This window comes from Sinorhizobium sp. GQ132, from assembly GCF_059758575.1.
Map to the genome: position 1 here is coordinate 226,650 of NZ_JCAXDX010000006.1, position 55,406 is coordinate 282,055.

54 protein-coding genes (2 of these 54 cut by a window edge) are annotated in these 55,406 nt (G+C 63.5%); 26 read left to right on the forward strand and 28 right to left on the reverse strand.

Going from position 1 to position 55,406, the window contains the following annotated elements; all coding sequences use genetic code 11:
- From AC6CIG_RS17615 to AC6CIG_RS17625, 3 genes are all read left to right on the forward strand, one after another.
- Positions 1-108 carry the end of a TRAP transporter large permease gene (locus tag AC6CIG_RS17615; RefSeq protein WP_018097944.1) on the forward strand. 1,158 nt of this gene lie to the left of the window's left edge, so 108 of the gene's 1,266 nt are visible here — the last part of the coding sequence; its start codon lies beyond the left edge, outside the window; its stop codon occupies positions 106-108.
- Positions 109-136: 28 nt separating this feature from the next.
- Positions 137-1,132, forward strand: coding sequence for a TRAP transporter substrate-binding protein (locus tag AC6CIG_RS17620; RefSeq protein WP_017271755.1), 996 nt, complete (start codon positions 137-139; stop codon positions 1,130-1,132).
- Positions 1,133-1,303: 171 nt separating this feature from the next.
- Positions 1,304-2,521, forward strand: coding sequence for a TIGR03862 family flavoprotein (locus AC6CIG_RS17625; protein ID WP_498323168.1), 1,218 nt, complete (start codon positions 1,304-1,306; stop codon positions 2,519-2,521).
- A 38-nt stretch (positions 2,522-2,559) separates the two neighbouring features.
- Here AC6CIG_RS17625 and AC6CIG_RS17630 read toward each other — a convergent pair whose 3' ends face one another.
- From AC6CIG_RS17630 to AC6CIG_RS17645, 4 genes are all read right to left on the reverse strand, one after another.
- Positions 2,560-3,591, reverse strand: coding sequence for an ABC transporter permease (locus tag AC6CIG_RS17630; RefSeq protein ID WP_411926335.1), 1,032 nt, complete (start codon positions 3,589-3,591; stop codon positions 2,560-2,562).
- 1 nt (position 3,592) lies between these two features.
- Positions 3,593-5,173, reverse strand: coding sequence for a sugar ABC transporter ATP-binding protein (locus tag AC6CIG_RS17635; protein ID WP_498323170.1), 1,581 nt, complete (start codon positions 5,171-5,173; stop codon positions 3,593-3,595).
- Positions 5,174-5,262: 89 nt separating this feature from the next.
- A complete protein-coding gene (locus AC6CIG_RS17640) occupies positions 5,263-6,264 on the reverse strand; it encodes an autoinducer 2 ABC transporter substrate-binding protein (RefSeq protein ID WP_013850057.1) in 1,002 nt (333 codons plus the stop codon).
- Between the two features lie 79 nt (positions 6,265-6,343).
- Positions 6,344-7,330, reverse strand: a complete 987-nt coding sequence (locus AC6CIG_RS17645; protein WP_018097949.1) for an ABC transporter permease — start codon at positions 7,328-7,330, stop codon at positions 6,344-6,346.
- Between the two features lie 392 nt (positions 7,331-7,722).
- Between AC6CIG_RS17645 and AC6CIG_RS17650 the strand changes: the two genes are divergently transcribed.
- The 4 genes from AC6CIG_RS17650 (at position 7,723) to dhaL (AC6CIG_RS17665) (ending at position 12,274) form a co-directional block, all read left to right on the forward strand.
- A complete protein-coding gene (locus tag AC6CIG_RS17650) occupies positions 7,723-8,715 on the forward strand; it encodes a dihydroxyacetone kinase subunit DhaK (RefSeq protein ID WP_018097950.1) in 993 nt (330 codons plus the stop codon).
- 10 nt (positions 8,716-8,725) lie between these two features.
- Positions 8,726-9,367 carry a dihydroxyacetone kinase subunit DhaL gene (gene dhaL / locus AC6CIG_RS17655; RefSeq protein ID WP_020487511.1) on the forward strand — a complete coding sequence of 214 codons (642 nt, stop codon included), beginning with the start codon at positions 8,726-8,728 and terminating at the stop codon, positions 9,365-9,367.
- Between the two features lie 114 nt (positions 9,368-9,481).
- Positions 9,482-11,569: a bifunctional sugar-binding transcriptional regulator/dihydroxyacetone kinase subunit DhaK gene (locus tag AC6CIG_RS17660; protein ID WP_018097952.1), complete on the forward strand. Its 2,088-nt coding sequence runs from the start codon at positions 9,482-9,484 to the stop codon at positions 11,567-11,569.
- Positions 11,570-11,629: 60 nt separating this feature from the next.
- The gene (dhaL, locus tag AC6CIG_RS17665) at positions 11,630-12,274 is read left to right on the forward strand and encodes a dihydroxyacetone kinase subunit DhaL (protein WP_180980821.1); all 645 of its coding nucleotides are present in this window, start codon (positions 11,630-11,632) and stop codon (positions 12,272-12,274) included.
- Between the two features lie 434 nt (positions 12,275-12,708).
- Here dhaL (AC6CIG_RS17665) and AC6CIG_RS17670 read toward each other — a convergent pair whose 3' ends face one another.
- Positions 12,709-12,939, reverse strand: a complete 231-nt coding sequence (locus AC6CIG_RS17670) for a hypothetical protein (RefSeq protein WP_018097955.1) — start codon at positions 12,937-12,939, stop codon at positions 12,709-12,711.
- 195 nt (positions 12,940-13,134) lie between these two features.
- On the opposite strand from AC6CIG_RS17670, the gene AC6CIG_RS17675 reads away from it, so the two are divergent.
- A complete protein-coding gene (locus AC6CIG_RS17675) occupies positions 13,135-13,296 on the forward strand; it encodes a Thivi_2564 family membrane protein (protein ID WP_017266304.1) in 162 nt (53 codons plus the stop codon).
- A 147-nt stretch (positions 13,297-13,443) separates the two neighbouring features.
- Positions 13,444-14,574: a PQQ-dependent sugar dehydrogenase gene (locus AC6CIG_RS17680; protein WP_018097956.1), complete on the forward strand. Its 1,131-nt coding sequence runs from the start codon at positions 13,444-13,446 to the stop codon at positions 14,572-14,574.
- A 97-nt stretch (positions 14,575-14,671) separates the two neighbouring features.
- Here AC6CIG_RS17680 and AC6CIG_RS17685 read toward each other — a convergent pair whose 3' ends face one another.
- The 8 genes from AC6CIG_RS17685 to AC6CIG_RS17720 form a co-directional block, all read right to left on the reverse strand.
- The gene (locus AC6CIG_RS17685) at positions 14,672-16,585 is read right to left on the reverse strand and encodes an adenylate/guanylate cyclase domain-containing protein (protein ID WP_018097957.1); all 1,914 of its coding nucleotides are present in this window, start codon (positions 16,583-16,585) and stop codon (positions 14,672-14,674) included.
- 334 nt (positions 16,586-16,919) lie between these two features.
- Positions 16,920-17,819: an N-acetylneuraminate lyase gene (locus AC6CIG_RS17690; protein ID WP_018097958.1), complete on the reverse strand. Its 900-nt coding sequence runs from the start codon at positions 17,817-17,819 to the stop codon at positions 16,920-16,922.
- Positions 17,816-18,769 carry a dihydrodipicolinate synthase family protein gene (locus AC6CIG_RS17695; protein WP_018097959.1) on the reverse strand — a complete coding sequence of 318 codons (954 nt, stop codon included), beginning with the start codon at positions 18,767-18,769 and terminating at the stop codon, positions 17,816-17,818. Before AC6CIG_RS17695 ends, AC6CIG_RS17690 begins: the two co-directional genes overlap by 4 nt.
- Positions 18,766-20,046, reverse strand: a complete 1,281-nt coding sequence (locus AC6CIG_RS17700) for a TRAP transporter large permease (RefSeq protein WP_018097960.1) — start codon at positions 20,044-20,046, stop codon at positions 18,766-18,768. Before AC6CIG_RS17700 ends, AC6CIG_RS17695 begins: the two co-directional genes overlap by 4 nt.
- Positions 20,047-20,565 (reverse strand): TRAP transporter small permease, encoded by a 519-nt coding sequence (locus tag AC6CIG_RS17705; protein WP_498323173.1) that lies wholly within the window; start codon positions 20,563-20,565, stop codon positions 20,047-20,049.
- A 56-nt stretch (positions 20,566-20,621) separates the two neighbouring features.
- Positions 20,622-21,593 carry a sialic acid TRAP transporter substrate-binding protein SiaP gene (locus AC6CIG_RS17710; protein WP_411926341.1) on the reverse strand — a complete coding sequence of 324 codons (972 nt, stop codon included), beginning with the start codon at positions 21,591-21,593 and terminating at the stop codon, positions 20,622-20,624.
- A gap of 28 nt (positions 21,594-21,621) precedes the next feature.
- Positions 21,622-22,323: a transcriptional regulator NanR gene (locus tag AC6CIG_RS17715; protein ID WP_411926342.1), complete on the reverse strand. Its 702-nt coding sequence runs from the start codon at positions 22,321-22,323 to the stop codon at positions 21,622-21,624.
- A 132-nt stretch (positions 22,324-22,455) separates the two neighbouring features.
- Positions 22,456-22,815, reverse strand: coding sequence for a DUF2188 domain-containing protein (locus AC6CIG_RS17720; RefSeq protein WP_498323175.1), 360 nt, complete (start codon positions 22,813-22,815; stop codon positions 22,456-22,458).
- 303 nt (positions 22,816-23,118) lie between these two features.
- Here AC6CIG_RS17720 and AC6CIG_RS17725 point away from each other — a divergent pair, with 303 nt between their 5' ends.
- Entirely contained in the window at positions 23,119-24,102 is a 984-nt protein-coding gene (locus AC6CIG_RS17725) for a TAXI family TRAP transporter solute-binding subunit (RefSeq protein ID WP_127625462.1), read from the forward strand.
- 156 nt (positions 24,103-24,258) lie between these two features.
- Entirely contained in the window at positions 24,259-26,772 is a 2,514-nt protein-coding gene (locus AC6CIG_RS17730; RefSeq protein WP_498323176.1) for a TRAP transporter permease, read from the forward strand.
- Between the two features lie 7 nt (positions 26,773-26,779).
- Here the strand turns inward: AC6CIG_RS17730 and AC6CIG_RS17735 are convergent, their stop codons facing one another.
- Positions 26,780-27,775 (reverse strand): LacI family DNA-binding transcriptional regulator, encoded by a 996-nt coding sequence (locus AC6CIG_RS17735; protein ID WP_018097966.1) that lies wholly within the window; start codon positions 27,773-27,775, stop codon positions 26,780-26,782.
- 152 nt (positions 27,776-27,927) lie between these two features.
- Between AC6CIG_RS17735 and AC6CIG_RS17740 the strand changes: the two genes are divergently transcribed.
- The 3 genes from AC6CIG_RS17740 to AC6CIG_RS17750 all read left to right on the forward strand — a co-directional run bounded on the left by AC6CIG_RS17740 (position 27,928) and on the right by AC6CIG_RS17750 (position 31,490).
- Complete coding sequence (locus AC6CIG_RS17740; RefSeq protein ID WP_498323178.1) at positions 27,928-29,277, forward strand: uracil-xanthine permease family protein; 1,350 nt, start codon at positions 27,928-27,930, stop codon at positions 29,275-29,277.
- A gap of 108 nt (positions 29,278-29,385) precedes the next feature.
- On the forward strand, positions 29,386-30,786 hold the full coding sequence (locus AC6CIG_RS17745) for an amidohydrolase family protein (protein WP_018097968.1): 1,401 nt from the start codon (positions 29,386-29,388) through the stop codon (positions 30,784-30,786).
- Positions 30,783-31,490 carry a sulfite exporter TauE/SafE family protein gene (locus tag AC6CIG_RS17750; protein WP_013850073.1) on the forward strand — a complete coding sequence of 236 codons (708 nt, stop codon included), beginning with the start codon at positions 30,783-30,785 and terminating at the stop codon, positions 31,488-31,490. The genes AC6CIG_RS17745 and AC6CIG_RS17750 overlap by 4 nt, the downstream gene beginning before the upstream one ends.
- A 19-nt stretch (positions 31,491-31,509) precedes the next feature.
- On the opposite strand, the gene AC6CIG_RS17755 is transcribed toward AC6CIG_RS17750, so the two are convergent.
- A complete protein-coding gene (locus AC6CIG_RS17755; protein ID WP_498323180.1) occupies positions 31,510-32,589 on the reverse strand; it encodes an NAD/NADP octopine/nopaline dehydrogenase family protein in 1,080 nt (359 codons plus the stop codon).
- A 201-nt stretch (positions 32,590-32,790) separates the two neighbouring features.
- Here AC6CIG_RS17755 and AC6CIG_RS17760 point away from each other — a divergent pair, with 201 nt between their 5' ends.
- From AC6CIG_RS17760 to AC6CIG_RS17795, 8 genes are all read left to right on the forward strand, one after another.
- Positions 32,791-33,768: a LysR family transcriptional regulator gene (locus tag AC6CIG_RS17760; protein WP_018097970.1), complete on the forward strand. Its 978-nt coding sequence runs from the start codon at positions 32,791-32,793 to the stop codon at positions 33,766-33,768.
- Positions 33,769-33,845: 77 nt separating this feature from the next.
- The gene (locus tag AC6CIG_RS17765; RefSeq protein WP_018097971.1) at positions 33,846-34,946 is read left to right on the forward strand and encodes an extracellular solute-binding protein; all 1,101 of its coding nucleotides are present in this window, start codon (positions 33,846-33,848) and stop codon (positions 34,944-34,946) included.
- 85 nt (positions 34,947-35,031) lie between these two features.
- Entirely contained in the window at positions 35,032-36,015 is a 984-nt protein-coding gene (locus tag AC6CIG_RS17770; protein ID WP_018097972.1) for an ABC transporter permease, read from the forward strand.
- Between the two features lie 10 nt (positions 36,016-36,025).
- Entirely contained in the window at positions 36,026-36,808 is a 783-nt protein-coding gene (locus AC6CIG_RS17775; protein ID WP_498323182.1) for an ABC transporter permease, read from the forward strand.
- Positions 36,809-36,819: 11 nt separating this feature from the next.
- Positions 36,820-37,890, forward strand: a complete 1,071-nt coding sequence (locus AC6CIG_RS17780) for an ABC transporter ATP-binding protein (RefSeq protein WP_018097974.1) — start codon at positions 36,820-36,822, stop codon at positions 37,888-37,890.
- Positions 37,891-37,970: 80 nt separating this feature from the next.
- Complete coding sequence (locus tag AC6CIG_RS17785) at positions 37,971-39,437, forward strand: NAD(P)-binding domain-containing protein (RefSeq protein WP_018097975.1); 1,467 nt, start codon at positions 37,971-37,973, stop codon at positions 39,435-39,437.
- Positions 39,438-39,474: 37 nt separating this feature from the next.
- The gene (locus AC6CIG_RS17790; protein ID WP_018097976.1) at positions 39,475-39,978 is read left to right on the forward strand and encodes a CMD domain protein; all 504 of its coding nucleotides are present in this window, start codon (positions 39,475-39,477) and stop codon (positions 39,976-39,978) included.
- A 1-nt stretch (position 39,979) separates the two neighbouring features.
- A complete protein-coding gene (locus tag AC6CIG_RS17795; protein ID WP_100672490.1) occupies positions 39,980-40,558 on the forward strand; it encodes a peroxidase-related enzyme in 579 nt (192 codons plus the stop codon).
- Between the two features lie 54 nt (positions 40,559-40,612).
- On the opposite strand, the gene AC6CIG_RS17800 is transcribed toward AC6CIG_RS17795, so the two are convergent.
- The 7 genes from AC6CIG_RS17800 to AC6CIG_RS17830 all read right to left on the reverse strand — a co-directional run bounded on the left by AC6CIG_RS17800 (position 40,613) and on the right by AC6CIG_RS17830 (position 47,340).
- Positions 40,613-41,539: a MurR/RpiR family transcriptional regulator gene (locus tag AC6CIG_RS17800; protein ID WP_018097978.1), complete on the reverse strand. Its 927-nt coding sequence runs from the start codon at positions 41,537-41,539 to the stop codon at positions 40,613-40,615.
- Between the two features lie 8 nt (positions 41,540-41,547).
- Positions 41,548-42,594 carry a C45 family autoproteolytic acyltransferase/hydrolase gene (locus AC6CIG_RS17805; protein ID WP_018097979.1) on the reverse strand — a complete coding sequence of 349 codons (1,047 nt, stop codon included), beginning with the start codon at positions 42,592-42,594 and terminating at the stop codon, positions 41,548-41,550.
- On the reverse strand, positions 42,584-43,312 hold the full coding sequence (gene glnQ / locus AC6CIG_RS17810) for a glutamine ABC transporter ATP-binding protein GlnQ (RefSeq protein ID WP_018097980.1): 729 nt from the start codon (positions 43,310-43,312) through the stop codon (positions 42,584-42,586). The genes AC6CIG_RS17805 and glnQ overlap by 11 nt, the downstream gene beginning before the upstream one ends.
- Complete coding sequence (gene glnP, locus AC6CIG_RS17815; protein ID WP_018097981.1) at positions 43,309-43,965, reverse strand: glutamine ABC transporter permease GlnP; 657 nt, start codon at positions 43,963-43,965, stop codon at positions 43,309-43,311. The genes glnQ and glnP overlap by 4 nt, the downstream gene beginning before the upstream one ends.
- 161 nt (positions 43,966-44,126) lie before the next feature.
- The gene (gene glnH, locus AC6CIG_RS17820; RefSeq protein WP_411933068.1) at positions 44,127-44,873 is read right to left on the reverse strand and encodes a glutamine ABC transporter substrate-binding protein GlnH; all 747 of its coding nucleotides are present in this window, start codon (positions 44,871-44,873) and stop codon (positions 44,127-44,129) included.
- A gap of 236 nt (positions 44,874-45,109) precedes the next feature.
- Entirely contained in the window at positions 45,110-46,453 is a 1,344-nt protein-coding gene (locus AC6CIG_RS17825) for an aspartate aminotransferase family protein (RefSeq protein ID WP_498323184.1), read from the reverse strand.
- Positions 46,450-47,340: a MurR/RpiR family transcriptional regulator gene (locus tag AC6CIG_RS17830; RefSeq protein WP_018097984.1), complete on the reverse strand. Its 891-nt coding sequence runs from the start codon at positions 47,338-47,340 to the stop codon at positions 46,450-46,452. Before AC6CIG_RS17830 ends, AC6CIG_RS17825 begins: the two co-directional genes overlap by 4 nt.
- A 92-nt stretch (positions 47,341-47,432) precedes the next feature.
- On the opposite strand from AC6CIG_RS17830, the gene AC6CIG_RS17835 reads away from it, so the two are divergent.
- From AC6CIG_RS17835 to AC6CIG_RS17850, 4 genes are all read left to right on the forward strand, one after another.
- The gene (locus AC6CIG_RS17835) at positions 47,433-48,293 is read left to right on the forward strand and encodes a beta-keto acid cleavage family enzyme (RefSeq protein WP_498323186.1); all 861 of its coding nucleotides are present in this window, start codon (positions 47,433-47,435) and stop codon (positions 48,291-48,293) included.
- Positions 48,294-48,473: 180 nt separating this feature from the next.
- The gene (locus tag AC6CIG_RS17840) at positions 48,474-48,659 is read left to right on the forward strand and encodes a hypothetical protein (protein WP_018097986.1); all 186 of its coding nucleotides are present in this window, start codon (positions 48,474-48,476) and stop codon (positions 48,657-48,659) included.
- 14 nt (positions 48,660-48,673) lie between these two features.
- Positions 48,674-48,856: a hypothetical protein gene (locus AC6CIG_RS17845; RefSeq protein ID WP_018097987.1), complete on the forward strand. Its 183-nt coding sequence runs from the start codon at positions 48,674-48,676 to the stop codon at positions 48,854-48,856.
- 58 nt (positions 48,857-48,914) lie between these two features.
- Entirely contained in the window at positions 48,915-49,100 is a 186-nt protein-coding gene (locus AC6CIG_RS17850; protein WP_015243438.1) for a hypothetical protein, read from the forward strand.
- A gap of 72 nt (positions 49,101-49,172) precedes the next feature.
- On the opposite strand, the gene AC6CIG_RS17855 is transcribed toward AC6CIG_RS17850, so the two are convergent.
- From AC6CIG_RS17855 to AC6CIG_RS17880, 6 genes are all read right to left on the reverse strand, one after another.
- A complete protein-coding gene (locus AC6CIG_RS17855; protein ID WP_018097988.1) occupies positions 49,173-50,381 on the reverse strand; it encodes an MFS transporter in 1,209 nt (402 codons plus the stop codon).
- A 357-nt stretch (positions 50,382-50,738) separates the two neighbouring features.
- Positions 50,739-51,170: an OsmC family protein gene (locus AC6CIG_RS17860; RefSeq protein WP_018097989.1), complete on the reverse strand. Its 432-nt coding sequence runs from the start codon at positions 51,168-51,170 to the stop codon at positions 50,739-50,741.
- Between the two features lie 84 nt (positions 51,171-51,254).
- The gene (locus AC6CIG_RS17865) at positions 51,255-52,283 is read right to left on the reverse strand and encodes a trans-3-hydroxy-L-proline dehydratase (RefSeq protein ID WP_498323189.1); all 1,029 of its coding nucleotides are present in this window, start codon (positions 52,281-52,283) and stop codon (positions 51,255-51,257) included.
- A gap of 51 nt (positions 52,284-52,334) precedes the next feature.
- Positions 52,335-54,026, reverse strand: a complete 1,692-nt coding sequence (lhpI, locus tag AC6CIG_RS17870; protein WP_018097991.1) for a cis-3-hydroxy-L-proline dehydratase — start codon at positions 54,024-54,026, stop codon at positions 52,335-52,337.
- Positions 54,023-55,024 carry a 4-hydroxyproline epimerase gene (locus AC6CIG_RS17875; RefSeq protein WP_018097992.1) on the reverse strand — a complete coding sequence of 334 codons (1,002 nt, stop codon included), beginning with the start codon at positions 55,022-55,024 and terminating at the stop codon, positions 54,023-54,025. Before AC6CIG_RS17875 ends, lhpI begins: the two co-directional genes overlap by 4 nt.
- A gap of 14 nt (positions 55,025-55,038) precedes the next feature.
- Positions 55,039-55,406, reverse strand: the final stretch of a protein-coding gene (locus tag AC6CIG_RS17880; RefSeq protein WP_498323191.1) for an NAD(P)/FAD-dependent oxidoreductase. The gene runs 874 nt beyond the window's last position; 368 of the gene's 1,242 nt are visible here — the last part of the coding sequence; its start codon lies beyond the right edge, outside the window; it ends in the stop codon at positions 55,039-55,041.

Here is a 55,406-nt window from a genome sequence, read left to right on the forward strand (position 1 = left end):
AAGCCCGGCAAGATGTTCCTGGTGACGCTGCCCTTCTTCTTCGTCTCCTGTCTCATGCTCGTGCTCCTGTCGCTCATTCCCTCGCTCTCGACCTTCTTCGCCCGATAACCACAACGAACCAGCCAGAGGATCTTCCATGACATTTTCCCGCAGAACCTTCCTTGGCGGCGTTGCCGCCGGCGCAGCCCTCTCGCTCGCCACGCCGTCGCTCGTGCGCGCGCAGGAAACGCGCACCTTGCGCCTCGGCATCGTCACGCCGCCGGGACATCCCTGGAACAACGCCGCACTCAAGGTGGGCGAAGCCCTCAAGGCAGAGACGAACGGTCGCCTGTCGATCTCGGTCTTTCCGGCCGGCCAGCTCGGCAACGAGGCCGCGATGCTGCAGCAGATGCAGAGCGGCGCGCTCGATCTCGGCTGGATCATGACCGCCGAACTCGGCTCGCGCATTCCCGCCGTTGCCGCGATCAACGCGCCCTGGGTCGTCGATTCGACTGCCAAGGTCGCCAAGCTCGTGCGCGAGCCGGTCGCCATGAAGCTCCTCGACGTTCTTCCGGCCGAGACCGGAACAGTCGGCCTTGCCTGGGGCATCACCACCATGCGCGTCGTCTTCTCGGCCAAGGAGATCGCCGGGCTCGACGACATCAACGGCATGAAGCTGCGCATCAATACGACGCCCGCCTATCGCGATTTCTACCAGCTCCTCGGCGCAGCGCCGACGCCGATTCCGACGCCGGCGGTTTTCGACGCCATGTCGAACGGCCAGGTGGACGGTCTGGAGGCGGACCTCGACTTCTCCTGGAACCAGCGCTTCGACAAGGTGTCCAAGACCATGCTGAAGATGAACGCGATCTTCATGCCCTGCGTGGCGCTGGCCTCCGGTCGCGTCTGGCAGACCCTTCCCGAGGCCGACCGGGAGATCATCGCCCGCCTCACCAAGGCAGCGCTCGACGAGCAGATCGACGCTACCGTCGCCAACGAGCCGGCCCTCCTCGAAAAATTCGCCGGCGCAGGCATTCCGATCAAGGATGTCACCGTCGCCGATGCCGGACGGATCATCGCCGAATACGACAAGATCTGGCTGCCGAAGGCACCGGTTCTCGCCGAACTTCGGAAAGTCGGCGCAACGCTCTGAGGCTCTCGGATGGGGAAGGCGGCCCGCGCCGCCTTCCCCATCCGGTTCGCAAAAACCGCGTACCCTTTTCCCCATCCCGCTACCCCGCGTGCACGCAAATCGCCTCAATCTGCTTGCGCCCTGGCCCGCCGCAGGCCAAGAGAGCCTGAGGAGATCCTGGGTGGTCCACAGATGGAAAGAAAAGAAATCGCAATTATCGGCGGCGGTCCCGCCGGTCTGATGGCCGCGGAAGTCTTGTCCCGCTCGGGCCATGCGGTGACCGTCTACGAGGCTATGCCGACCGCGGCGCGCAAATTCCTGCTCGCGGGAAAATCCGGCCTGAACATAACCCATTCCGAAGCGTACCGGGACTTCGCAGCGCGCTTCGGCGATGCTTCGGCAAGCCTGCGGCCGGCCCTTGATGCCTTTACCCCGCAGGACGTACGCGCCTGGGCAGCCGGACTTGACGCGGAGACCTTCGTCGGCTCTTCCGGCCGCGTGTTTCCGAAGGCTATGAAGGCCTCGCCGCTGTTGCGCAGCTGGCTCCGCCGGCTGGAGGCCCAGGGCGTCCGGCTTCTCACCCGCCATCGCTGGTCGGGTTTCACAGAGAAGGGCTACATATTCGATACGCCGGAAGGGACGACGGTCGTTCGTTGCGACGCGGCTCTCCTGGCGCTTGGCGGCGCAAGCTGGCCACGGCTCGGCTCCGACGCCGCCTGGGTGCCGTTGCTGCGGGCGAGAGGCGTGCCGATCAGCGATTTCCGCCCTGCCAATTGCGGTTTCGATGTCGCCTGGACGCAGGTTTTCCGCGAGCGTTTTGCCGGCCAACCACTGAAAGGCGTTACCGCAACATCCGATGGGGGGACGATCCCGGGCGAATTCGTGGTGAGCCGCCACGGCATCGAAGGCAGCCTCGTCTACGCCCATGCGGCAAGCCTGCGCGACCGGCTGGACCGGGACGGCAAGGCGGCGCTCCTCCTTGACCTCACACCCGGCCGCACGGCCGAGAGGCTGGCGCGGGATCTCGCGCGACAAGACCGCAAGGCGAGCTTCTCCAACCGCCTGCGCAAGGGCGCGGGGCTCGACGTTGTCAAAGCGTCATTGCTGCGCGAACTCTCGACGGAGGCGGCACGAGCCGCGCCGGAGCAACTCGCTGCCGTGATCAAGGCCTTGCCCGTTCCGGTGCTCGCAACACGGCCGATCGCCGAAGCGATCTCATCGGCCGGCGGGATCCGCCTGAACGCCATCGATGACCGCTACATGCTGAAGGCGCTCCCCGGCCTCTTCGCCGCCGGAGAAATGCTCGACTGGGAGGCGCCGACCGGCGGCTATCTCCTCACCGCGTGCCTTGCCATGGGCCGTGCTGCGGCCCGCGGCGTCGAAGCATGGCTCGCCGATGGCCCTCAGTAACACTGCGGATCGCAGCACGTCTTCACATCCGTCAGCGCTCAGCTTTTCGGTCTGATGGAGAACATGGCACCGGCGGCGACAATGAAGAGCCCGATGATTGCAAGTTGAAACGTGCTCGGGATGCCGACGAGGATCAGCACATTGTTGACGAGCGTGATCAGCAGTACCCCGAGCAGTGTTCCGAGCACGGTACCCGAGCCTCCGGTGATGCGCGCGCCACCAAGGACGACCGCGGCAATGACGTCCAGCTCCGACCCCGCCAGATCGAAAGGGTTGGCGAGACGATTGCTCGACACGTGCATGATACCCGCGATCCCGGCGAGCAGACCGGCATAGGCAAAGACGAACACGTGGACAGTGCGCAGGTTGTATCCGAGACGGGAAGCGATGCTGGCGTTTCCGCCCACCGCATAGATAGCCCGGCCGATAAGGGTCCGCTTGAGGATATACCAGGTGGCGAGCGCAGCGACGACCAGGACGAGGAAATAGGTGGGCAAGGTCGAGACTGCGCCATTCGCCCCCTCGTGCCGTAGAAGCGCGAGCTTTCCGAAAGCGTCCATGGATTCGGGGATGTTCATGAACAGGGCCGTTCCGATGAAGGTCAGCAGAAACCCACGGATCGCGTATTGCGTGCCGATCGTCACGATCAGTGAGGGCGCCTTCAATGCATGGACCAGCAAGCCGTTGCAAATGCCGAGGATCGCGCCGCCGGCGGCTGCGATGCCAAGGATCGGCCAGATGGACAGATCCGGCGCATAATTCGTGACCAGCATGGTGATGACGTACATCACCAGCGCAGCAATGGCCGTGAACGAGACATCGAGCCCGCCGGATGCCAGCACGACGAGAACGCCAAGCGCGAAGAGGCCGCGCACGACGGTGGAGCGTGCCATGTCGAACAGGTTGGAAACCTGCCAGAAGTCCGGATTGATCGTGCCCACGACGATGCAGACGATCACGACGAGGAGGAAGGTAACGGCCGGAGGGTGGCGGATAAACCAGCGCATGGTCCGGACTGCGGCGGGCACTCCCTCGGTCCCGCTGACGGGGGTCGCTGCGACATCGGCCATGTTATTGAACTCCCTGGCCGTCTTCGGCCATCATCGACTTGTAGATTGCGTCTTCCTCAAGCCCTTCGGCCGGAAAGATATCGGCGACCCGGCCTTTGCGCATCACCATCACGCGGTCGCAGTTCTGCAGAAGCTCGGGCAGATCATCGCTGATGATGACGACGCTCATGCCGTCTCCTGCAAGGCGCTGAATGATGCGGAATATCGTGTCCTTCGATCCGACGTCGACGCCGACGGTCGGTCCGTGCAGGATGAGCAGGCTCGGCTCGATCGTCAGCCAGCGGCCGATCAGAACCCTCTGCTGGTTGCCGCCTGAAAGGGACATGACAGGGTTGTCGATATCCGGAGTCGCCACCTGCAGATCGTCGACCGTTTTCTGTGCCAAAGCCTTCGCCCGGCGGCTGTCGAGCAGGCCGAAAGCCCCCCGCAGTCGGTCGAGGACCGCCATGACGATATTCTCGCGGATGGATTTCCCAAGGAAAAGCCCTTCAGACAGGCGGTCCTCCGGAACATAGCCGATGCCGGCCTCGATCGCAGAGGCGGGCGACGACAGATCGGCCCGTCTGCCTGCGAGCTGTACCGAGCCCCGCCGCGCCGGTTCCACGCCGGCCAGCGAAAGCGCAAGCTCGTTTCGCCCGGAATCGAGAAGTCCCGTAATCCCGAATATCTCGCCCTTGGAAACCGTGAAGCTGACATCGTCGAAGCCGGCGCCCCCGAGCCGCTCCACCGAGAGCAGCGTCTCGTCACCGTGCGAATCGACGCGATAACGCGTGTCGTCGAGCTTCTTGCCCGTCATCCAGAAGCCCAGTTCGGTCTTCGACTGATTGGCGACGTCGCATTCGGCAACCTTCAGGCCGTCCCGCATGATGATCGCCTGCCCGCCGATCGCCTTGCATTCGTCGAGCTTGTGCGTGACGAAAAGGACAGACACGCCCTTGGCGTGCAGGCCGCGCACGACGCGAATGAGGTTGTCCACTTCGCGCCGCGTCAATGCGGTCGTCGGCTCATCCATGATGACCAGGCCGGCATCGGAAGCGATCGCGCGGGCAATGGCAATGAGCTGGCGCGTTGCGATGGGGAGTTCTTCGACGGGTGTCGCCAGAAAGGCGGGCTCCGTCGGCAGACCGACGTCCTTCAATGCACGGACGGCCGTCTCCCGCAGACCCTTGAGGTCGAGACGCCGCGCGAGGCTGCCGTTGGAGGCAACCAGCTGCTGCGTCAGCGCGACATTCTCCTCGACGCTCAGATTGGGTAGAAGCGACAGGTCCTGATAAACCGTCTCGATGCCGGCTGCCAGGGCGCCGATCGGCGTCAGCCCCCCGACCTTTTTACCGTTGATCGCAAGCTCACCGCCATCTGCCGGCTGGGCGCCGGAGATAATCTTGATGAGCGTGCTCTTGCCGCATCCGTTCTCGCCCATGAGATGGTAGGTACGGCCGCGCTCGATCGTGAAGCTCACCCCCTTCAGGGCGCGAACGCCGCCAAAGCGCTTCTCCAGGTCGCGAACTTCCAGGAAAGGCGTCGTATCGCTCCGCGCCTCTGCGGAGGACATCTTCTTCTCGGCAATGATAGTCGACTGCATTGGCATGGTCCGGAGTTGCGGTCAGTTCGCCGGCAGGGTCATCCCTGCCGGCGGATGCGGCTGCAGCCGCGTATCCCTGCGATGCGCGATCAGAACGGATACTGGCTGTAGTTGGACTTATCGACGTCGACCCAGGCTTCGCCGACAACGATGATGCCGTCGCCAGGGCCCTTCTTCACCGACACCTTGTTGTAACCCGGCACCCCGAGATCCATGCCGTCCGTGATTTCCTTGCCCTCGATCACGAGCTGGGCGACCTTGTTCATGACGTAGCCGGCATCCTTCGGGTCCCAGAAGGAGATGCTCTGAACGGCACCCGATTCGAGATACTTGGCCGTGTCCTTCGGCAGACCGAGGCCGACGACGCAAACCTTGCCGACGAGGCCGGCTTCTTCGACCGCGCGGCCGATCCCGATCACATCAATGGCCGAACCACCCTGGAAGCCCTTGATGTCAGGATACTTGCGCAGGATCTCGCGCGCCTTCTCGTAAGCCTTGTTGGCGTCGTTGAAGGATTCGTTCTTCTCCGAAACGAGTTCCATTTCCGGATATTTCTTGGCGTTCTCCGCGCCGCCGTCGGCCCACTGCACGTGCGTGAGGCTGCCGAGCGAGCCGACGAACGACGTCCACTTGCCGGACTTGCCCATGCATTCGGCGAGCTTCTCGTTGAAGCGCGCGCCGAAGACCTTGTTGTCGAAGGCCTCGATATCGACCTGCGTGTTCTTCAGGCTGTCGGCTTCGTGCGTGATGATCTTGATGCCGCGGTTCATCGCCCGCTTGAAGACGCCCTCGAGAGCGGAAGGGTCCATCGGCACGACGGCGATTGCGTTGACGTTCTTCGCGACGAGGTCTTCGATGAGGCGAAGCTGCTGGGCCGCGTCGGCTTTGGCCGGCCCGATCTGACTCGTAGACACAGCTGGATTGTCCTTGCCATAGGCAACGACACCTTCCTCCATGCGCGTGAACCAATTCTCACCGGTCACCTTGACGACGGTAACGACGGAGGGGGCGTCCTGCGCGACCGCAAGCTGGGCAGCGCAAAGCGCACCCAAAGCGACCGTGCAGGCGGCAATCTTCTTGTAGACAGACATGAGTGTCTCCTCATCACTTGTTGTTTGCCCGACCAGAAATCGACGGCGGGGGGCATTGCGCCGTTTGGGGACCTCGGGATCAGCGTCGCGGCGAAAGATATGCGCGGAGATCGACGCGCGACGTTGCCAGGAACACGATCAGAAGCAGACCCCAGGCGCAGTCGCGGAAGAAATTCGAGATATCGAGGAAATTGAACAGGCTGGACAGCATCTGAAGCGCCGTCGCGGAGAGGACGACGCAGACCGTGCGTCCATATCCGCCGTCAGGCCGTACACCCGCCATCACGACGATCAGAATGGCGATGAGGACGTAGGAGCTGCCATAGTCCCACTTCACGCTTGAGGTGCGGGCGGCGATGATGATCCCAGCGACGGAAGCAAGCACTCCGCAGACGGTATAGGTCAGAAGAAGCATCCGGCGCTGCGGAATGCCGGCGTAACGGGCGGCCTTGGCATTGCTGCCCATCAGGTAGAGCTTGAAACCGAAAGGCGTGAAGCGGAGCACGACACCGATCAGGACCGCGATGGCGACGAAGAGCGTGAAGCACATCGGCACACCGAGTACCGGGGTGTTGCCGAAATTGTCGAGGGGCTCGATATAGCCGAGGGTGATCGCCGAGCCGTTGGTGAAAGCAACGGCGAGACCTGTGAAAAATAGCTGCGTGCCAAGCGTGGCGATGATCGGCGTGAGCCCTGCGAAGGCGATCAAGGCACCGTTCAGCAAGCCGCCGGCGAGACCGATGATCAGCGCCACCACCGCGAACAGCCACGAAAAAGCGAGTGGCGCTTCATCGGCCGAAACCCAATCGCGCACCAGCAGGTAGGAGCCTACCCCGGCAAGATTGGCGAGCGCGATGCCGGACAGATCGATGCCGCCGCCTCCGGCGATCATGGCGAGCATTACGCCGAGAGCCAGCAGCGCAAGCTCCGGTACCTGAGCGGACATCGACTGGAAATTGTAGAGGCTGAGAAAGGTGTCTCCTGCGAACACCGCAGCGAGCGCGACCACGAGAGCGTTGGTCGCCACAAGAAAGTTGAATTGCCGGTCGGCAAACATGCTTTTCATTCAGCCTCTCCCACACCGCATTTCAGGGGCGCTTCACACCCCGACGACCTCCTGCCGCTCCAGTCGATCGCCGGGGGCGACCGCAGTGGACTGACGAGCAAGTCCTTGAGAAGCCATGGAAATCTCGGAGTTAACCCCTTCCATCCCTCTCAAATTTTCGGCAATCTAACGTGAATGTTGACATTTGTCGAGCCATGTTTGAATTATGTAGGAAATTCGCAGTACGGCATGATCCGGCTGGTCACCAGGGAGGAGCTCTCGATCAAGATTTTCCAGCGGGCCTGGCACGCGAACCGCGCCGGCAGACCTCGGTCTGCTCCGGCAGACGATGTTAGATTCAACGTAGTGTTGCGCTGAGCCGTGTCGCCAGCGACGGACAAAAGAGGACTGCCATGCAGCGTTTCATCAACAATCCGGACGAAGTCGTCGAGGATACCGTGAAGGGTTTCGTCAAGGCGCATGCCGACATCGTTCGCCTCGGAGAAAATCCGCGGGTCATCGTCGCCAGGGGCGCGCCGGTTGCCGGCAAGGTGGGTGTCGTGACCGGCGGCGGCTCCGGCCATGAGCCTGCCTTCATCGGCTACACCGGCCGCAACATGCTGGACGCGGTTGCAGTCGGCGAACTCTTTTCCTCACCGACGGCCAAGAGCTTTCACGACGCGATGCGCGAAGCGAACGGCGGCAAGGGCGTCGTCTGCCTCTACGGCAATTATGCCGGCGACAACATGAACGTGAAGATGGCGGTGAAGCTCGCGGCCAAGGCAGGGATCGAAGCCGCGACGGTCGTCGCCAATGACGACGTCTGCTCCGCGCCGCCCGAAGAGCGGGAGAAGCGGCGCGGCGTCGCCGGAGAAATCTTCATGTGGAAGATCGGCGGGGCCAAGGCGGCCGCCGGGGCGAGCCTCGAAGAGGTCCGTGCGGCTTCCCAGAAGGCGATCGACAATTGCCGCTCGATTGGGGTCGGGCTCGGCCCCTGCACCTTGCCCGCGGTCGGGCATCCGAACTTCCGGATCGAGCCCGGCACGATGGAAGTCGGCATCGGCCATCACGGTGAGCCCGGCGTGCGCGTCGAAGCGCTGAAGACCGCCGAAGAGGTCGCGGTCGACATGTGCAAGATCGTGCTGGACGATCACGACCTGCCGGAGGGCACGGAAGTGGCTGTGCTCGTCTCCGGCCTCGGCGCGACACCGCTCAACGAACTCTACATCCTGAACGACACGATCGAGCGCGAGATCACAGCACGGGGCCTCAGGATCTACCGCACCTTCGTCGGCAACTACTTCACCTCGCTCGAAATGGTCGGAGCGACGCTGACGGTCATGGCGCTCGACGACGAACTCAAGGCGCTCCTCGATGTCGAGGTCCGCTGCACCGCCGTTCTCTGAGGAAATGGACATGCAGACGTTTGAAAATGCAAAAGCCGGCGACATCGTTCTTACGCTTGCCGACCGGATCATCGAAAACCGCGCCTATCTGAGCGAGATCGACGGCAAGATCGGCGATGGCGATCACGGGGTGAACATGGCCAAGGGCTTTGGCCTTGCCGCAGAACGCCTGAAGGGCACAGACGCCTCGCTGTCAGAGGCGCTCGATACGCTCGGCACCGTGCTGATGACGGAGATCGGCGGATCGATGGGGCCGCTCTACGGCGTGATGTTCACCGAATTCGCCGAAAAGATCGAGGGCGCCGATGCAATCGACGCCGCCGCCTATAGCCGCATGCTTCATGCGGGGCTCGAAGGCATCCGGTCGATCGGCTCCGCCAAGGTGGGCGACAAGACGCTGCTCGACACCTTGGTGCCCGCGGTGGACGCCTTCGATGCGGCGGCTGCCGACGGCAAGCCCTTCGCCGAAGCGCTCGATGCACTTGTATCGGCGGCGGAGGCCGGCCGCGATTCGACGCGCGATCTCGTCGCCAAGATCGGCCGGGCGAGCCGCCTCGGCGAACGCTCGCTCGGCGTGTTGGACGCCGGCGCCACCTCCTGTGCGATCATCCTCAGGGAGTTGTCGCACGGGGCTCGCGCCCGGCTCGCCTGACGCCGCGGTTTCGCGATTGCGCGCAAAGGGGGGCAGCGGCACCCAGCCCCCATTGCAAAAGCACGGCGTTGCTTCCATCCTCGCGGTCCGAAAACAGGGGAAGTACAGGACTGCATGACGATCAAGACACCTTCTCCGCGCAAGGGCGCTGCCAGTCGAAGCGGTACGGTCGATGCTTCGGACGCGATCCCCTTGCGCTACGGTGACGACCCCTATGTCTGGGCCTGCTGGCTTTATTACGAAGACGGCATGACGCAGGGCGAGATCGCCGAGGCCATGGGTGTGTCGCGGGCGACGGTAAACAGCTATCTCGCCGACGCCCGCGAAAAAGGCATCGTCAACATTTCGATCGAGCCGGCGCGACTGGCATCGCTCACCATCGCCCAGGAACTGAAGCGGCATTTCGGCCTGACCGACTGTCTCGTGGTCCCGAGCGACGACAATGCGCGTCCTTTGATCGACCGCCTCGGAGCGGCCGGGGCGCAGGCGCTTCCAAAACTCCTGAAATCCGGCGATACGCTCGCCGTCGCCTGGGGCCGCACCGTGCTTTCGGTTGGCGAGCACGCCGGTATCGCTTCCCTTCAGGACATGACGGTGGTTCAGGCGACCGGCGGCACCACGGCCTCATTTGCCTATACGCCGGAGCTTTGTGCCTCGGCGGTCGCACGGGCAATTTCAGCCCGCTGCGTCAACATCACCGCGCCGGCCGTGGTCAAATCGCCGGAACTCCTGCATATGCTTCTGGAGGAACCTCTGGTTCAGGAGCAGTTCGCGACTCTGGCAAGGGCAAACCGGGTGCTTTTCGGCATCTCCTCGCTTCGGCCGAATTCCACCATTCATACCAGCGGTTTCTTCGAATCGGTCTCGCTGCAGGACTATCTGGCAGCCGGCGCGGTCGGCGTCGTCGCGGGCCGTTTCATCGATGAACGCGGCCGTCCGGTCGCCGGCCCGCTCGACGATCGTACGGTCGGCATCTCGCTGGACCTGCTCCGCGAGATAGGCACGCGCATTGCAGTCGCCGGCGGCTTCGATAAGGTGCCGGCCCTGCTCGCCGCGCTACGCGGCGGCTATGTCAACGTGCTCATCACCGACGCGGCGACCGGTCACGGCATCTTGCGGGCCGACGGCGTCAGGGCACTCGACGCCAAGCTTTCGCACCGGCCGAAGCTTGTCCAGACACCGAGCTCCTATCGCACCCACGTCAAGAAATTCCTCAACAACCCGAACGAAGTCGTCGAAGAGATGCTCGAAGGGGTCGTCAGGGCGCATCAGAAATATCTGCAGCCGATCAACGGATCGCACCGGGCGCTCGTCGCGCGCAGCGGCCCCAGGCCCGGAAAAGTGGGCCTCGTCATCGGCGGGGGCACGGGGCACGAGCCGTGCTTCCTCGGTTATGTCGGCAAGGGTCTTGCCGATGCGGTTGCCGTGGGGAACATCTTTTCCTCGCCGCCGCCCGATCCGATCGTGCAATGCGCCGAGGCCGCGTCCGGAGGCGAAGGCGTGCTCTTCGTCTACGGCAACTATGCCGGCGACGTGATGAATTTCGAGATGGCGGCTGAAATTGCCGAAGAAAAGGGCATCAAGGTAAGGACTGTCCTGACGACGGATGACGTCGCCTCCTCGCCGGTCGAGGACCGCGAAGGCCGGCGCGGCGTCGCCGGCAACTTCTTCATCTTCAAGGTCGCGGGCGCGGCCTGCGATCGCGGCCTGTCGCTGGAAGCCTGCGAAGCCGTCACGCGCAAGGCGAACCTGCGCACCTATACGGTGGGCGTCGCGCTCGAACCCGGCTCGATGCCGCAGACGCGACGGCACAATTTCGAGATCGGCCCGGACGACATGGAGGTCGGCATGGGCATACACGGCGAACCGGGCGTGACGCGCGAGCGCATCCGATCGGCGGACGAGATTACCGACAGCATCATGGACCGCATCTTCAAGGAGATGAAGACAGCACCCGGCGAGCGCGTCGCCGTGCTCGTCAATTCCTTCGGAGCGACGCCCCTGATGGAGCTCTATATCCTGTTCCGGCGGGTCCAGCAGCGACTGGCGGCAAAGGACATACTGATCGAAGCGAACTGGATCGGACATTATTGCACCTCGTTGGACATGGCCGGCGCTTCGATCACCATTCTCCATCTTGATCAGGAATTGTCCGATCTGCTTCATCACCCTTGCGAAACGGCCTTTCTGAAGGTCAACTAGAACTGGGCGAAGCCCTGGCGGGTGGTTGCGGATCCACCTAAAGGCCGCGGGAGGAAAATGATGCCGGAGAGCGCGGTGCGCCGCTTAATCGAAATGTTCGAGGCGATCTCCAGTGCCATCGAAGCGGAGAGGGACCATCTGTCCGAGCTTGACGGCGCGATCGGCGATGCCGATCACGGGATCACCATGGCGATCGGCTTTTCTGCCGTGACCGGCGAACTTGCGAGAACGGACGCAGGCAGCGCCGGGCTGAGCGGTGTCATGACGGCGGCGGCAAGCGCCTTCCTGAACGCCGTCGGAGCCTCGACGGGACCGCTTTACGCCACCGCCTTCCGACGTGCGGCCCAGGCCCTGGAAGGACGCGACACACTGGACCTCGAGGCTTGCTCCCTTCTCATCCAGGCGGTTGCCTCCGGCATAGGCGAGCGCGGCAAGGGGCAGCGCGGCGACAAGACGATGCTCGACGTCTGGCTTCCCGCCGCCGACGCAGCGGCGCAAGCGGCCGCAGCCGGCAAGTCTGCCGAGGCATTCTGGGCGGATGTCACCGCAGCCGCCGAGAACGGCGCCAGCGCGACGCGTTCCATGGTCGCAACGAAGGGCCGTGCAGCCCGGGTCGGAGAGCGCTCGCTCGGACACATGGATCCCGGCGCCGCCTCGGCCGTCATCATCATCCGGGCCATGGCCCAAACACTGCGGATGAGTTAAGGCCCGTTCGGTTTTGTCGGCACGCATGGCGATGCGCTCGAATTCCTTGCGTACCGACCGTGCGCCACTGCAGGTGTCCTTTGATCGTAGCCGATCAATGGACAAAAACATGCAGCAGCTCAACGTGCTACAGCGACCTTTGCGCGTCTCATAAGACGCGCGGCGCTGTAGGAAACCTTTCGGAGGACTGCAATCTCTCCTCCGTCCTCATCGTGCTCGTCACAGCGATGAGAGCAGCGCCGCGTCTGCGGCGCGGGAAGCGTTCTTTCAGCCCAAGGACTTGGTCTGGCTGGATTCCTGTGACAAGCACAGGAATGAGGAAATCAAACAAGTGCCTTGGACCGAAGGATTGGAGCATTCCGGTGTTTCCATGAAACATTGAAATGCTCTAGGTCGACCCCACGCTTGATGACACAGTTTTCCTGAGGCGTGCTCTAACCCGCATCATCCAGTGCCGGCGGGGCTTCACCCGTCGTCAACATCTGCATCAGCGCGTGTTCGCTCCTCACGCCTTGCCGGTAAAGGTGAAACAGCATCTTTCCCAACTCCGCACCGTGTTCGCTTTCCGGCGCCAGCTCCCTGGAGGAGCAGGCATAAACGTGAACACGTCGCAACATCAAGATTTCGTCGTCGTCAATGGCGAGATCCGAGAAGCGCACCGACATTTCCTTTGACCCTCTAATCAAAGTGGCTTTGTTGATGATGGCTTAATATCGGTGCGGAGACGGCGCGAATCCAGACCCCCCATCATTCTTCAGTGAAGAGAGTTACGCGAACGCCAAGGCCCTCCACTTGCCTTTTGCTCTGCGTCCCATAGTTGAAATAGAAGACAGCATTTTTCAACGAACGGGGCAGACAACATGTCGGTACTGATCAGCATCCTGATCACCTTTCTCGTCGTCATTCTGGTTCTTTATCTCGTCAACCGCCTTCCCCTCGACGGGCGCACCAAGCAAATCGTCCAGGCCATCGTCATCATCATAGGCATCCTGTCGCTGCTGCGGTATCTTGCCGTGTTCTGAACTCCACAGAGGCCGCGGTCCTCTGTCCTTTCTCGGTGGCCGCAAACATGTGAACGCGGCCCTTGCGTATCCGCGGGGAACCTTGGCCCGGCTTCCCCATTAGGGGCCGAGTGAACAGTCCGGTTCGTGAAACGAACGGAGGCGGCCATGTTGCGAGCAGCTGTTTTCCTGGCATTTGCGGCAATGGCCGCTGCGCGGCACGATCCGGCGATCGCGCAGGATTCGCCGCGTATGCTCGACACCGAAAGCGGGCCCGTCAGCGTCGAAGTCTTGGCGGGCGGCCTCGAGCATCCCTGGGGCGCTGTCCTTCTGCCGGACGGCGACATGCTGGTGACGGAGCGTCCCGGCAGGCTGCGCCTCGTGTCGGCCGAGGGAGCCGTCGGCGAACCCATCGAAGGGGTCCCGGATGTCTTCGCCCAAGGTCAGGGTGGACTCCTCGATGTTGCGCTCGATCCGGATTTCGCCACGAACAGGACTGTCTATCTATCCTTTGCCGAGGAACGCGATGGCGGCGCGGCTACCTCGGTCGGCCGTGGCCGTCTGAACGACGACGCCACCGCACTTTCGGATTTCAAGGTAATCTTCCGGCAGGAGCCGGCAGCTTCAGGCGAGAATCATTTCGGCTCGAGGTTGGCCTTCGCGCCGGACGGCAAACTTTTCATCACGCTCGGCGAACGCTTCGACATGCAAGAGGCCCAGGATCCGGCCAACCATCTCGGCGCGATCGTCCGCCTCAATCCCGACGGCTCGATACCGGACGACAACCCCTTCGTCGGCCGCGAGGGCGCCGACGAGATTTGGTCCTACGGCCACCGCAACGTTCAGAGCGCCGCCATCCATCCGGAAACCGACGTGCTTTGGACGGCAGAGATGGGGCCGATGGGGGGAGACGAGTTGAACATACCCGAGGCGGGCAAAAACTACGGCTGGCCCGTGGTGAGCTGGGGCAGACATTATTCGGGCGAACGAATTCCCGATCCGCCGAGCCGCCCCGAATTCGCTGGCTCCATCCATAGCTGGACGCCCGTGATCTCACCCTCGGGCATGATGTTCTATACAGGCGACCTGTTCGCCGACTGGCGGGGCGACCTCCTGATCGGCGGCCTGTCGGCGGGCGGTATCGTCAGAGTGCAGACGAACGGCCGGAGGGTGACCGGGGAGGAAGTTCTTTCGCTCGAGGCACGGGTTCGCGATCTCCTCCAGGCCTCCGATGGCTCGGTACTCGCGCTGATCGACGCCGCATCCGGCAGGATTCTGCGGCTGAGGCCCGCCAACTAGAGCATTCCCAGGAAAGTGTGTAACGGTTTTCCGTCCGGAAGTGCGTTGGAGCAAAAGGTTAGAGCATTTCGGTGTTTTCATGAAACATTGAAATGCTCTAGGTCCGGGATCGCGTGTGCGGGTGAAGGAAACCGCTCGTAACATCCGGGGCATTGGCCTCGGCGAGCCGGGAGAGGAATTGCTCCATGAGCGCGGATTCGCCGAAGCGGCGCATGGAGCGCTCGCTTGCGAGCGAAAATTCCGGGTCCACTTCGGTCAGGCGCGCCATTGTGCGCTGCGCTCCCTCAACGTCTCCCCGCTGGCTCAAAACCGCCGTCTGTATCAGCAGGCAATCCGCCTGCTGCGGCGCCCGGATGAGGCATTCCCGCAAGACCTCATCGGCTTCATCGAGACGACCGGCAGCATAGAGGGCCTGCCCGTAGACATAGGTATAATATTCCGGCGCCATGGGATGCAGCCGGCGCGCCCGCTCGGCGTTTTGCACCGCCTCGTCATAGCTGCCGAACCGGACCTGCGCCTTTGCCAGCGCCATCAGGCTGTCCGGGTCGTTCGGATTGAGTTCGACGGCCCTTTGTGCCGCCTGCATGGCGCCGGGATAATCGCCGGTTGCCGAGAGGCCAAAGCTGAGGACCTGATAGCCGGCAGCGAGGTTCGGATCGAGACGGACTGCCTGACGTGCTTCGCTGAGGCCGGTTTCCACATCGGTCGTCGTCGCCCTGCCGCTGAGGTTCTGCACGAAGTCGACGATATAGGTCATCCCCAGATTCGCGCGCGCCGCGGCGTAACCGGGGTCGAGCTCGAGGGCGCGATGAAGCAGCGCACGGGCGGCGATCAGCGCCTCCGCATCCTTCGAGCCGTGCTTGTAGCGGTCACGCGCCTGGAGCACGAGGTCGTAGGCCTGGAGGTTCTCGGTCGGCCGTTCCGCTGCATTCGAGACCTCCGACTCGCGCACATAGGAAACCAGATGCGAGACGATTTCGGCCGTCAGGTCGGTCTGAACCGCAAATATGTCCTCGACCCGGCGGTCGTAACTGCGCGACCAGAGATGCGCACCGCTGCGCGCATCGATCAACTGCGCCACCACGCGAAGCTGGTCCCCGGCGCGCCGGGCACTGCCTTCGACCACATAGCCGGCACCAAGCCTATCGCCTATCAGGCGGATGTCTTCTGCTTGACCGCGCAGGGCGAAGGTCGAATTGCGGGCAATCACCTGAAGCTCGGGGTTTCGCGCCAGATTGGCGATTATGTCCTCGGTAAGCCCGTCGGCGAAATAGGTCTGCTCGGCGTCGCCGCTCATATTGTCGAAGGGCAGCACCGCGACTGTCGGCCTTGCATCGGCGAGTTCGCCGCCCGCCAGGCGCGCGAGGCTGCCGGCCAGGTCGGCGCCGACGGCTCTTACCTCCGGCGCCTGCGTTGCGGCAGCGGCGAGGACAAGTGCCGCGGCCCCGATGGCGTAGGGCAATGCCGCGCGCCGGCCACGGGCGATCCGCCCGATCCAGCCGCGACCATTCTTTTCGTCCGCATCGAGCCGCACCGCATAGACGGCGAGCGGCTCGGGAATGTTCTTCGCCTGCCTCCGGCCGATGCTGTAGAAGAGCTTGCTGCGGTTTCGGTCGGCACTGCGGACCACCGCCTCGCTCACGAAAATGCCGCCCGGCTCGGCCATGGCTTCGAGCCGCGACGCGACGTTCACGCCGTCGCCGAACATGTCGCCGTCGGCTTCTATGACGTCGCCGAGGTTGATGCCAAGGCGCATGTCGAAGGGCTGCTCGGAAAATCCGTTCTGGATTTCGATCGCGGCATCGAGCGCCTCGTTGACGCTCGGAAACGTCGCGAGAAAACCGTCCCCCGTCGTCTTGAAGGTGCGGCCGCCGTGCTTCTCGACCGAAGGTATGATCAGTCCGCTGAACGTCGCCCGCAGGGCGGCATAGGTCGAGGATTCATCCTCGGACATTAGGCGGGTATAGCCGACGATGTCGCCAGCTACGATTGCTGCGAGTTTACGTTCCATCACGAGCCTCGACAGTCTTCACGCGCATCTTTATGGGACCGACCCCACCCGTCCACTCACAACTCCGTGTCCGCCGCATCGCCTGAGGAGCCTATCCTGCGGACAACGCGTACGCATTCCAGCTCGCCGCTGACAAGAAACCGGGATGATTGGCCGTAAGGAGGAAATGGCTACGCAGAAGGACGCGAACAGTCGCTCATACACTGCACAGGATTGCGGCCTTTGGGTGGCGACATTCCATTGCAGTCGGTCGGGTGCAGTCGGACGTTTCAGTGCTTCATCAAAACACTGAGACGCCCCAACCTTGAAGCTGCGCAGTTTCGGACGGAAACCGTTACACGCTTTTCCTGGATGCGCTCTCGCGCCACGCGAGGACCGGCCCCACGGCCTCGCGAAGCGCTGCGAGATCCGCCTCTTCGACCTTCCGGAAGGGGCGTCTGGAGGCTCCCCCGGGAAGACCCATGATGCCGAGCAGCGCCTTGGATCCCGGCATGACGCCGACCTTGATCAGCACCTGGATCACCCGGTTCGCCATGGCCTGCAACAGCCGGGCCTCCTCGATCCGCCCAGCCGCTACGCAGGCCCTGAGCACGACGAACAGATCGCCCATGAAGTTATAGGTGGTTCCTATCGCACCCTGTGCACCCATCGCGAAACCGGCCAGGCACATTTCATCATAGCCGTTGTAAACGATGGCGTCCGGTGCCGCATCCCGGATGCGTTCGAGCTGGAACATGTCGCTCGACGTATGCTTGATGCCGATGATGTTGGGATGGGAGAGAAGCTCGCCCAGTTCGGGCAAGGTGAAACCGCTGGTGCGGGCGGGGAAGTTATAGACGATGAGAGGCAGGGCCGAAGTATCGGCCAGCTCCCGGTAATGCGCCATGACTTCGGGCCGGGAGAAGTCGTAATAGAAGGGGGGAATGGCCGAGATCGCCTGGTAACCCGATTTGGCCGCGTGCTGCGAAAGCGTGAGCGCATCCCTCGTCGCGATCGTGCCGACATGAGCGATCAGCTTCAGGCGCCCGGACGCGGCGGTGGCAACGTCGGAGAGGTAGTCCGCGCGCTCGTCGAGCGACTGCAGCATCGCTTCGCCCGAGCTGCCGCCGACATAGACGCCATCGATGCCGAGCCGAACCTGAAAATCGAGGAGCGCCCCGATGGCCTGCCGGTCGATGCTTTCGTCTTCGCAAAACGGGGTAAGGAGGGCCGAATAGATCCCTTCGAGTTTCATCTTATGATCGCTTTCACTGGCTCGTGGAAAAAAAGCTCGGGCAATTGGCGGCGGGCGGCGGTGCCAAGCTCGATCACCGCTTCACCGGGGGCGGAACTATAGGGCCAGAGCAGCTCCGGCCCAATCGGGCACCAGCGGCCGGCGGCAGCCATCGCCTTGTCGAGTGCGGCGTTGGAAAGACCATATTCCACGGCAAGAGGCAGGACGTGCTCGTTCATGAAGCCGACGACGCGGGCCTCGAAGTCAAGAGCGCCTGCCGGGTCCTCCCGAAGATGATGCCACCACCTGACGGCGCCGGCGGGGCTCAGGCAGGCGACATTGGAATAGGAGCCGCGGCCGCCTGCGAGGCAGCCGCTCGCCATGAAATGTCCGGGAATGAAGACGGCGAGATCCGGCAGCTTGCGACGAAGCTCCCCATACCAGACTTCGTCGCCGCCCGGCAGTTTCGCCCCGATGAGCATCGGGAGACCGGCCTTTAACCTTGCGATCTCGTCGAGGCTCAGCCGGCACTTGGCATGAGGCGGGTTATAGACGATCAGCGGAATGTCAGGCGCAGTTGCCGCCATGCCGGCGAAGAAGACCTCCGCCTCGTCATAGCTCGGCGCCCACCAGTCCGGCAGGGTGATCTGAACGGCATCGGGTCGCAGAGAGGCGACGCGGGCCAGGCGTTCGCGCGCGACACGCCCATTCGAATGGGAAACGCCGATCTGGAACGGCAGGGCGACGGAATGGCAAAACTCGGCGACCAGCTGGCTCAGCCGGTCGAATTCTTCCTCCGTCTGGCTATGGAATTCGCCCGCAGTGCCGTTGGTGTAGACGCCCTGAAGTCCGCTTTCGCGAAGCGCGGAAAGCTGCTCGTCCAAAGCGGACCATTCGATTTCCCCTCGCCGGCCGACTGGCAGGAGCACTGCTCCCCAGATGCCTTCGGGCGGCTTGGCTTGGAGGCTCATCGGGCGGCTCCGAGCATCTGGTCGGGGATGAAGGTGACGAGCGCCGGAAAGACGGTGATCAGAACCAGGACGACGAAGAGCGGAACGAGAAGAGGCAGGATGCCGCGTGCGAGCACGCCGAAGGGAATGTCGGCAACCTTGGAGACGACGAAGAGCGCAACGCCCATGGGCGGCGTCAATATGCCGATCATCAGGTTGAACACGACCATGACACCGAAATGGACGGGATCCACCCCGAATTGGAGCGCGGTCGGGACCAACACCGGTACGATGAGCAGCAGGATTGCCAGGGCCTCGATAAACGTCCCGAGCGCAAGCAGCATGAGATTGACGAGGATCAGGAATGTCAGCGGGTCGTGCGCATAAGTGAGGAAGAACGTGGCGACGTGCTGGGGTACCTGCTCGCGCGCGATCACATAGCCGAATAGTGACACGCCCATGATGAGAAGGCCGACTGCGGCCGTATGGCTGACTGTCTCGCGCAGTACGGTCACGAGTTTGGCGAAGGTGATCTCACGGTAGACAAAGACACCGAGGAAGAGAGCATAGCTGGCCGCGACCACCGCAGCTTCGGTCGGCGAGAACACCCCTGCAAAGATGCCGCCGATGATGATGAAGGGCGTGATGAGCGGAAGCAGCGCATGCCAGAACGTGGACCACACACGGCGAAAGCCGGCGCGCTGGGCGGTCGCATAGTTCCGGCGCCAGGCGATCGCATAGACCATGATCATGAGCGAGGCCGCGCAAAGAAGCCCCGGTACGATCCCGCCGAGGAAAAGGCCTCCGATCGAGGTATTGGCGATCACGCCATAGACGACGAGGGGAATGGAAGGCGGGATGAGCGGGCCTATGATTGCCGATGCGGCCGTGACCGAACCGGAAAACTGCTCGTCATAGCCGGCGTCGCGCATGGCCTTGATCTCAAGCTGACCAAGGCCGGCGGCATCGGCGACGGCGGAGCCGGACATGCCGGAAAACAGCACGCTCGCCATGATGTTCACATGACCGAGCCCGCCCCTGATATGGCCGACGAGCGCCTTGGCGAAGTCGAAGATGCGCTCGGTTACGCCCGAAAGATTCATCAATTGTGCGGTGAGGATGAAAAAGGGGACCGCCAGCAGCGGGAAGCTGTTGAGGCCGGCGATCATGCGCTGGCCGGCAAAGTTCAGGCCCGTTCCCTGCCAGAGCATGTAGGCAAGCGCAGCCACGATCAGCGTAAATCCGACCGGCATGCCGGCAATCAGAAGGGCAAACCATCCCCCGAAAAGCGTCGCCATCTATAGATACCTTTCGAAGGGGGCTTCGGCCGAAGGGCGGCGGCTGCCGAAGAGCAGCCGGACATCCCGCGCCATGACAAGCATGATCCGGACAGCCGCCAGCAGGCCGAATACGGGCAAGGCGCCGTAAAGCCACGATTCCGGAACGCCGATCGCGATCGACATGACCTTGTGGGCGCGCAAGGTCCCGAAGAAACCGTAGTAAACGAGAACGAGCAGCGCGGTGAGCACCAGGACATCCAAAACGATCCGCAGGAAGAGCTGCGCCCGCTCCGGGAGCATCCGCGGCACGATATCCATGGTGATGTGTGTCCGTGAGGTGACGCCCTCCGCGGCGCCAAGCGCCACCAGCCAGACGAAGGCATAACGCGCAGCCTCCTCCGTCCAGAACATCGGATCCTGGAAGACGAAACGGGTGACGATCTGCAGTGCGATCACGACGAAGGCGAAGACCAGCAGGATCGCGGCCAGTGTCTCTTCGATATGGGTAAAGCTTCGCCAGCGGCTTGGATTGGCCATTTGTTGAACTCCCCGGAATGGAGGGCGCGGCCAGCTCTGGCCGCGCCTGCGGGTGGTTAACGGAGATCGAGCAGCGTCTTCACCGTGCCGGTACCGAATTTAGCGTCGAGATCGGCATAGACTGGCTTCATCGCCTCCTGGAACGCTGCCTTGTCGGGCTCGATCACGGTGATGCCGCGCTCGCGAAAATCGCTGACGAGGTTCGCTTCCTTCTCGCTTACCAGCTTGTCGTTGAGGGCGCCGCCCGCCTCGAATGCCTCCATAACGACCTTCTGGTCGGCGGGCTCGAGCGCATTCCACGTGTCTTCCGACATGAGGATGAGTTGGTCCTGCACCAGATGCCCGGTCAGGGAAACATGGGACTGCACCTCGGTGAACTTCATCGAGTCGATGATGGGTAGCGGGTTTTCCTGGCCGTCCACCTGATTGGTCTGGAGTGCAAGATAGACCTCGGCGAATGCGACCGGCGTGGGGCTCGCGCCCATCGCCTTTGCCCAGGTAAGAAGCGGCGCGGAGTTCGGGACGCGCAGCTTCATGCCCGCGAAATCGGCAGGCTTTTCGATGGGCTTCTTTGCCGTCGTGTGCCGCGTTCCAAAGTACCAGGAGTCGACCATGCGCCACTTGTGCTCGGTCCGCATCTCGTCGACGATCCCCTTGCCCCAGTCGGAGGCGATGATCTTCTGAAGGTGATCGAAGTCGCCGACGACGTAGGCGGTGCTCGCCAACACGGCCCGCGGAACCCAGGCGTCCATGCCGCCGAACGGATTCAGCGTGAAGTCGAGTTCGCCGAGCGTCACCTGCTCCATCATCTCGGTGAATGTCCCGAGCTGAGAATTCGGGAAGATTTCCAGCGTCAGCCGGCCGCCCGATTTTTCCTTGATGATGCGCGCGGCCTCCGTGACGCCCTCGAATTGCGGGTCGCCGGCCGTACCCTGCATTCCAAGGCGCAAGGTGCGCGCCTCTTGAGCCATGGCTTGCGACCCCATCAGCAGCCCCGCAAGCACGATCGTAATCAGTCCCGTTTTCATTATTGCTCCTCCCGCTATCGGCCCGATGCTATGGGCTCGTTTGCCTGTATTTGCGCGCCGCACTCTCCAGGTGCTCGCGCATGACCCGTCCGGCACGCTCCGGATCGCCGGCGCGGATGGCCTCCACGATCACCACGTGCTCCTCGAAACTCTCCCGGTTGGAAATCTCCGGCCTGGTCGGCAGAGGTCTTTGGCCGATCAGCCACTCCACGAACGCATCGTGGACCGCGACGAAAATGGGGTTCGAGACCATCTGGGTCAGTGTGCGGTGAAAGGCGACATCGGTGGCGGCAAAGGCGCGGGCCTTGCCGATCGCAGCCTCGTTGCGAGCCAGCGCGGCGTCGATCGCCTCGATCTGCTGCGCTGTCGCATGGGCCGCAAGATGGCGCGCGCATCCCTCCTCCAGAAACAGGCGGGCCTGCTCGAAATTGGCCACACCCTCGGGTTGGCCGAGCAGCATGCGCGCAGCGCCCGCAAGCGAAGACAGGAAGTGGTCCGGCGTCGGCCGCGTGACTTTGGCACGCTCGCCCGTGCTGACCTTCACGAGCCCCATGCGCTCCAGGGCATAAAGCGCCTCCCGGATCGAGGGCCGCCCGACCCCGAACAATTCCATCAGGTCCCGCTCGGAAGGGAGCGTCGCACCCAAAGGATAGATCTCGTCGCGGATCATCTCCTCCAGTTTCAACCGGACTTCGTCGGAAAGCTTCTTGCGGACGGCGAGTGTGCTCATGGTGTGATTGTTAAGGTGTTATACCACGTGAGTCAAGAGAACTCGCAGGCGCAGTCGACAACCGCGCGCTCACACCGCTTGCAGCGCGCGCCACCTATCCGCCGCCCGTGCGGACCGCAGCGTTCACCTGGTTCAATGTCTGCGAAGAAGATATCCGATCGCCAGGCCGAGACCGGCAAGGACCAGGATCGTTTGCAGAGGACGGCGAGGCTCGGCGGCGCCGGCGCGTTCGTCCGCGCGCCTAGCATCCGGGGTATCGACCACCCTGGTATGCGGGCGATCGAAGCCGGACGCGACCTGCTCATGCCAACGTCCGGCGGGATCCTGGAATTCGATGGCCTCGGTAGAGCCGGGAAGCTCATGATGGCGCGCCGCGATCTCGGCTGCGGCCAGTGCATCGTCATGGGTACGGAAGGTTTCGGAGAAGACGTCGTCTACCTTGTAGGCCCAGCCCCCGTCGTGTTCCACAATCTCATATCGTATCGTCACCATGGCGATGCTCCCGTTTGAAGGAGGAAAACATCCGTCGCCTTGCTTGGTTCCGCAATCCATCCGCGAAGGTCGCCATGGCGACGAGACACTGGCTGCCCCGATCACCGGTTATTCCGACCGACCGATTTGCAAAGTATTCCCCTTGCTTGACAAAGCGCAACGATCGTAACATGCGCTGACGTGCCCTTCTGCGTGTAATACAAACTGCCGCTGCGACCTTTGCGCGTCCGACTGGACGCGTGGCGCTGCAGGCATAAATCTCGGAACGGCTCAGTGGCACGCGAAGCATTATGGGAGAAATTGATGAAACATGAACGGATTACCCTGCGCGGAGCGCAGATCGCCGCGCTCTCGGCAGCATTGTTTTTCTCGGGCAGCGCCGCGGCGCAGCAGAAATTCGTGACAATCGGCACCGGCGGCGTCACCGGCGTCTATTATGCCGCGGGCGGCGCCATCTGCCGGCTTCTGAACAAGGACCGCAAGACGCACGGCATCCGCTGCTCGGTCGAATCCACCGGCGGATCGGCGTTCAACGTGAACACGATCAAGGAGGGCGAGCTCGACTTCGGCATGGCGCAGTCCGATGTGCAGTACAACGCTTTCAAGGGCGACGAGGCGTTCAAGGAAGGCGGCGCGCATGCCGACCTCAGGGCGGTCTTCTCGATTCATCCGGAGCCGTTCACGGTGCTGGCGCATCCGAATGCCGGCGTGACGAAGTTCGAAGACTTCAAGGGCAAGCGCTTCAATGTCGGCAACCCCGGTTCCGGAACGCGCGCTTCCATGGAGCGCCTGCTCGGCGCCATGGGCTGGACGCTCGCCGACTTCTCGCTCGCATCCGAACTCAAGGCGGACGAGCATGGCCCGGCGCTTTGCGACGGCAAGATCGACGGCTTCTTCTACGGCGTGGGGCATCCCTCCGCCAATATTCAGGATCCGACGACGACCTGCGCTGCGAAGCTGGTGCCGCTGACCGGCGAAGTCGTCGACAAGCTGGTCGCCGACAATCCCTATTACGCCAAGGCGACCATTCCGGGCGGCCTCTACAACAACAATCCGGAAGACACGGAAACCTTCGGCGTTCTGGCGACACTGGTCACCTCCGCCAACGTTCCGGAAGAGAGCGTCTACGCGCTGACGAAAGCGGTTTTCGAGAATTTCGACGAGTTCAAGTCGCTGCACCCGGCTTTCGCCAATCTCGAGCCCGCCAAGATGATCAAGGACGGCCTCTCTGCACCACTGCATCCGGGTGCGGAAAAATATTACAAGGAAAAGGGCTGGCTGAAGTAAGCTTCGCGTTCTGACGTCTACCGGCGGGCCAAAGGCGGCTCGCCGGCAATATCGGCATGGGAGGGTGTCACGAGCGAACTTCAAGAACGGCAGGTCGACGTCGACCTCGAGCAACTGGTCGCCGAAGCCGATACCGGCGGACGCAACGCCAAAGGATTGACCGGGCAGATCTTGCTCTGCACCGCTGTGGCATGGTCGCTGTTCCAGCTCTGGTACGCGTCTCCCCTGCCCTTCGTCTTCGGCTTCGGCATTCTCAACGATACCGAAGCCCGCGCCATCCATCTCGGTTTCGCGCTGTTCCTGACCTTCCTTGCCTATCCCGCGCTGAAGAGTTCGCCGCGCGACCGGGTGCCGCTTGCCGATTGGGTGCTCGCGGCGCTCGGCGCCTTCGCGGGCGCCTATCTGTTCCTCTTTTATGGCGAGCTTGCCGGACGGCCCGGCCAGCCCTCGACGCTCGATCTCGTCACCGGTACGGTCGGGATCCTGCTGCTGCTCGAGGCCACGCGCCGCGCGCTCGGCCTGCCGATGGTGTGCGTCGCCGGCGTGTTCATCTTCTACACCTTCGCCGGCCAGTACATGCCCGACGTCATCCAGCATCGCGGCGCTTCGCTGGTGAAGTTCATCAACCACCAATGGCTGACGACGGAGGGCGTTTTCGGCATCGCGCTCGGCGTATCGACGAGTTTCGTTTTCCTCTTCGTCCTGTTCGGAACGCTGCTCGAAAAGGCCGGCGCCGGCAACTGGATGATGCAGATCTCCATCGCCTTGCTCGGGCATCTGCGCGGCGGCCCCGCCAAGGTGGCCGTCGTCTCCTCGGCGCTGAACGGCGTCGTCTCCGGCTCCTCGGTTTCCAACGTCGTGTCGGGTGGCATATTCACCATTCCCTTGATGAAACGCACGGGACTTTCCGGTGTGAAGGCCGGCGCGATCGAGGCAACCGCATCGATCAACGGCCAGATCATGCCGCCGGTCATGGGCGCCGCCGCGTTTCTGATGGTCGAATATGTCGGCATTCCCTATTCGGAGATCGTCAAGCACGCGCTGCTTCCAGCAGTCTTTTCCTACATCGCGCTTCTCTACATGGTGCATCTGGAGGCGGTGAAGCTGAACATGCAGCCGATCCCCCAGCGTCCCACGCCGGCACGCGAAAGGTGGCTGCGCATGGGCCTGGGGCTTGCGGGCAGCGTGCTTGCAATCTGCCTGCTCTATTACGGCATCATTGCCATCCGGGCCGCATTCGGAGCAGGCGCGCCCTTGCTGCTCGCGATTGCGGGCGTGGCGCTCTATCTCGCGACGATCTGGTATTCGTCCCGTTATCCCGACCTGGAACTCGACGATCCGGATGCTCCTATCCTCGAACTGCCGCGCGCATGGGACGTTACACGGACCGGGCTCGATTTCCTCATTCCCATCGTCGTTCTGCTCTGGTGCCTCATGGTCGAGCAGCTTTCGCCGGGCCTCTCCGCCTTCTGGGCCACGCTGACGATCCTCGCAATCGTCGCCACCCGCAAACCGCTGATGGCGATCTTCCGGAAAGAGAATTTCGCAAGCGCGGTCCGTGCGGCCGCCTGGGACCTCGTCGACGGCCTGGCGCTCGGCGCGCGCAACATGATCGGCATCGCGGTCGCAACGGCGACGGCCGGCATCGTCGTCGGAACGATCACGCTTACGGGTCTGGGCCTGATGATGACGGAACTCGTCGAATTCATCTCGGGCGGAAACGTCATCATGATGCTCGTTCTCATTGCCGCGATCAGCCTTGTGCTCGGCATGGGGATCCCGACTACCGCCAATTACATCCTGGTGGCCACTCTCATGGCGCCGGTCGTCGTCGAGCTCGGCTCGCAGGCGGGCCTTGCCATCCCCTTGATTGCCGTCCATCTCTTCGTCTTCTATTTCGGCATCATGGCCGACATCACGCCGCCCGTCGGACTGGCCTCCTTCGCGGCGGCGGCGATTTCCAAGGAAGACCCGATCGCGACTGGCTTCCAAGGAGCATTCTACTCGCTGCGCACCGCGATCCTGCCGTTCGTGTTCATATTCAATCCGGCGATCCTGCTGATCGGCGTCGACACCTGGGCGCATACACTTTGGGTCGCCTTCGTCTCGCTTGCCGCCATCCTCATCTTCTCGGCCGCGACGATGAACTGGTTCGTGACGAAAAGCCGGCTGTGGGAGAGCGCGGTCCTGCTGCTCGTCTGCTTCACGCTGTTCCGTCCCGATTGGTGGCTCAACCAGATCTCGCCACCCTATGAGGAACTGCCCGCCTCAGAATTCCTGCGGTCCGTCGAGGAGGCTCCGGCAAAGGGCCGGATCAACTTCGTGGTCCAAGGCTTCGACCTGATGGGTGACGAGGTTCGCAAGACCGTCAACGTCCCGCTCGGCGAGCCCGGCGAGCCGCTTCAACGGCTGCAATCGATCGGGCTCACGGTCACACCGGCGGGCGACAGTCTGATGATCAGCAACGTCGACTTCGGCTCCTATGCCAAGCGCATCGGCCTCGATGTCGGCTTTGACGTCGTCGCAGTGCTGAGAAAAGCCGAGCAACCGTCAGGCGCCATCCCGGTGGGTATCGCGCTGGCCGTGACCGCGGGAATTGCCGGCTTGCAGTTCGCGCGCAGAAAGGCCGACCGCAGCGGAGCCGGTCTGACGGGCACCGCGCGCAAATAAGCGACAGTCATGCCGCCGAGGATTCCCGCACGACCAGTAGTGGCGGGGCGATCGCGTGCCGTTGGGGCTCATTGCCCTCCATCGCTGCGATCAGCACGTCGATCGCCGCTTCCGCGACCTGATCCAGATGCAGGTTGACAGCCGTCAATTGCGGCGTCGCGAGTTTTGCCCGCATTCCGTCGTATCGCGTCGCCAGTCGTAGACCATGCGGAACGGGACGGTCGAGCAACCGGGCGGCATCGAGCACGCCCCTGGCGAAAGCGTCGACAGGCACGCATAACGCGTCGATATCCGGATTGCTTCGCAGGAGCCTTTCGGCAGCGGCGGCAGCCTCCGATTCCCCGCCGCTTTCGTCGATGCGCACGGCAACCGGTGAAAACCCCCTCTCCGCGGCGTAAGCCGCATAGACGGCCTCGGTCTCGATGTAGGAATTGCGCCGCTGCTCGCCGGTAATCAGGCCGACCCGGCGGCTGTTCGCGCCAAGGTGCTCCAGCATCAGCCGGGCCGTCGCAGTGCTCTGAATATCCACCGACGGAATGTCCTCTCTCCCCGGCGCCCGCCCGATCGAGACAACGGGTACGCCGCGGGCAGAGAAGAAATCCAGTAACCGGTCTTCGACCATGGGTTCGACGATTATGGCGCCGTCGACTTCCAGCGCGTCGAGGTTGGAGTCGGGCTCCAAAGGCGGCACCAGGCAGAGGGCGAGATGCCGCGAAAGAGCCGTAACGGCAGCGGCGGCAGCGATCTCCATCAGGAAGCCCAGCCGCGCAGGGCCTGCAGCCACAGCAAAGGGCATTGACGATGCCAGGGCGATGATCCCCGCCCCGCCCGTTCTGAGCCTGCGGGCCCGGGGATTGGCCCGGTAACCCATCTTGTCCGCCAGCGCCACGATCCTGGCTTTCGTCTCGGGGTCGACATAGCGCCGTCCGCTGAAAGCGTGGGAAACCGTGGTCGGCGATACGCCCGCTGCCTTCGCCAATTCCACGATCGTCGATCTTGCCATCCGAACACCCCGTCCATGAACCGGCCCGGATGATGGCATTGCGGCGCGGCTTTTACAAATCGATTTGCCAGACCGCAAGAATGTGCTATCACACACCATGCAAAACGATTTGCATAGCCAGCGGGAGAGAGGCTGGCGTGGGAGGAGATCAAATGAGCGGGAACAAAATCGATTCTATCGACCCGACGGACCAAGTGCTGCCGCCGCGCAGCCTGCTTCTGTTCGGTCTTCAGCATGTGCTGGTGATGGCTGCTTCGCCGATCACCGCGGTGTTTCTTGTAAGCAAGGCGCTCGGCTTTTCCGATGCGCTGACCGTCTCGCTGATCAGCGCGACGTTTCTGATCTGCGGCCTGGGCACAATCCTGCAGAGTTTCGGACCGGCGGGCTTCGGCGCGCGGCTGCCGTTCATCATGGTGCCGGGTGGCGCGCCGATCGCGATCTTTCTGGCCATCGCCCAGCAGACCGACGTGCAGACCGCCGTCGGCGCGGTGATCCTCACCGCAGTCTTCTATTTCCTTGCGCTGCCGGTATTCCGCCGGCTGCTCCGCTATTTTCCGCCCATCGTGGTCGGGACCATGCTCCTTCTCGTATCGGTGAACCTCGTGCGCATCTACGGCGGCACGATCACCGGCAAGCAGGGGAGCGAAGGCTTCGCCGATCCGATGAATGTCGGGCTTGCCCTTGCGACGATCGCGCTGACGATAATCTTCGCAAGAGTCTTCACGGGCACGCTTCAGCGCATCTCGGTGATGCTCGGCCTCATCGCGGGTTCGGCGATCGCCATGGGAGCCGGGTATATGGATCTTTCCGGCATCTTCGACGGCCCGGTGATTGCCGTGCCCCAGCTTCTTCCGTTCGGAATGCCGAAGTTCGACTTTTTCGCCGCCCTTCCGCTGATCGTGTTCTCGATCATATCGATGGCCGAAGCGACCGGGCAGACCATTGCCACCGCCGAGATCGTCGGGCGTCGGGGCGACGCTCACGCGATCGTGCCCGCGACCATCCGCGGCGACGCCGTCGCCTCGCTCGTCGGCGGTCTGTTCGGAACCTCGCTTATCATCACCAGCGGTGAAAATGTGGGTATCGTCCGGGCAACCAACGTCAAATCCCGCTACGGCACCGCAACGGCCGGCGTAATCCTCGTCCTCATCGCCCTGTTTGCGCCGATCGGTCGTCTGGCGAATGCCCTGCCCGGCCCCGTCGTCGGTGGAACGGCTGTGATCGTGTTCTCGATCATCGGCGTGATCGGGATCGATCTTCTGCGTCGCGTCGATCTGCGCGAGCACGGCCCGATGTTCACGCTCGCGGCGGCGCTTTCCATGGGGCTTCTGCCGATCCTGGTCCCGGGCGTCTACAGCCAGTTCCCGCAATGGAGCCAGATGATCCTCGCCAACGGACTTGCCGCCGGAACAATCACGGCGGTGATTGTGAACGCTTTTTTTCAACACCTGCCTCTGGAGCAATTCCAGGCAAAGTGCGCAGCCGTTTTCCGTCCGGAGTAGCGGCAAAACAAGGATCAGAGCATTTCCGCGGTTCAAAGCGGGAATGCTCTGGACGCCTAAAAGGCAGCAGCCAGCAGCGTCGAAGCTGAAATTCAAAGGAATACAAAAGTGACGGAATTGCGCAACAAGTTACAGGGCAGCGGTGAATTCCTGCTTCACCCCGGCAAGGTTCTCCTGCCGGACGGGCCTCGATCCGGAATGGGGGTAGTGGTCCGCGACGGGCGCTTCACGGACATCGGGGCCGCAGGGCTTGTCGGCAGCCGGAACCCGGATCTGACACCGATCGAGCTGCCGCATCATCTGGTGATGCCCGGCTTCATCGATACACATACCCATCTGACCCAGTCGCTCGGCAAATCGCTTGTCTTCGGCGAGCCTTCCGAGATCTTTCGCCGGATATGGGTGCCGCTCGAAGGCAGTCTCGACGAACGGATGGTCTATCTTTCCGCAAAGCTTGCGGCGCTCGAGTGCCTGCGCGGCGGCTTTACCGCCGCCGTCGATGCGGGCACGCGTTCAGCCGGCCATATCGATGCGCTGATACGGGCGGCGCGGCAAACCGGCCTGCGCAGCGTCATAGGCCTGATCTGCAACGACCTCGGCGGAGCCGCCATCGTCCCCGAACGCACGACGATCCTCAAGAATGCGGCCAGGCACCTGGCCGCATTCGAGGGCGACCCTCTCGTTCATGCCTCGCTCGCCATTTCCATTCCGGAGGCTGCCAGCGACCATATGCTGGCCGACGTTTCCCGAATGGCCCGTGAATCGGGAGCGATATTCCAGACCCATGTCAACGAACACCTCGTCGCCGTCGAGCGCTCGCTGGTCGCAAACGGCCGTCGTCCGCTGGAGCACCTCGCCCATCTGGGCGCCCTCGGCCAGCATGTGCTGATCGCCCATTCCACGCTGGTGACGCCTCACGAGCTGAACCTGTTGCGCGACAGCGGCACGGCCGTCGCCTACAATCCGGTCGCCAGCCTCTGGAAGGGCAATGCCATCGCGCCCGCCCTGCAGATGGCCGCCCTCGGCATTCGCTTCGGACTGGGAACGGACGGGACGCGCGCCGACGGCTTCCGTCTGATGGATGCCGCCGAAGGCCTGCAACGCGCCGGCTTCGGCCTTGCGACAGGCGACGCCTCCTGCGGCGGCGGCTGGCTCTGGGTCGAGCGGGCAACAGCTCAGGCTGCGGACGCCGCAGGTCTCGCCGGAGTGACCGGTGCGATCCGCGAGGGGCTTGCCGCCGATTTCCTTCTGGTCGACCTGGATCGTCCTGAATTCACCCCCTCCCACGATCTCACGTGGGAGCTCGTGCGCTACGGCAATCGCGACCAGATCGATGCAGTCTTCACCGCCGGGCAACTCCGTCTATGGCAGGGCTGGCCGGTTGGATGGGATGCACGCGCTCTTCTTGCCGAGGTGCGCGAGGTTACGGCCGAGGCCATCGCAAGGGCGCCGATCCAACGCGTCCACAAGCCGTCGTCCGAGCATCGGGCGCTGGGGCATTTCGCATGACCCTCGGCCTTTTTGCGATCCTGAGCGCCGTTACGCTCGTCTCGTCCTTCATCCAGGGTGCGCTCGGCATCGGCTTCGCACTGATCGTGGCGCCCGTCGTCGGCATCCTGAAGCCCGATCTCCTGCCGGTGACGCTGCTTCTTCTGATGCTGCCGCTCAATTTCCACGTCGCCTGGCGGGAACGGTCGGCGGTCGATTGGTCCGGCGCGAAATGGATCACGCTCGGCAGGTTCGCCGGCACCTTTGCCGGCGTGTGGCTGCTCGCCGCGCTCTCGACGCAGCAGCTGGATCTGGCCGTCGGCTGGTTCACGGTCATCGCCGCCGCCGCCGCGCTCTTCGCGCCACCCTTCGAACCGGGCCGCCCGAGCGCGCTTGGCGTCGGACTGTTCACCGGTGTGACCGAAACGGCGACCGGCATTGGCGGCCCGCCGCTCGCTCTCCTTTACCAGCACGCCCAGGGGCCGATACTCAGAGCAACCGTGGCGGTGTGCTTCTTCGTGGGCGAAATCATGTCGCTCGTGATACTCGCCTTTGCAGGGCGTCTCGGAGCGGACCAGCTACTGGCTGCGCTCTACCTCGCACCGGCGGTTCTCCTCGGAAGCGCTCTGTCGCGGCTGACGCACGACCATATTCGCGGCCGCGGCCTGCGCTTGGGCGTGCTCACCTTCGCGCTGGCCAGCGGGGCTTTTCTGATCGTGAGATAGGCGCACGCCCTGCTTGCCGTCAGGCCGTGAAACCCTGGTCGCAAAGCTCTCTGAGAGCGGCGGGCGAGAAACGGTCGAGCGCAAGCTCCGGCAACAGGTCGTTATCGGCCGCGAGGTTGCGGTTCATGGCAGCGGAAAACAGGCTCGTTCCCGCTTCGTGCAGAACAGCGGGCTGGCCGGCGATCCTTCCAAGCAGACTGGTGGGGACGAGCCCGAAGGGCACGTCCTCGTAGATGTACCGGCTGTCGGCTGTCGCCGGGCCGAAACCGCCCCGTCCTTCGGTGTGCATCTGCTGATTCATGTCCGAGACCGTGCCCATCGGCACATGGAAAGACAGGGAGAAATGTTCGCGTACGGTTCTGACCGACAGACCGAAGGTTTCGGCGATCTTCAGCCGCTCCGCGTCGAGCGCTTCGATCAATTGTCCGACAGCCGGCGTCACATGCTCGCCCTGTCCCCATTTCTCGCCCTTCTCCATACGGGTCAGGTTGAGAAGCGCGATGCCCAGGTGGTTCTGCGGGTTGAGGTTGGAAAGCGAGATGGCCAGAAGTCCGTCGCGCTCGACGAAGCGGTCGCCGAAGAGTTCCGTGCACAGCGCCTTCCCCTCGGCTGCGGCAGCCTTCGGCAAAGTGGCGACGTCGATTTTCTGGCGGACGGTATTGACGGAAACGCTTGCGCCGTCCGGCTGCTGGCGGCCGGTCAGTAGGGTCGTGCCCCAGACGATGATGGGCAGGAAAACGCCCCGTTCGGCCAGCCGCTTCGAAAGATAGAGCGCGCCGAAGGAGCTGTGCGAGCTGACGATCACGGGCTGGCCGGACTTCAGGTGCGGCAGCGCCGCATCGAACGCCACGCGATGACCATTGGCTGGCAGCGCAACGATGACCGCGTCGACGTCGGCGACCGCCTCGCTTGCGTCACGGGCAACCGCCACCGGGCCGGAAAACTCGACGGCGCCTGTCGCCGTCAGCGGCTCCCCTTCCGACAGTTTGCGCGTGCGCGCACCCGAAGGAGACCACAGAACGGGGTGATGACCGGCTTTTGCCAGGAAAGCTGCCATGCCGAAGGCGATCGCCCCGGCGCCGAGAATACCAATACGCATCTTGGTTCTGTCTTCCTTTCTCAAATGGCGACGTGCTTTGCCGCCTTGCAATCGAGGTCGCCCAACACCGCTCTTCGCGAAGCATCCAGCGGGAAACCGGAGATTTTTCACTGGATAGCACCGAAAAGAAAAATTGTCCTTTGTCACTGGCGCTTAAGATACGTTTTATGCAGTATGAGACAGCTATAATGCACTGGGCGCATGATTGTGATGGAGATACGGGAACTCGAGGCCTTTCTTGCGGTGATGTCCACCGGCAGCATCACCGCCGCCGCCCGGCTGCTCGATCGCTCCCAGTCCCAGGTCACGCGCCTCATCCAGGACCTCGAAACCTCCGTCGGCTTCGCGCTCTTCGACCGCAACGGTCCGAAGATCGCACCGAGCGAAAAGGGGATCGCCTTCCACGCGGAAGCCGAGCGCTTCCTGAGCGGCATCGGCCATTTGCGGGAGCGGGCAAGGACGATAGCGGAAAAGGAGCCGCAGCCGATCGAGATCGTGGCGATCCCGGCCTTCGCCAGCGGCATCATCCCCTTGGCGCTCGCGGCGTTGCCGGAAAGGCTGCTGCCGCGAAAAATCCATCTGCGCAGCCTGCCGGCAGAGGCGGCGGTGCAATCGGTTTTGGCCCGCACGGCAGATTTCTGCGTCACGTCTCTGCCGGCCGACCAGCCCGGACTGGAAGTGCACGGGGTGTTTCAGGGACCTTGCGTTGCCGCCGTGGCGGAAGGTGATCCCCTTGCCGCCTGCGAAGTGATTTCGATCGCAGATCTTGCCGGACGCAACATTATCACGATGGCCAATCCGTTCCGCCTGCGCCACCGCGTGGACCTGGCGTTGGAGGCAGCGAATATCCGCCCGGCCAGGATCATCGCGACCAGCGTTTCGGTCAACGCGGTACAGATCGCATCGACGGGGCTCGGCGTGGCAATCATCGAGCCTGCGACAGCCTACGGCTTGAAGCTGGCCAATGTCGCGGTCCGTCCGCTCGACGTCGACATTCCTTTCCCGTGGGCGATCTTTTCGGCCGCCGCGCGTCCGTTATCCGACAGCTCGCGCGAACTGATCCAGGCGATCATACAGATTGCTTCCGCCCACATCCCGGGATTTACCGCTCACGACCCGCGCAACGTCAATCGCGTCGCCGATATGATCTTGGGAGGAGACCAGACCGACGCACGCTAGCCCGCGACCCCCCTTCCAAATGCCAGGAAGTATCCAATGCATAACAACGAAACTAAGAACCAAAAGAGGAGAATGACATGAAAGACTTCACCGCAACCCGCCGCTCCACGCTGAAGCTTCTGGCCGCCGGCACGGGCGTCCTCGCGGCACCGGCAATCATTCGCCCGGCATTTGCCCAGTCCAAGGTCGTGAACATCACCACCTATGACAAATTCGTTCCGCAATCCTTTATCGACCAGTTTCAGAAGGATACGGGCATTGAAGTGCGCATTCGCCTGACAGACGACCAGGGCAAGCAGTACAACGTGCTGTCGGCCGAAGGCGAGACGCCTACGACGGATATCGTCACGGTCACCGGCCATCGTCTGCCGCAATTCATCGGCTCCAAGCTGCTCACGCCGCTCGACACCGGCCGGCTGAAGAACTGGGACAAGCTCGCCTCCGCCTACAAGGGCGCACCGCAGCTTACCGTCGACGGTTCCGTCTACGGGGTGCCGCTTTTGGCCGGCTTCGAGGGCCTCGCCCGCAACACGGATTATACCAAGGCCTCCGACAGCTGGGCCATCATGTTCGATCAGGAATACAAGGGCCTGACGTCCTACATCATTTCCGACTTCCTCCAGATTACCATGCGCTATCAGGGCAATGACGGCGACTTCGTCGCCTATGAAGGCAAGCCGGAGGAGGCGCAGGCCGCAACCAACAAGGCGCGCGACTACCTGATTCAGAACAAGGACATGGTTCGCAAATACTACGACGCCGGCTCCGAAGTTCAGCAGATGTTCGTCAACGAGGACATCTATGTCGCCCATAGCTGGTCGGGCCCTGCGTCGAAGCTGATCATGGACGGACATCCGATCGAAATATCGGTTCCGAAGGAGGGGACCTATGGTTTCCTCTACTCCTTCAACGTGGTGAAGAACGGCCCGAATACGGATGCGGCCTATACCTTCCTCGATGCCATCCTCTCGTCTCCGGAGATCGGCGCGGCGATGAGCCGGCAGTCGGGCTTCGCCTCCGCATTCGACGGCGTGGACAAGGTGCTGAACGACAAGGAGCGTGCTGCGATGACCCTGCCGCAGGAGCAGACCGAGCGCATCCAGTTCTTCAGCTCCGTCAACCGCGACATGAAAAACGAGATGGTCGACAAGGCGGTCGCCGAGATCAAGGCCGCCTGATCGATCGCCGAGGCCCATCCGACGCGGCCGGTCCCCATGGGATCGGCCGCGAGTAAGAGCATTTCCTGAGCCTGGAACGACGACAATGGTAGATACGACCACAATGCAAGCCCGATCCGCCGGTTCTCTACGGGTGCCCCGTTATGCCGGATGGATCGGCAAAGCCGTCGGTTCGGGCCTTTATCGCCACACCATCGGACGTCTTGCGGACAGCCGCCGTGCCCGCCTGGCGCTGCTTGCCGGCGTCCCTCTCTTCTGGATCGCGGCGCTGCACATCGGGCCTATCTTCCAGATGGGGCGGATCAGCTTCATGACGGATTACCCGCAAGCACCGGACGGAGGCCCCGCCTATACGCTGGCCAATTACGAGCTGTTCTTCTCCGACCAGCTCTATTTCATGCCCTTCATCCGCAGCCTCATCTTCGCGGCCGTCGTCACGATCTCGACCCTGGTGATCGTTTATCCGGTCGCTTACTACGTCGCGAAGATCGTTCAGCCGAAGAACCGCATGCGCGCGTTGCTGCTCCTGCTCATCCCCTTTTGGGCTGGAGAACTGATCCGCACCTTTTCGGTCATCATGCTTCTCGCCAATCGCGGCGCGGTCAACGTAGCGCTACGCGAACTCGGCTTCATCGATCGGCCGATCCCGATGCTCTACACGTCGTTCTCGCTGAGCTTCGGCGTCATCTATCTGCTGGCGCTCTACATGTTGCTGCCGCTCTATTCGGCCATCGAGAAGATACCGACACCGCTCATTCATGCGGCGGCCGACCTCGGTGCCGGCCCGTTCCAACGCTTCCGCCGCGTGATCCTGCCCTTGTCGAAGGACGGCATCGTCTCCGGCTGCAGCCTCGTCTATCTCACCTCCGTCGGGGTCTTCGCGGCACCGCTCCTGCTCGGCGGCCCGAATACGGTCATCTTCCCCGAGGTGATCGCGACGCTCTTCCACTCCTCGAACGACAAATGGCCCGAAGGCGCCGCTTTCGCCATGCTGCTGCTCGCGGTTTCGCTCTCGACGGTCGGCCTGTTCATGCGGGTGATCGGCGGCCGTTCGGTCCGGCTGATGTAAGGAGGCCACGATGCGACCATACTTCGCCGATCTCCCGAAAACCGCCCTCGGTGCAGCCTACTGGCTGTTTGCGGTCTATCTCCTGCTGCCGCTGGCGCTGATGACGGCAATGAGCTTCAAGGATGCGAGCTTCGTCGCCTTTCCGATCACGGACTGGACGCTCAACTGGTATGCCCAGGTGCTGCAGGACAAGCAATTCATCGAAGCCTCGCTCTATTCGGTCGGGATCGCGCTGGCGACCACCGCCGCGGCGACCGTCATCGGCGTGTGGATCGCTCTTCTGGTCTCGACCGAGGGCATCTGGGGCAAGGCCATCATCTTCGCACTCGCCTGCCTGCCGGCGGTCGTCCCGGGCCTCATCAACGCAATCTCCATGCGGATATTCATCCGCACCGTCGACATCCCGACCGGCACGGCGGCGATCATCCTGTCGCATGCAGTCCATGCCGTGCCCTTCGTGGTGATCATGGTGCTCACGCGCCTGCGTTCCATGCCGGCCAATCTGGTCGACGCGGCCCGCGATCTCGGCGCCGATCGGTTCGTGGCCTTCCTCAGAGTCACGATCCCGTACCTGATGCCGGCACTTCTCGGCGGCATGATCTTCTGCGTGCTCACCAGTATCGACGACTTCGTCCGCACCTTCTTCCTCGGCGGCTACAAGCCCACGCTGCCGATGCTCATCTTCGCGAAGGTGCAGGGCGGCATGTCGCCGGAGATCAACGCCATGGCGACGATCGTGCTGGTCGCGACAGCCGCTGTCGGCGTTTACGCCGAGCACCTCACCCGCCGTTGAAGGAACTGACGATGCAGCCTGTGGTCCACTTCAAAAACGTCAACAAATATTACGGCGGATTGCCTGCGGTCGATGGCCTGGACCTCGCCGTAGAGCCGGGACAATTCGTGACGCTGCTCGGCCCCTCCGGTTGCGGCAAGTCTACGACGCTCAGGATGCTCGGCGGTTTCGAGCAACCCTCGTCGGGGGAGATCTATCTCGAAGGCGAGCCGATCTCGCATCTGCCGCCGAACAGACGCAACGTCAACATCGTCTTTCAGGACTATGCGCTCTTTCCGCACCTCAACGTCGGACGCAACATCGCCTTCGGACTGGAATTGAAAGGACTGGCTTCGGACGCGATCCACAAACGGACCATGGAGCTGCTGGCCCTCGTCAAGCTCCAGGATTTCGCCGACCGCATGCCCGACCAGCTTTCGGGCGGCCAGCGCCAGCGCGTCGCGCTGATGCGCGCGCTCGCCCCAGACCCGAACGTGCTCCTGCTCGACGAGCCCCTTTCGGCGCTCGATGCGAAGCTGCGCCAGCAGATGCAGATCGAGCTGAAAACCATCCAGCGGACCACCGGCAAGACCTTCATCTTCGTCACCCACGATCAGGAGGAGGCGCTGACCATGTCCGACGTGATCGTGGTGATGAACAAAGGCAGGATCGAGCAGATGGGCGGCCCGAACGAGCTCTATTCCCGGCCGCGCAGCCGCTTCGTCGCCAACTTCATCGGCCAGAGCAATTTCCTCGAAGGCAAGCTGCTTTCCGACGACGGCGCGACCGCGGCCATCGACTGGAACGGAAGCATCATCCACGCCGACCTCAACGGGACGAAGCTGGCGGCCGGCAGCGGCGCGACCGTCGCGCTTCGTCCCGAGGCCCTCTACTGCGTGGCGGAACAGCCGAAGGACCGGTTCGCCCTGAAGGGGCGCATCGTTCAGCGCGTCTTCAAGGGCGCCCATACGTCCCTGACCGTGCAACTCGAAAATGGCGCGGAGCTGGCCTTGCAGCTCGATCCGGTAGCGCTTTCGCACATCGGGACGGACGAGGTGTGGCTCGGCTGGCGCGAGCGCGACGCGGTCGTTCTTGCCGACTGACGCGCCTGTTTGGCGCAGACTTTTCAGGGGGCCGCCGGCAGCGGCGGTCCCGAAAGCGGATTTCAGGAGCAAAGGCTATTATGACGGATGAACAGCATGGGCGGCTCGCGGAACTGAATGCGAGGGTCAAACAGGACCTGGACTATCTCAATTACCCGCCTGCCAACTGGTCGAAGCCGGTCACGACGGCTGACGGACAGCCGGTGAGCGATGTCGTCATCATCGGCGGCGGCATGTGCGGCATGGTCGCCTGGCTTGCCCTGACCCGGGCAGGCATCGCCAATCTGCGCATCCTCGACCGTGCCCCCGAGGGCCAGGAGGGTCCCTGGGTCACCTTTGCCCGCATGGAAACCCTGCGCTCGCCGAAGAACCTGCTGGGCCCGGCGCTCGGCATGGCCTCGCTCACCTTCCGCGCCTGGTACACCGCATGCTTCGGTGAAGCGGCGTGGGAAACGCTGTTCCGCATTCCCCGCCCGATGTGGATGGACTATCTGAAATGGTACCGCGGGGTTCTGTCCATTCCCGTCGAGAACGACACGCATGTCACTCGCGTCCGCCCTCGCGAGGACGGTCTCCTGGAGCTGGAGATTGCCGGCGGCGGCAAGCCTTCCATCGTCACGCGCAAGCTGGTTCTGGCCACGGGCCGCGAAGGCCTTGGCGAGCCGGTCGTTCCGGCTTTCGTCAAAGGCATGAAGCGCCACGCGTCCTGGGCTCACTCCGCCGACGACGTCGATTTCGAGGCACTCAAGGGAAAGCGCGTCGTCGTCATCGGTGTCGGCGCATCCGCTGTCGACAATGCGGCCGAGGCGCTGGAGTCCGGCGCGGGCGAGGTCCGCCTGCTCGCGCGCCGCAAGGAGATGCCGACCGTCAACAAGCTGATGGGCATCGGCTCCTACGGGGTAACGGCGGGGTTTGCCAAAATCGATCCGGAGTGGCGCTGGCGGATCATGGACTATTCGGTCAAGCAGCAGACGCCGGCGCCGCACAATTCGACGCTGCGCGTCAGCCGCCATCCCAACGCCTTCTTCCACTTCGATTGCGCCATCGGCTCGATGCGGGAGGAAGGCGGCGAAGTGCTGATCACCACCACGAAGGGCCGCGTCTTCCGGACCGATTTCGTCATCCTCGGAACCGGTTTCACGGTCGATCCGCTCAGCCGCGACGAGCTCGCGCCCTATCAGGACCGGATCGCCTGCTGGGAGGACCGCTACACGCCGCCGGCCGGAGAAGAGAATTCAGACCTTGGCCGTTTTCCATGGCTCGATGACGATTTCTCCTTCACCGAGAAGGAGCCCGGCACCGCGTCATGGCTCAAGGACATCCACTGCTTCAACTATGGTGCCTCGATAAGCATCGGCAAGGTGAGCGGCGACATTCCGGCAATCAGCGAGGGCGCGCTCTGGCTGGCACGCGGGATCGCCGCCTCGCTCTTCATCCGCGACATCGACTACCACTGGAAAGCCCTGCTCGCCTATGAGAAGCCCGAACTCGACGGCTCCGAATGGACGGACGCGGACGCGCCGCAGCCGGCACACAAAACTGCTTGAATTTCTCGATGACGATTGCCCAAGCTGAAGGATTACGATGACCGTTTCCCCGAAAACAGATGTGATCGACGCCGTGCTCGGCCTGGATCCCTCCTCGCCCGTTCAGGCGCTGCGCGAACGGCGCGAAAAGCTCAAGCATTTCACGCAAACCAGTCATGACGCGGCGCTTCTCCCCGCCGAACCAGGTAATTTTTCCTACGCCATGAGGGCGGCTCTCGCGGCGCGCATCGCCGGCCTCTGGAAAGCGGCAGAGCTCCAGGCCCATTACAAGGCGCAGCTCGAGGAGAAGGGATCGACACCCGACCTTCGGTCAATTGCCGATCCGTCCTTCAGGCCCGAGGGCGACAAGCGGCTCGCAACGATGCTTGCGCATGTCGATCTGGTGACGCTCAAGCCGAAGGAAGCGACGCGCGCGAATATCGAAGCGCTCTACGCCGTCGGTCTCGACGACCGCGATATCGTAACCCTCGCGGGTCTCATCGCCTTCGTGAACTATCAGGTGCTGGTCGTGGCCGGCCTCAAGATGCTGAGGGACAACTAACATGTCGGAAGCCGTACACGAATTCACCCTGGAGCCGCTCGACTGGCAGCCCTATGTCAAACCTGTGAAGCTCGACGAGGCGACGCCGGAGCAGCTCGACGCTCTGAAAGTGACGCCCTCCAACACCAAGGTTTCGAACTATGTCCTGGTTCTGGCCAACGACGCCGAGATGCTCGCCGAACGTACGCCGCTCTTCAACGACATCATGTACAGCGAAGGCGGGCTCTCGCGCGGCGGGCGCGAAATCGGCGCGCTGGCGGCTTCCTTCGTCAACCGCTGCATCTACTGCGCCTCGGTGCATGCCAACCGCTACATCCAGCTGGAAAAACGGCCGGAGGTGGTGGACGAAATCTACAGAAGCGGCCTCGACGCCGACCTGCCGGATTTCGAGCAGGCGCTCTTCAATTTCGGCGTGGATCTGACGGCGCACCCGGACAATGTCGGCGTCTACCAGTTCTACCACCTGCGCGAGATCGGGCTCGACGATCTGGAGATCCTCGACCTGATCCATTCGATCGCAATCTTCGGCTGGGCGAACCGCCTGATGCATACGCTCGGCGAACCGCATCTGAAGGAGTGAGACGTTGGGCGTTGCGTAACGTAGAGGCCTTCAGCGCCGGCCTTCGTTCCGAATTCAACCGGTTTCGATGCCCATTTCTCCGATCAGCCTCTCCCGCGCGGCAAGGGCAGCGATGGCGCGTTCGCCCAGTTCGCGAGCCACGAGATTGAGTAGCCCTTCGCAAAAGACGATATAGGCTCCCATGCTGTTGCTGAAGAAACTGCTGGCGTGCGGGATGAAGAAGGCGTGCCGGGCGGGGGGAACGAGCGGCGAAGAACGGCTGTCCGTTACCGCGATCACCTCCAGTCCGGCTTTTTCTGCCACCGCCGCCACTTCCGCCACGCTGCGGGTATAGGGCGCGCAGCTCGCGACCAGAACCAGGTCTCCGGGAGAAAGCTGCGACAGCGCCTCCGCCTCGCCGAGACGCGGTGCGTCCAGCAGAGCGACGTCGCTGCGCAGCATTCCGAGGCCGTAGACCATAAAGCTCGCGAAAGCATGGAACTGGCGTACACCGTGCACGCGCACACGCGGCGCGGTCGCGAGCAACGCCGCCGCCCGCTTCAGCGTCTCGGCATCCGTCTGACCCAGAAAGCCGTCGATATTCGCCTTCGTCTCCTGGCCGATGCGTTCGAGGACATGGACCTCTTCCCGCTCGCCGCGCGTGACCGACATCAGACGGCCAGCCTGGCGGCTGTAGAAGTAGCGCTCGTCATCGGCGATCGCCTGGCGGAAGACGCTCTGGAAATCGCTGAAGCCGGCATAACCGAGCCGCTTGGCAAGCCTGGTAAGTGTCGAGGCGTTAACGCCCTGGCCGTCGGCGAGCTCTGATATGCTGCGCACCGCCGTCTGTTCGGGCGTATCGACCAGGCGTGCCAGCACGTCGAGCGCCTTGCTGCCGAGAGCCAGGTCGATTTCCTTGCGCCTGATCCTGAGCGTCAGGTCGCGCAGTTCCTCGATCGTGCCTGGCCGGGCGGATGCAGGGGGATCTGTGGGCGGTGCCATCGTGAACCTCAATCGAGCAGCGACCGCCTTTCCTCGAAGCGAAAGAGCGGTGCGGCATGCGCCCTGTCGTAGATTTCGCAGGCGATTCTGTCCATGTCGACGCGAAAGACCGCCGTCGCCAGCGTATTCTCGCTGTCCGGATCGTCAGGCTGTTCGCGATAGATCGGCAAGGCCGTCCGCTGCCGGTCCCAAAGGACCGCAAGAGGTTCGACGCCAGTCACGCCGCCGGCCAGAATTTCCTCTCCACGTTCCTGTCTGGAGCGGGAAGAGGCGGTGACGCGCTGGCGCTCCTCGCGCGTGCCGTCGTGAATCAGATGGTTGGCGTGCACTTCGGGCGCATCGACCTGCCGGACCGAACAGGCCGAATGGGTAAACTCGACGCTGGCTATGCCCCGATTTCCGGGCTGCGCCAGGGAAATATGGAAGGCGGCGGCGCGCTGCGAACTGCGCAGCATGTCGAGTGCCTCGCGGACCGTGCCGCAATCGAGCACGGCGCGGCAGAGGACCATGCGCGGCATTCCTGGTCCTGTCTGACGCGAGCGGATATTGTTGACGGCCATGGCGAGCCCGGCATCGTTGAGCGCGAATGTATGCCCCGGAAGCGAACCGGGATAGACGAAGCCGAAGAAGGCGCGGCCCCCTGCGGAAGCGATACGGACAATGGCGCAGCCCGGACGAAGGCCCGGATCTCCGTCTTCGTTATGAGCCAGCGTGAGCCTCTGGCCGGGCAGCATGACGGTGGTGCATCCGTCGGGGGCGATCGCCCGGATATCGCCGCGGCAGTTCCAAGCAAAGACCTCGTCAAAGGGCAGTTCGAGGCCTTTTGCGAGACCGTGCAGTTCCTCGAAATAGCGGGGAAAGTGTGCTTCGACCAGTGCCCTCGCCGCGACTATGCGTTCATGGCCGGCGAAGGCGATGACACTTGCCCAGCCGTGCGTCCTGATCAGATGGCGGTGGACGATGTCTCGGCCATGGCGGCCAAGCGCAACGCCGACCTCGAAGGGCGATCCGTTGATCTCGACCAGGGACAGGCTGCTTGGAACCTCAATGGACATGCTGGAGAAACTCACGAAGACGCGGATTTTCGGGATTATCGAGAAGTTCGGTCGGATCGCCGTCGACGGAAATCTTGCCGCCCTCCATGAAGATCAGCCGGGAGCCTACCTGGCGTGCAAAGGCGATCTCATGCGTGACGACGATCATCGTCATGCCCTCCTCCGCAAGCGATTGCATCACCCGCAGAACCTCATGGCGCAGTTCGGGGTCGAGCGCGGAGGTCGGCTCGTCGAAGAGCATGAGTTTCGGCTTGACGGCCAGCGCGCGGGCGATGGCGACGCGCTGCTGCTGGCCCCCGGAGAGCTCGGAGGGATAGTGATGGCCGCGGTCGGCCAAACCTACTTTGGCAAGCAGCTCGCGGGCTTGCCCGATCGCCTCGGCCTTGCCGACGCCACGCACGCGCCGCGGCCCGAAAGCGACGTTCGCGAGCGCCGTCATCTGTGGGAAAAGGTTGAATTGCTGAAACACCATGCCGGCTTCCTGCCGGATGAGTCTCACCTTGGAGCGCCCTTCGCGCACGCTGATGCCGTCGACCACGAGGTCGCCCCCATCGATCTCCTCGAGTGCATTGATGCAGCGCAGAAGGGTCGACTTGCCTGAGCCCGAAGGGCCGATGAGCACCACGACCTCACCGGCCTCGATGTTGAGGTCGACTTCCTTGAGCACGGTTACGTTGCCGAATGCCTTGGTGACGTTCCTGAATTCCACAATGCTCATAGGATGCGCATCCTCTTTTCCGTCACGCGCAGGATCAGGGTCAGCGTGCTCGTCATGATGAGGTAGAGAACGGCGACGGCGGACCAGATCTCGACTGCGCGGAAATTCGCCGCCATGATTTCCTGGCCCTGGCGGGTCAGCTCGCCGACACCGATGACGATGAAGAGCGATGTGTCCTTGAGGCTGACGATGAACTGGTTGCCAAGCGGCGGGATCATTCGCCGGAAGGCGATCGGGCCGACAATGTAGGCGAGCACCTTCCAGACCGGTAAGCCGAGCGCCAGCCCCGCTTCCTTCAGTCCCTTGTTCACCGAGAGCAGCGAGCCGCGAACGATCTCGGCAATATAGGCGCCCGCATTGACAACGATCGCCGTCACCGCCGCGGTCATCGGATTGACACGAAAATCCGCGAGCAGCGGCAGGGCGAAGTAGATGAACATCACCTGCACGACGATCGGCGTGCCCCTGATCACCTCGACATAGGTAAAGGCGACGGCGTTCAGGATAGCGTTGCCATAGGCACGCATGAAGCCGGCGACGACACCGACGACCAGGCCGCCGACGAGGCCCGCCAGTGCTATCAGAATGGTCAGCCGTGCACCACCCAGGAGAGCGGGCATGGCCTCCACGACCACAGACCAATCGAATTCCATTGAATTGCTCCGCTGCGTCGCGATCTGCCCCTGCGGCGATGGCGACGCTACCGATAGAGGTTATGGGCGGCTGCAGTGGCAGCCGCCGCGGCTTTGTGGAAATGCTCTCGCCATTCCTGCGGGCGGGCTGGATCGATCCGGCCCGCCTCGATGCAGGAAACTCAGCTCTTCGGCTCGACGCCGAACCATTTCTTATAGATTTCAGCGTAACGGCCATCGGCCTTCAACTTGGCGAGCGCCTCATTGACCTTGGCGACGAGTTCGCTGCCTTTCGGGAAGCCGATGCCGTATTGGTGCGCCATCATCTGTTCGCCCACCGCCTTGACCTTGCCGCCGCCGGCAGTCGCCACGTAATAGAGGACGTTCGGCGTGTCGTGCATCGCGGCGTCGACGCGGCCGGTCTGCAGTTCGAGATAGGCGTTGTCGATGTTCGGGAACTGGCGAAGCTCGGTCTCCGTGAAGTTCTCCTTCGCATAGTCGGTGGCCGACGTGCCGGTCTTCACGGCCAGCGTCTTACCCTTGAGATCCGACGAACCGGCAATGGCGCTGTCGGCGGGCACCATCAGCATGAAGCCGCTGTCATAATAGCCATCAGAGAAGTCGATCACCTTCTTGCGTTCGTCCTTGATGGTGATGCCGGCGAGGGCGGCATCGACCTGCTTCGTCTGCAGCGCCGGGATGATGCCGTTGAAGTCCATCGGCTGCAGGGTGTAGGTAACCCCGATCTCGCTCGCGATCGCGTCCCAGAGATCGATGTCGAAACCGACATATTTCTCGCCCTGCTTGAACTCGAAAGGCACGAAGGCCGTGTCGGTGGCGACGACCAGGTCCTCGGCAGCTGCCGGGCCGGAAAGCGAGAGTGCCGCGGCGAAAAAGCCCGCGAAGATGTGGCGAAGTCTGTTTCTCATGGTGGCGTTCCCCTGTTTTGCATTCGGGCATCCAGCGTTTGCAGCCGGGGCCAATGCGCAAATATAGAATGCTTTTTATGTTTTGTCGCCACGAAAATTTGCATTATCCGGATCTGTTTAGCGTCACGGCTGAAAAATGCAGCGAATAGTGGCCTGTTGCGAGGTCTGTGAAAGCAGATGCCCCTCTGGCCTGCCGACCAGAGGGCGCATTAATCTACAGCTCTGGTCCGCTTGCCCTAACCGGCAGCTTCAGTGAGCGAGGCAATGGCCGCATCCACGGCATCGCCCAGGCGCTCCACGATCTGGTCGACATCTTCCCGTTCAAGGATGAAGGGGGGCGCCAGGAGGACATGATCGCCGCGTTGCCCGTCGATCGTGCCGCCCATCGGATAGACCATCAGGCCCCGTGCCATGGCTTCCTTCTTGATCCGGGCATTGAGCTTCAGGCCAGGATCGAAGGGGGACTTCGTCGTCCTGTCGGCGACAAGCTCGACGGCACGGAAGAGCCCGCGGCCGCGAATGTCGCCGACGTGATGGTGATTGCCGAGCCGCTCGACCAGGCATCTTTCGAGATAGTCGCCCATCGATACGACGTTCTCGAGCAGCCCGTCGCGGCGGATGACGTCCTGCACGGCAAGGCCGGCCGCCGCGGCCATCGGATGGCCCATATAGGTATGGCCGTGCTGGAAGAAGCCCGACCCCTCGGCAAATGCCCGGAAGATTGCGGAGGACAGCAGAACCGCGCCGACCGGCTGATAGCCGCCGCCGAGCCCCTTGGCGATGGTCATGAGATCCGGGATGACGCCGTCCTGTTCGCAGGCATGCAGAGTCCCGGTCCGGCCCATGCCGCACATCACTTCGTCGAGGATCAGCAGCACTCCGTATTTGTCGCAGATCGCCCGAACGCGCTTCAAATAGTCCGCGACGGGGGGCACCGCACCGGCCGTGGCGCCCACCACCGTCTCGGCGACGAAGGCGATCACCTGATCGGAGCCCAGGTCGAGGATCTTGGCCTCGAGTTGGGCCGCGGCACGCGCGGCATAGTCCGCATCGCTCTCGCCCGCTTGCTGCAGCCGATAGGCGAAGCATGGATCGATGTGGTGGGTTTCGACGAGCAACGGCCGGAATTGAGCGCGCCGCCACTCGTTGCCCCCGGCCGCCAATGCGCCAAGCGTATTGCCGTGATAGCTTTGGCGCCGGGCGATGATGTGGCGGCGTTGCGGCTCGCCCTTCTCCACGAAGTACTGCCGAGCCATCTTCAGCGCCGCCTCGACGGCTTCCGATCCACCGCTCACCAGGTAGACGTGATCGAGCCCGTCAGGTGCATCGGCAACAAGCCGGTCGGCAAGCCGTTCCGCCGCCTCGGTGGTGAAGAAGCCGGTATGGGCATAGGCCATACGGTCGAGCTGCGCATGGAGGGCGGCGAGCACATCCGGATGAGCGTGACCGAGGCAGGAGACGGCGGCTCCCCCGGAGGCGTCGATATAGGCCTTGCCCTCGGCATCGAAGAGCCGGATGCCTTCGCCGCGGACGGCGACCGGCAGTTTCGCATGAATGGCGCGGTGGAGAAGATGGGTCATGGCGCTCTCTTGGAGTTGCGGGATTGGAGATGGGTGTTCAGCGCCGCGAGCTGTCCGTCGAAGCGCTTCAGAGCCGCGAGCGTGGCTTCGCCGCCCCGGCCTGCGATAAGCGCGCCGAGCACTTCGGCGACGGCGAAGGCCGGCGACATGGCGTGCAGGAAGGAAGGACTTTCGGTCGGCACCACGATGATCGTCTCGGCGATCTGCGCAAGCGGCGCCACTTCGCTGTCGGTCACCGCGACGACCGGTACGCCGTTGTCCCGAGCATATTCGGCAAGTTCGATCGTCGCCCGTGTATAGGGAAGAACGCTGGCCACGAGCAGCACGTCTGCACTCGTGGCACGGGCGACGGCATCCGCGCCGGTGCCGCCGATGCCCTCCAGCATCACGGATTTTTCGCCGACCAGCGAGAGGATATAGTGGAACTGCCAGGCGACCGCGTGGCTCGAGCGCAGCCCGAGGCAATAGACCCGCCGGGCATCGGCAATCCGCGTTGCCGCTGCAACGATGCGATCAAGCACCGCCGGTTCTGCGAGCCGCGAAATCTGCGTCCCGATGGCGCTCAGCATATCGGCTGCGAGCGCATGGTCGCCCCTGAGCTTCTGGCTTCGGGCCTGCTCGCCGGCCTTTCCGGCAAATCCTGCATCACCCTCCCGCAGCGCCTCGGCATAGCGTTCGCGGATGGCATCGTAACCATCGAAACCGAGCTGCTTGGCAAGGCGGGTCATCGTCGCGGGCTGCACCCCCGCCTGGCGCGCCTGCTCGCGCATGGAGAGAAGAGCGACGTCGCGGGGATGGTCGACGATATAGCGGGCCGCCGTCCGCAATTGCGACGAAAGCCCGTCGAATGCAGTGATGATCGCGTCGCTGAGCGGCCCCTTGTCCATGCTTCATTTAACAACGATCCCATGACCATTGCAACGAATGTTTCAGTGTGCAATTTTATGATTTCTGAGAATCATAGCTCGATGGTGCCCACATGAACGCTGGCGATGCTTTGAAGGGGATTTCGATCGCGGTCGCGCCGAATGGCGGGCGCCGGACGAAGGCCGACCACCCCGCCATACCCCTGACCCCGGAAGAACTCGCGCTTACCGCACGCGACTGCCTCGATGCCGGCGCCGCGATGATCCACGTCCACGTGCGCAAGGACGACGGAAGCCATCTTCTCGATGCCGACGCCTACCGCGCCGCGATCGCAGCGATCCGGGCTGCCGTGGGCGATCGCATGGTGATTCAGATCACCAGCGAGGCGCTGGGCATCTACTCGCCGGCCGAGCAGATCGCAGTCGTCAAGGCGGTCCGGCCCGAGGCCGTGTCTCTGGCGCTCAGAGAACTGGTCCCGGACGAAACGCACGAGGCTGCCTTTGCGGATCTTCTGTCGTGGGCTGCCCGGGAGAAGGTTTCGCCGCAGATCATCCTCTACGATCCGGAGGAGGCGGTGCGATTGGACGGCATGCGGCGACGAGGTCTGCTTTCCCGCGACGATATTCCCGTGCTTTACGTACTCGGTCGTTATACGCCGGCGCAAAGATCCCTCCCCCGTGATCTGCTGCCCTTTCTGGCGCCGGGCATGCCCGCCTACACCCATTGGAGCGTCTGCGCCTTCGGACGCCTCGAGGCGGCCTGCGTCACAGCCGCAGCGCTCCTCGGCGGCCATGTCCGCGTCGGCTTCGAAAACAATCTCTGGCTTCCGGAAGGAACGGCCGCCGGCTCCAACGCCGACCTCGTCCGCACGGTTGCAGCTGCGCTTCTGCCGCTGTCGGTCCCGTTGCTCCAGGGGCCGGCGCTCGCACAGATGCTTACCCGTATCGGTTCTGCGGGCCTGCCGAAAGGCTGACGCGCGCCCATTTTCCGTCGCCCGCCTTTTGGAACCGGTGAACGCCGGTTTCGTTCTCCCATGATGACAGCGCCTCGCGCCTTGTCCGGCGCGCAAGGGCGCCTGTAACACTTGGAGTGCTGCTTGCTTTCATCCTGATCGCCGGATTTACGGAAGCATGCAGCCGTATGGGAGTGCACCATGTTGACCCATGAAGATCGCAACATGCCCGAAAGGCGCGCCACAGCGGCATTTCCGATAGGCCTCATACTGCTCGCGATATGCGCCATCTTCGCCTATCTGGCGATCGGCGGCGCCATGTTGGAAGGTGAAACCGAAACGGTCGTCTACACACCGCCGATCGCCGACGCGCCGGCACCTCAATGAGAGGGAGACCTTCAATGACGCCCGATCCTATCGGTCCCGGCCCCGGGCCGGGAATAATTCCGCCGAACCCGGTTCCGCCACTCGGCATTCCCGATCCGCCGCCAAACGAGCCCGAGCCCGATAAGGGGCCCGAGGACGACACGCAGAATCCGCCCGACGAAAAGGAGCCGCCTCGGACCGACGTGCTTCCCCGGTGAGGCTTGACTTTCAGGAACGGCGATGAGAACATACCGTGAACATTCTGGAGAGTCTCTCATGACCCATGCAGAGGAAGTGATCGAGCGCGCTATGGCCGCCGTCGCCCAGGCAAGACGCCGGCGGGAGCGCGAACAGGAGTGGCGCAGAAAAACCTTCGGACGGATTCAGGTCGGTATACCGCTCCCGCCCCTCAAGCGCGGCGTGCAGCTTTCGCTGCAGCTTGACCGTCCCGGTACGCAGTGAAGCCCGAAGCCGATCGGCTCATTCCGACAGGGCGACGAGGAAAACCGTAGCACGATTTTCCTCGCGATCGCCTCAGGCGGCAGCCAGTTCCGGCCGTTCCCTGGGGAAGGGCTTGAAGGTCAGTGCGATCAGGAAAGCACCGATGCCGAGACCCCAGGCGCCGATATAGAGCCAGCCGTAGCTGGCAAAAACGTCGTAGATCACCCCCCCGGCAACCGGGCCGATCGCCATGCCGAGACTGCCGGCCATTGCCGTGCCGCCGATGACGGTGCCCATCATGCGCAGCGGGAAATTCTCGCGGGCGATCACGGCGTAAAGCGGCATGACGCCTGCATAGATGAAGCCGAACACTGCAGCCACCGCGTAGAAGGCGCCGAGGTCGCGCACGAAGAAATAGGCGAGCGCACCGAAGGCCTGCAGCAGCAGTCCCGATACCAGAATGCGCTTGGCGCCGTAGCGGTCTCCGAGGATGCCGAAGGCGACACGGCCGCCCATTCCCGCCAGACCCTCGAGGCTGTAGATGGAAACAGCGGCCATCATCGGGATCCCGCAGCTCACGGCGTAGCTCACGGTGTGAAAAATCGGGCCCGAATGAGTGGCGCAGCAAAAGAAGTTCGTCAGCAGCAATATGACGAATTGCGGCGACCTCAGCGCCTGTCCAAGGGACATGTCCGGCTGCCCGTCACTTGCAGAGACGGCATTCGGACCTTCGAGGACAGGCGGGCGGCGCAGGAGCAACGCAGCCGGAATCATCGTGACGGCGGCAAGGGCGGCTATGATCTGCAGCGATGTCCGCCAGTCGTAGATCGTAACCAGCCACCCGGCCAGCGGCGACATGGTCATGGGCGCCATTCCCATGCCGGCCGATACAAGAGATACGGCAAGGCTGCGATGCGTATCGAACCAGCCTGTCACGCAAGCCATCATCGGCGCGAATATCGCCGCGCAGGCACCTCCGACGATCACCCCGAAGAGGAGTTGGAATGCGATCAGCGATGGCGCAAGGCTGGAAAGCGCAAGGCTCGCCGCAAGGAGCGCGGACCCGACCAGCACGACCGGGCGCGGCCCCCAGCGGTCCGAAGCGCTCCCCCAGACCATACTTGCCAGGGCCATCGCGATGAAACCCACCGTCATGGCACTCGATATGCCGGTCACGGACCATCCGGTATCCCGCGAGATGGGCACAAGGAAAACCGGCAATGAAAACATGGCACCGATTGCAATGCAGCCGAGCAGGCCGCCGGCAGCAACGATCACCCATCGATAATGCGCATCGATCATTCTCGTGTCTCCGCTCAGGGCAGTCCGGCGCGGCATTCATTGTCAGTCCACGCCCGGATTGCCGATCAAATCAAGGGCATTCTCCCGTTCGCGGCTGTGCCGCGCATACGATAGGACGAACGGCGCCTAAAGGCGCCGACATGGGGGTGGAAAATTTTCAGGCTGCATTGCGCTGGATGCGGTTGAACCATGTGGCCCTCAGCGGAATTCCCGAAGCCCCCTCTCCCCGCAGGCGGGGCGAAGGGACTCGCGGCAAGGTCCAGACCGAAGAGGATGCGAGGAGCGGCCCGCTTGTTCCGTCTCCCCGTTAAACGAAGAGGAGGTGCCGGCAGGCGGATGAGGGACGGAGGCGCCCGATCAGGCCACGGTGTTCGACGTGTCGACGACCTCGAAATCATGCGTGATGGTCGCCGTCTTTGCGAGCATCGCGGATGCGGAGCAGTATTTCTCGATGGAGAGGGCCACCGCGCGCTCGACCTTCTTGGCGGCCAGACCACGGCCCTTGACGATGAAATGCATGTGGATGCGGGTGAATACGCGCGGGTCCTGATCCGCCCGATCGGCATCCATCTCGACTACGCAATCTTCGACGGCCTCGCGGCCCTTCTCGAGGATGTGGACGACATCGAAAGCCGAGCAGCCGCCGGTGCCGATAAGCACCATTTCCATGGGGCTCGGCCCCGGTGTCGGGCTATCCGGGCCGGCGGCCGTGCCGAGCACGACCTTGTGGCCGCTTCCGGATTCTCCGACGAAAGTCCTGCCTTCGACCCATTTGATGCGTGCCTTCATCCGATTCTCCTTCCTGTCGCGATGCGTTCATCTTCGTTCCAATGACGCAAAACGCTCCCGATTTCCACCCACGCGCCAATCCGCTCAGCGCGCACCCCAGGTGTCGGTCAGCCGGTAGCCCTCGGGCCACGGGTCCGACGGGTCGAGCATGTGCTGATGGGTGCCGGTAATCCAGGCGCGGCCCGAGATTTCCGGCAGCACGGCCGGCCGGCCGCCGACTTCGGTGGTGCCAAGGATGCGGCCGGAGAAGGTGGAGCCGATCAGCGAAACCGCCGTCAGCCGGTCCGAGAGCCCCATCTGCCCTCGGGCATGCAGCACAGCCATGCGTGCCGAGAGCGCCGTGCCGGTCGGAGAGCGGTCGACCTTGCCCGGCTGGATCGCGACCGCAGCACCCGCCCGCAGGCCTTCCGCGGTACGTTCCACGGGGCCGGCAAAGAGGCAGAAGGAGAAATGCCGCCAGTCGGGGTTTTCCGGATGATGGAAACCGAACTGGGCATTTGCCGCGTTGCTGATCCTGACGCCAAGCCGGGCGATGTCGTGCGCCTCGTCCGGCTTCAGGGCGAAGCCCATTGCGGCAGCATCCACGATTACGAAGCTATCGCCGCCATAGGCGGTGTCGACTGTGAGGGTCCCGAGCCCCTCGACCTCCAGCTTCGCGTCCAGCCGCTCGGCAAAGCTCGGCAGGTTCTCGACGAAGATGCGTTCGGCCTTGCCGTCACGGCACTCCGCGCGCACGCGAACGAGACCGCCGGGCGCCTCGAGCGTGATCTCCGTCACCGGCTCCTTCATCGGCAGGATGCCGCTGTCGAGCAGCACGGTGGAGACGCAGATCGAGTTGGAGCCGGACATGGGCGGCGTATCTTCCGGCTCCATGATGACGAAGGCGGCATCCGCGTCCGGATGCTTCGGCGGCACCAGGAGATTGACATGGCGGAAGACGCCGCCGCGCGGCTCGTTCAGGACGAAGTTGCGCAGGGTCTGATCGCGGGCGATCCAGCGGCTCTGTTCCCAGATCGTGTCGCCCGGCGGAGGTGCGACACCGCCGACGATCACGTCGCCCACTTCGCCCTCGGCATGGGCGGAAATGACATGAATGGTCTTGGTGCTGCGCATCGCGAACTCCTCGTTTCAAAAGCCAGCGCGGTTACGAACGTCCGCCGCGCTTCAGGGAAGCCAGCCCGGCATCCGGGCCGGGACGCGCCCCGTCAAGGCCGCGGCGACGCAATCGGCAAGGCTGCCGAAGCGCACTGCGCGCCCGGAAAGACCGGGACCGTAATGGGCGTATTTGCCGGAGTTGGTCATGACCGCCCGGGTACGCGTCGGGAACACGGGCTCGGAGATTGAGCACCAACAGAGGTCCGGCAGCACCTGGACGCCGCTCTCCTGAAGCCGCGCGAGAATTCCCTCGCGGCGCGCCGCCGCAATGACCTCATGTCCGGCCGTGACGATCACCGCCACGTCCGGATGCCGCTTGCGGCCGTCGAGCGCCTCGGCCAGCGCCCGGCACTCGGCAAGGGACGCGTGCGGGCTGCCGATCGCCACGAGTTCGATTTCATCCGGACCCTCGTTCAGGGCGGACCACGCAGCCGTCAATTCGTCGCGGGTGATGGTCGCATGATCCGCGTCCTCAACCGCAGCACCGCCGGCCTCCGGCGTCACGCCCTCCACATGCAGCATCGGCGCGGCCGAGGTGGTGCCGAAGGCGGCACAAAGCGCCTTCAAGTCGTCGCGCGAAGGCTCCGCCGGAGCAAGCCCGCGGATGAGCGGAATGCGATCTGGCGCCGCCCGCCCGGCGAGGTAGCCGATCAGCGGCCAGAAAGCGTCGTCGGCGCCCGCGGGCAGTTCGACGTCTATGATCCGCCGTGCCTTGCGGTGTTTGTCGAGATAGACGCCGGAGAGCGGCGCCCGTCCGGTAAGCGCGATGCAAAGGTCGAGGAAATCCGGGTGCTTCGCCGTCCGCGCACCGAGGACGCTGTTGGCGAAGATCACGGCATTGGACTCCGCCCAGGCGACGGCTTCGCCCGTTCCAGGCGCGCTGTCGAGCAGATAGGGCGAACAGGTGAAGGTCGGCCGGCAGCCCATGCGGACATAGGCATCGGCGAGCCGAGCCGCAGGGTCGCCGAAGGATGGCGGCACGCCTTGCCTCTGCCAGTTGGCGCGGTCCACGGAAATGGCATTCATCGTCGCCGGGATCCGCACCTTCGCGCCCATCTCCGCCATCTTCTCGGCAAAGATCAGGTTCGCGGGACTGGCATAGATGCAGCCGTCGATATGCGCCTGCGTCACATCCACGAGGCCCTGTGCCCCCTGCTGCGCCGCCATGGCCGAAATGATGCGCATGGCCTGCGCAACCGCGACGCCTTCCTCTCCGTCGAGCATGGCGCGGTCGCCATCGGTCAGGTCGAGCGCGGCCGTAGCGGGCGGAACGACGGGGATCGTCAGCCCCTCGGCTTCAATCGTCCTGTCACCGATCCGCGCCGTCTTCGCGCGAGCGAGCGCCGCAAAGGCTTCGGGAGCAAGACGCAGCACCGGCAGCGGGCTGGCGAACATCTCGGAAGCGATCAGCGCGCCGAGGGTCAGCACATCTTCCGGTTCGGAAAATATGAGTGCGGCCGGGCCGCGACCGGTCAGCACGAGGTCGAGCAGCACACCCGAGCCCGTGCAGGACCCGCGGCTCGACGGCATCATCAGGATGGAGCCGGTGAGCGGGACGCCATGCAGCGGGTGGTGCACGTCGATCACGCAGCCCGTCGCGGGATCGACCCCGCCCCAGAAACTCAGCGCCTCCCCGGTCGCGATGACCGGGCCCTCGGCCGCCCCCTGAAGGATGCTGCGGGCGGGATCGAGGCCGCTCATTTCACGACGAAGCCGTGGGCGAAGGGATCGCGGTCATCGATGAAGATGGTGTTGATGCCGGTCATCCGCGCCCAGCCGGCGATCGACGGGATGATCGCATCGCGGTCGGCGACCTTCGCGGCCGCTTCGACGCGACCCTTGAAAAGCGAGCCGATGATCGACTCGTGGACGAACTCGTCGCCGACATTCAGCTTGCCCTTGGCGGCAAGCTGCGCGATCCGGGCCGAGGTGCCGGTGCCGCAGGGCGAGCGGTCGATGGCCTTCTCGCCATAGAACACCGCGTTGCGGGCATGGGCCTCCGGCTGCGTCGGCTTGCCCGTCCACTGGATGTGGCTCAAGCCCCGGATCTCCGGGTGTTCGGGATGGACGAACTCATATTTGGCATTCAGTGCGGCCCTGAGCTTGGGGCTCCAGCCGACCAGTTCTCCCGCCGTATGGTCGGCCATGTCGCGGAAGTTCTTCTGCGGCTCGACGATGGCGTAGAAATTGCCGCCATAGGCGACGTCGACCACGATCTCGCCCAGCCCTTCGACCTGCGCCGTCAGGCCTTCCGCATAAAGGAAGCTCGGCACGTTGGTAAGGCGCACCTCCTCGACGAAGCGGCCCTCCTGGCGGTAGGTGATGTCCACCTTGCCCGCGGGGGCATCAATCGACAGCTTTCCCGGCTCGCGCGGGGTGATCAGGCCGTTCTCGATGCCCATGGTGATGGTGCCGATGGTGCCGTGACCGCACATCGGCAGACAGCCGGAGGTCTCGATGAAGAGCACCGCCACGTCGCAGTCGGGCCGGGTCGGCGGGTAGAGGATCGAACCCGACATCATGTCGTGGCCGCGCGGCTCGAACATGAGGCCCGTTCGGATCCAGTCGAATTCCTTCAGGAAATGCGCGCGCTTTTCCAGCATGTTCGCGCCTTCGAGACGCGGGCCCCCGCCCGAAACGAGGCGGACGGGATTTCCGCAGGTGTGGCCGTCGATGCAGGAGAAGGTGTGGGTGGCCATGGTCGAAACCTCTGTCAGAATCTTTGCGGCGAAAAGGGTGCAATGTCGATGGCCGGAGTCCGGCCCGTCAAGAGATCGGCGACGATCCTGGCCGTCCCCGCCGATTGGGTGAGCCCGAGATGCCCGTGACCGAAGGCGAAGATCACCCGCGGCGTCGCGCGGGCGCGGCCGATGGCCGGCAGGCTGTCGGGCAGCGACGGCCGGAAGCCCATCCACTGCACCCCGCCTTCCGGTTTCAAGCCGGGCAGGAAGGCCTGCGCCTTCTTCAGCATCGCTTCCGAGCGGCGGTAGTTCGGCGGCAGGTCGAGCCCGCCGAGCTCGACCGCACCGCCGACCCGGATACCGGTCGACAGCCGTGTCACGACGAAGCCATGGCCGCCGA

What these genes read in the sequence shown, in the direction of transcription:
- AC6CIG_RS17620 (WP_017271755.1), top strand. Translation starts at nt 137, where the DNA reads ATGACATTTTCCCGCAGAACCTTCCTTGGCGGCGTTGCCGCCGGCGCA.
- AC6CIG_RS17625 (WP_498323168.1), top strand. Translation starts at nt 1,304, where the DNA reads ATGGAAAGAAAAGAAATCGCAATTATCGGCGGCGGTCCCGCCGGTCTG.
- AC6CIG_RS17630 (WP_411926335.1), bottom strand. Translation starts at nt 3,591, where the DNA reads ATGGCCGATGTCGCAGCGACCCCCGTCAGCGGGACCGAGGGAGTGCCC.
- AC6CIG_RS17635 (WP_498323170.1), bottom strand. Translation starts at nt 5,173, where the DNA reads ATGCAGTCGACTATCATTGCCGAGAAGAAGATGTCCTCCGCAGAGGCG.
- AC6CIG_RS17640 (WP_013850057.1), bottom strand. Translation starts at nt 6,264, where the DNA reads ATGTCTGTCTACAAGAAGATTGCCGCCTGCACGGTCGCTTTGGGTGCG.
- AC6CIG_RS17645 (WP_018097949.1), bottom strand. Translation starts at nt 7,330, where the DNA reads ATGAAAAGCATGTTTGCCGACCGGCAATTCAACTTTCTTGTGGCGACC.
- AC6CIG_RS17650 (WP_018097950.1), top strand. Translation starts at nt 7,723, where the DNA reads ATGCAGCGTTTCATCAACAATCCGGACGAAGTCGTCGAGGATACCGTG.
- dhaL (WP_020487511.1), top strand. Translation starts at nt 8,726, where the DNA reads ATGCAGACGTTTGAAAATGCAAAAGCCGGCGACATCGTTCTTACGCTT.
- AC6CIG_RS17660 (WP_018097952.1), top strand. Translation starts at nt 9,482, where the DNA reads ATGACGATCAAGACACCTTCTCCGCGCAAGGGCGCTGCCAGTCGAAGC.
- dhaL (WP_180980821.1), top strand. Translation starts at nt 11,630, where the DNA reads ATGCCGGAGAGCGCGGTGCGCCGCTTAATCGAAATGTTCGAGGCGATC.
- AC6CIG_RS17670 (WP_018097955.1), bottom strand. Translation starts at nt 12,939, where the DNA reads ATGTCGGTGCGCTTCTCGGATCTCGCCATTGACGACGACGAAATCTTG.
- AC6CIG_RS17675 (WP_017266304.1), top strand. Translation starts at nt 13,135, where the DNA reads ATGTCGGTACTGATCAGCATCCTGATCACCTTTCTCGTCGTCATTCTG.
- AC6CIG_RS17680 (WP_018097956.1), top strand. Translation starts at nt 13,444, where the DNA reads ATGTTGCGAGCAGCTGTTTTCCTGGCATTTGCGGCAATGGCCGCTGCG.
- AC6CIG_RS17685 (WP_018097957.1), bottom strand. Translation starts at nt 16,585, where the DNA reads ATGGAACGTAAACTCGCAGCAATCGTAGCTGGCGACATCGTCGGCTAT.
- AC6CIG_RS17690 (WP_018097958.1), bottom strand. Translation starts at nt 17,819, where the DNA reads ATGAAACTCGAAGGGATCTATTCGGCCCTCCTTACCCCGTTTTGCGAA.
- AC6CIG_RS17695 (WP_018097959.1), bottom strand. Translation starts at nt 18,769, where the DNA reads ATGAGCCTCCAAGCCAAGCCGCCCGAAGGCATCTGGGGAGCAGTGCTC.
- AC6CIG_RS17700 (WP_018097960.1), bottom strand. Translation starts at nt 20,046, where the DNA reads ATGGCGACGCTTTTCGGGGGATGGTTTGCCCTTCTGATTGCCGGCATG.
- AC6CIG_RS17705 (WP_498323173.1), bottom strand. Translation starts at nt 20,565, where the DNA reads ATGGCCAATCCAAGCCGCTGGCGAAGCTTTACCCATATCGAAGAGACA.
- AC6CIG_RS17710 (WP_411926341.1), bottom strand. Translation starts at nt 21,593, where the DNA reads ATGAAAACGGGACTGATTACGATCGTGCTTGCGGGGCTGCTGATGGGG.
- AC6CIG_RS17715 (WP_411926342.1), bottom strand. Translation starts at nt 22,323, where the DNA reads ATGAGCACACTCGCCGTCCGCAAGAAGCTTTCCGACGAAGTCCGGTTG.
- AC6CIG_RS17720 (WP_498323175.1), bottom strand. Translation starts at nt 22,815, where the DNA reads ATGGTGACGATACGATATGAGATTGTGGAACACGACGGGGGCTGGGCC.
- AC6CIG_RS17725 (WP_127625462.1), top strand. Translation starts at nt 23,119, where the DNA reads ATGAAACATGAACGGATTACCCTGCGCGGAGCGCAGATCGCCGCGCTC.
- AC6CIG_RS17735 (WP_018097966.1), bottom strand. Translation starts at nt 27,775, where the DNA reads ATGGCAAGATCGACGATCGTGGAATTGGCGAAGGCAGCGGGCGTATCG.
- AC6CIG_RS17740 (WP_498323178.1), top strand. Translation starts at nt 27,928, where the DNA reads ATGAGCGGGAACAAAATCGATTCTATCGACCCGACGGACCAAGTGCTG.
- AC6CIG_RS17750 (WP_013850073.1), top strand. Translation starts at nt 30,783, where the DNA reads ATGACCCTCGGCCTTTTTGCGATCCTGAGCGCCGTTACGCTCGTCTCG.
- AC6CIG_RS17755 (WP_498323180.1), bottom strand. Translation starts at nt 32,589, where the DNA reads ATGCGTATTGGTATTCTCGGCGCCGGGGCGATCGCCTTCGGCATGGCA.
- AC6CIG_RS17760 (WP_018097970.1), top strand. Translation starts at nt 32,791, where the DNA reads ATGATTGTGATGGAGATACGGGAACTCGAGGCCTTTCTTGCGGTGATG.
- AC6CIG_RS17765 (WP_018097971.1), top strand. Translation starts at nt 33,846, where the DNA reads ATGAAAGACTTCACCGCAACCCGCCGCTCCACGCTGAAGCTTCTGGCC.
- AC6CIG_RS17770 (WP_018097972.1), top strand. Translation starts at nt 35,032, where the DNA reads ATGGTAGATACGACCACAATGCAAGCCCGATCCGCCGGTTCTCTACGG.
- AC6CIG_RS17775 (WP_498323182.1), top strand. Translation starts at nt 36,026, where the DNA reads ATGCGACCATACTTCGCCGATCTCCCGAAAACCGCCCTCGGTGCAGCC.
- AC6CIG_RS17780 (WP_018097974.1), top strand. Translation starts at nt 36,820, where the DNA reads ATGCAGCCTGTGGTCCACTTCAAAAACGTCAACAAATATTACGGCGGA.
- AC6CIG_RS17785 (WP_018097975.1), top strand. Translation starts at nt 37,971, where the DNA reads ATGACGGATGAACAGCATGGGCGGCTCGCGGAACTGAATGCGAGGGTC.
- AC6CIG_RS17790 (WP_018097976.1), top strand. Translation starts at nt 39,475, where the DNA reads ATGACCGTTTCCCCGAAAACAGATGTGATCGACGCCGTGCTCGGCCTG.
- AC6CIG_RS17795 (WP_100672490.1), top strand. Translation starts at nt 39,980, where the DNA reads ATGTCGGAAGCCGTACACGAATTCACCCTGGAGCCGCTCGACTGGCAG.
- AC6CIG_RS17800 (WP_018097978.1), bottom strand. Translation starts at nt 41,539, where the DNA reads ATGGCACCGCCCACAGATCCCCCTGCATCCGCCCGGCCAGGCACGATC.
- AC6CIG_RS17805 (WP_018097979.1), bottom strand. Translation starts at nt 42,594, where the DNA reads ATGTCCATTGAGGTTCCAAGCAGCCTGTCCCTGGTCGAGATCAACGGA.
- glnQ (WP_018097980.1), bottom strand. Translation starts at nt 43,312, where the DNA reads ATGAGCATTGTGGAATTCAGGAACGTCACCAAGGCATTCGGCAACGTA.
- glnP (WP_018097981.1), bottom strand. Translation starts at nt 43,965, where the DNA reads ATGGAATTCGATTGGTCTGTGGTCGTGGAGGCCATGCCCGCTCTCCTG.
- glnH (WP_411933068.1), bottom strand. Translation starts at nt 44,873, where the DNA reads ATGAGAAACAGACTTCGCCACATCTTCGCGGGCTTTTTCGCCGCGGCA.
- AC6CIG_RS17825 (WP_498323184.1), bottom strand. Translation starts at nt 46,453, where the DNA reads ATGACCCATCTTCTCCACCGCGCCATTCATGCGAAACTGCCGGTCGCC.
- AC6CIG_RS17830 (WP_018097984.1), bottom strand. Translation starts at nt 47,340, where the DNA reads ATGGACAAGGGGCCGCTCAGCGACGCGATCATCACTGCATTCGACGGG.
- AC6CIG_RS17835 (WP_498323186.1), top strand. Translation starts at nt 47,433, where the DNA reads ATGAACGCTGGCGATGCTTTGAAGGGGATTTCGATCGCGGTCGCGCCG.
- AC6CIG_RS17840 (WP_018097986.1), top strand. Translation starts at nt 48,474, where the DNA reads ATGTTGACCCATGAAGATCGCAACATGCCCGAAAGGCGCGCCACAGCG.
- AC6CIG_RS17845 (WP_018097987.1), top strand. Translation starts at nt 48,674, where the DNA reads ATGACGCCCGATCCTATCGGTCCCGGCCCCGGGCCGGGAATAATTCCG.
- AC6CIG_RS17850 (WP_015243438.1), top strand. Translation starts at nt 48,915, where the DNA reads ATGACCCATGCAGAGGAAGTGATCGAGCGCGCTATGGCCGCCGTCGCC.
- AC6CIG_RS17855 (WP_018097988.1), bottom strand. Translation starts at nt 50,381, where the DNA reads ATGATCGATGCGCATTATCGATGGGTGATCGTTGCTGCCGGCGGCCTG.
- AC6CIG_RS17860 (WP_018097989.1), bottom strand. Translation starts at nt 51,170, where the DNA reads ATGAAGGCACGCATCAAATGGGTCGAAGGCAGGACTTTCGTCGGAGAA.
- AC6CIG_RS17865 (WP_498323189.1), bottom strand. Translation starts at nt 52,283, where the DNA reads ATGCGCAGCACCAAGACCATTCATGTCATTTCCGCCCATGCCGAGGGC.
- lhpI (WP_018097991.1), bottom strand. Translation starts at nt 54,026, where the DNA reads ATGAGCGGCCTCGATCCCGCCCGCAGCATCCTTCAGGGGGCGGCCGAG.
- AC6CIG_RS17875 (WP_018097992.1), bottom strand. Translation starts at nt 55,024, where the DNA reads ATGGCCACCCACACCTTCTCCTGCATCGACGGCCACACCTGCGGAAAT.